Source organism: Vibrio sp. 1078-1 (assembly GCF_033340475.1).
Map to the genome: position 1 here is coordinate 1 of NZ_JAWOWM010000017.1, position 57,535 is coordinate 57,535.

A 57,535-nucleotide genomic window follows, 5' to 3' on the forward strand; every position below is an offset into this window, starting at 1 on the left:
TGGGTGTTTTTTATTCTAAAAGGCGAGTTTTCACTACTATTCTACCTCCATACACCCTGTAATCGCCCTGAATAAGGAAAAAAGATGAGCTCAATGAGAAGCTACAAAGGTATAAAGCCTGAACTTGGTGAGCGTGTTTACGTTGACCCAACCTCTGTTTTAGTCGGTGATATCCGAATTGGCGATGATTCTAGCATTTGGCCATTGGTAGCAGCGCGAGGCGATGTAAACCACATTCACATTGGTGATCGAACGAATATTCAAGATGGCAGTGTTTTGCATGTCACCCATAAGAACGCCGAAAACCCAAACGGCTACCCATTGATTATTGGTAATGACGTTACGATTGGCCACAAAGTGATGCTGCACGGTTGTGAGATCCACGATCGTGTTTTGGTTGGTATGGGAGCTATTGTTTTAGATGCTGTTGTAATTGAGTCAGAGGTGATGATCGGAGCAGGCAGTTTAGTGCCACCTGGGAAAGTATTAGAAAGTGGCTACTTATATGTTGGAAGCCCAGTAAAACAAGCTCGCCCTCTATCAGAAAAAGAACGAGCTTTCTTGCAAAAGTCTGCCAACAACTATGTGCAGAACAAAAACGACTACTTAAATGAAGTAAAAGACTTGAACTAAAGCCCTGTTAACCGATGATGATATGGCCTTCTTCGTTGAAGGCTTCATCTTCTATTAGCTCTTCAGCCATTTCTTCTAGGTCGAATCGGTAATCAGTAAACACTTTAATTGCCGCTTGCTCAGTTTCAATCAGTGAACCACTGAGCTTTTCTAACTTTTGTTTCGTCACAAAGCACTCTATTAGTGCGCCTGATTGTTGCGCCGAAAAGTTTACCGATTGTGATACTTCATCCCATGATTGAATATCTGGGAATAAGATGGATTGATTCATCGCTTATTGACCTTCAAGGTTCTTTCTTAGTTCTCTGAGAATTTGTTTGGCACCAGGACGTAAGCCACGCCAGAGCATAAAGCTTTCCGCAGCCTGCCCAACTAACATTCCAAGACCGTCATACGCATGAGCGGCACCATTCTCTTTTGCCCATAAGTTAAAGCTCGTCACCCCTTTGCCATAAATCATGTCATAGCTTGTACTGTTAGCGGCAAAGATGGAGGATGAAATAGTCGGCAGTTCACCACTAAGAGAAGCGGATGTGGAGTTAATGATGACATCATACTCTTCATCAATACTTGCTATCTCTTTGGCGAGGATAGGACCGTGAGAGACAAACAGCTCTGCAAGCTCCTGTGCTTTACTAAAGGTACGGTTGGTAATGGTTAAAGAGGTCGGCTTTTGATCAAGTAGTGGCTTAATAACACCACGAGCTGCACCACCAGCGCCAATAATTAGGATTCGCGCGCCTTCCAATACAACCTGATGCTGAAGCAGATCTTGCACTAAACCTGCACCATCAGTGTTGTCACCGATGATTTCACCATCGTCTAACTTCTTGAGGGTATTTACCGCGCCTGCTAACTGAGCCCGTTCTGTCAATCGACTAGCAAATTGATAAGCATCTTCTTTAAATGGCATAGTGATGTTGCACCCCTTGCCACCTTCAGCAAAAAACACCTTCGCCGCGTCAATAAAACCATCAACAGGTGCACTTTCTGCGGTGTACACCAAAGATTGATTAGTTTGACGAGCAAACAAGGTGTGAATGAATGGCGACTTACTGTGTCCGATAGGATTACCAAACACGGCATAGCGATCGATTTGCTGGGTCATTTCCTTACCTTTGCTCCTTACTTAGATATAGAGAAAACAGGGCCACCTGATTACAGATGACCCTATCACTATCTATCTATATAGAAAAGGAGATTCCGTGCTTACCACTCTCGGGGCGTTAGGTATCGCTCGTAAAGTTCAGCTTCTGGCGATCCCGCTTCTGGCTCGTAGCAGTACTCCCAGCGAGCGAGCGGCGGCATTGACATCAGAATCGACTCAGTACGCCCACCACTTTGTAAACCAAATAAGGTGCCACGGTCATACACTAAGTTGAACTCTACGTAACGGCCGCGACGATATAGTTGGAATTCACGCTCACGCTCACCATACTTGAACTCTTTACGACGAGAAACGATCGGCAAGTAAGCCTGGCAATAGCCTTCACCGACTGCTTTGATGTAAGCAAAACACTTATCAAATTCCCACTGGTTTAGATCATCAAAGAACAAACCGCCAACACCGCGAGTTTCATTACGATGTGGTAGGAAGAAGTATTTGTCACACCATGCTTTATGCTCTTGGTAAACATCGTCACCAAATGGCGCACAAAGCAGTTTTGCAGTATCGTGCCATGATTGGCAATCTTCTTCAAATGGATAGAACGGCGTTAGGTCAAAACCACCACCAAACCACCAAATTGGGTCTTCGCCATCTTTTTCTGCAATAAAGAAGCGAACATTGGCGTGTGAAGTCGGTACATAAGGGTTTTTAGGGTGAATAACCAAAGAAACACCCATCGCTTCAAAACGACGACCCGCTAGCTCTGGACGATGCGCTGTCGCAGATGCTGGCATTTCTTTCCCTTCCACATGCGAGAAGTTCACGCCTCCCTGCTCGAAAACAAGGCCATCACGCATAACACGTGAGCGCCCACCGCCACCAAGACGTTCGCCCGGTTCACGATGCCATGCATCCTCGACAAAGACGGCCTTTCCATCTTCTTGTTCTAACTGCTGACAAATGGAGTCCTGAAGTGACATCAAGAACTGCTTTACGGCGTGCTTATCGATCGCTGACATACGTTATTACCTATTACGTGAAACCTAATGATGGCTGGTTAGCAGGGTTAACCCTGTCTTAATATTTGTGAAGTTTTGGCGTCACGAATCTCGCTGGGTTTATCACGACCGCTGGTCTCGCCACGAAGAATGGCGACCAGCTTATCACCCAACTGCTCTTCGACTTCTTCCGTGGTCATACACGGTGGTAAGCCGGAAAGATTCGCGCTGGTAGAGGTTAACGGCTTTCCGAATGCATTACATATTTTTTGCACCAAAGGATGATCAGTCACACGAACCGCAATTGAATCAAACTGCCCTGAAACCCAGTTGGATACTTTATCGCTCGCTGGCATGATCCAAGTGTATGGGCCTGGCCAAGTGGCATGAACAGTCTGTAATTGTTCTTCAGTCAACTGAGATTCATCAATATAAGGCAAGAGCTGATCATAACTTGCCGCGATGAGAATCAGCCCTTTTTCTACCGGACGCTGCTTGAGCTCTAATAGCTTTTGAATTGCTTCTGGGTTATCTGGATCACATCCGACACCAAAAACCCCTTCTGTTGGATAGGCAATCACTTCGCCTTGCTTGAGTGCGTTGAGCACTTGTTCAAAGTTATCCACCGATTACTTCCTATTTGTTTGACTGTGTTGTTTTCACTAAGTGTACAAATATTCATTCTCAGACACTAAAGCAATTTTTTTATAAAATGTATCAATAGCGCCAACAACAAGAAGCAAACGTTTGCTTGAGATAAAAATCCCCGTATAATGCGCACAAATTTATAGCTCACCTAATTTTTGCAGCTTAAAGGAGTTTGAGATGAAAGTCGGTATCATCATGGGTTCTAAATCCGATTGGCCAACCATGAAACTAGCAGCGGACATGCTAGATCAATTTGGCGTGCCTTACGAAACAAAAGTCGTGTCAGCACACCGAACTCCTCAATTACTGGCTGACTACGCTAGTGGCGCAAAAGAACGCGGCATCAAAGTTATCATCGCAGGCGCAGGTGGTGCAGCCCACCTACCAGGTATGGCGGCGGCGTTTACTAGTTTGCCAGTGCTTGGGGTTCCCGTTCAGTCTCGTGCACTGAAAGGTATGGATTCACTGCTTTCTATTGTACAGATGCCAAAGGGAATTGCGGTTGGTACATTGGCGATTGGCGAAGCGGGCGCAGCAAACGCCGGTATCCTAGCTGCGCAAATCCTAGGCACTCATGATGAAAACATCATGGCGAAGGTAGAAGCATTCCGTAATGAGCAAACGGAAACAGTTCTCGCAAATCCAAACCCTGCAGAGGATTAATCAGATGCATGTACTGGTTCTTGGTGCGGGTCAGTTGGCTCGTATGATGTCTCTGGCTGGTGCGCCACTGAATATTCAAATTTCAGCTTACGATGTCAGCAGCGGTGATGTCGTTCACCCTTTAACTCAACAGGTACTTGGCCATGGCTTGGAAAATGCGATTACGCAAGTTGATGTGATTACTGCCGAGTTCGAGCATATTCCACATGACGTGCTCAAGGTTTGCGAAGCGAGCGGCAAGTTCCTACCAAGTACGCAAGCCATCAAAGCAGGTGGTGATCGCCGTATTGAAAAAGCACTGCTTGATGATGCCGGCGTGCGCAACGCGAAATACTACGTCATTGAAACTCGTGAAGACTTTGACCGCGCAATTGAACACGTTGGTATGCCAATGGTTCTGAAAAGTGCATTAGGTGGTTACGATGGTAAAGGCCAATGGCGCTTAAAAGAAGCTTCTCAAGTCGACGACATTTGGACTGAGATGTCGGAGTGCATCGCGGCAACACCAACTCAAGCGATTGTTGCTGAAGAGTTTGTTCCTTTTAACCGCGAAGTATCACTGGTTGGTGCTCGAAGCAAAGATGGCAGTGTGGAAGTGTATCCTCTGGCAGAGAACGTCCACACCAACGGTGTATTGAGTCTTTCTACTGCGATTGATGCGCCAGGGTTACAGGAACAAGCAAAGCAAATGTTCACGGCAGTCGCAGATAGCCTAGATTACGTTGGCGTATTAGCGCTTGAGTTCTTTGATGTCGATGGGGCACTTTTAGTGAATGAGATTGCTCCACGCGTGCACAACTCTGGTCACTGGACACAGCAAGGTGCAGAAACGTGTCAGTTTGAAAACCATCTGCGCGCAGTGTGCGGCTTACCATTAGGCAGTACGAAATTGGTTCGTGAAACCTCAATGATTAATATTCTTGGTGAAGACACACTACCAGAAGCATTGTTATTAATGGATGGTTGCCACATTCATTGGTATGGCAAAGAGAAACGTGCAGGTCGCAAGATGGGACACATCAACGTGTGTGGCGACTACCCAGGAGAATTGCACCGTAGGTTGTGCGCTCTGGCAGACATCTTAGACCCAATAGCTTTCCCAGCCGTGCAAGCGTTCGCTAAACAGCCTCAACACTAACGTTTGGCAGCAAAAAAATAAAAAAAGGGTCGCACGATGCGACCCTTTTTAATTCCTTTGATGTATTTACCCTTGTTGGGTGTGCTGGCACTTACGGTTGGCACATTGCAATTTCACACCACTGGCGAGTTTCTTCTCCACCAACAAAGTAAAACCACATTCTTCGCATCGCCCCTTGACCGGAGCAAGGTTCACAGCAAATTTGCATTTAGGGTAGTTGTCACACGCGTAGAATGTTTTGCCAAATCGGGTTTTACGCTCAACCAAATGTCCTTTGCCACATTCAGGGCAAGCGTGTTGCTCTTGTGACTGCGCCTCTGGCTCTGGTTGATTAATCGACTCAATATGATGACAAGCCGGGTAATGGCTACAACCAACGAACATACCGTAGCGCCCTTGGCGGAGAACCAACTCATTGCCACACTCAGGACAAGGCACACCCAACTCTTTCACGATGTGACCATCATTGCTGTGTAGCGGTTTAATGTAATCACAGCTTGGGTAATGGTTACAGCCGAGAAATGGGCCATGTTTTCCGTGCTTGAGAGTCAGCTCACCACCACATTTTGGACACGGCTCGTGTTCCAAAGCGTGTTCATGGGCAGAGAAAAGGGTGTTGTCGATTTTACTACTCATACTTACCGTTTCGTGAAAAACACACAAAAAGACAAGCTCGCGTTTATTCTAGTTAAACTCGAACTTGCCCAGATGGTTAGTGAAGAATCCCTTGTTCCTTGGTGTACAACAGCTCTTCCATTAGCGTGTAAGCGTTTTCGTTGCCAGGCACATTAAACAGCACCATCAGAATGATCCATTTGAGATCTTCAAGCTCAAACTCACTCGTTTCTAATCCCATCACTCGGTCAATCACCATTTCGCGAGTTTCTGTGGTTAACACATTGATTTGCTCGAGAAACAATAGAAAACCTCGGCATTCCAAATCTAAACGCTGCATCTCTTTCGCTGTGTAGATACGAGTTGATGACGAAGCCATGCAAGTCGAGATTGCAGAAGAGGTGTCACTTTGCTGCAATGCGGCAAGCTCTTCTAACCAGACAAGGGCTTTGTAGATATCTTTTTGTTGGAAGCCTGCACGAAGCAACTCTTCTTCCAACTCGTCTTGTTCGACCTGTAACTCTGCATCGCTATGGATGTAGGTTTCGAATAGATACATCAGTATATCCATCATCATAGCTAGCCCCTCCCCTTTCGAATATAGCCACCTGAAACCGCAACGACATGCCCAGAGAGTTCTAACTCTAAGAGCTGCATCATGACTTCTTGGACAGGTATATTGGTCCTGTTTGCAAGAATATCAACCGGTGTAGCTTCACTTCCTACGTTAGCTAACAGCTGAGGAAATGGCAATTCTTCTTCATCATTTAACGTAGAAAATAAATCGGTACTCTGATTAATAGACCAATCAAGCAAGGACTGTATTTCATCTAAGACATCTTTCGTCTTTTCTACGAGGCAAGCGCCATGACGTATCAACTGGTTTCCACCGCAGGCATTGGGGGCATTGATTGACGCTGGCAGCGCAAATACTTCTCGACCTTGCTCAAGCGCGTAACGAGCTGTAATTAACGAGCCGCTCTTTTTCGCCGCCTCGACGACCAGTACACCAAGCGATAATCCACTAATAATACGATTACGACGCGGGAAGTTTTCTGGGCGCGGCTTGGCATTAGGCCGAGACTCAGACACCAAAGCCCCATGTTCAATAGCACGTTGCGCTAAACCACGATGACGTGCCGGATAAATATTTTCTAAGCCAGATCCTAGCACCGCAATCGTCTTACCACCCGCTTGCAACGCACCATCATGCGCATGACCATCAATGCCTAAAGCGAGACCACTGGTGACAATAAAATCGTGCTGAACAAACTCTGCAGCAAACTGACGTGCATGCTGTAATCCATCAATACTCGCATTTCGACTTCCAACCATCGCGATTTGTGGCTGAGAAAGACAAGTAGGGTTTCCTTGAACAAAAAGTAGAGGTGGCGGTGCAACGATTTGTTTGAGCTGAGGTGGATAACACGGGTCAGTCAGTGTCAGGATATGATGATTTGTAGAAGCCTCAAGCCAGCTTAAACAAGCATCGACTTCTTTATCTGTTGAAGCCCAAGCTTGAATTTGCTTAGTTGTTAACCCAAGTTGTTGTAGCTGTTCAGGAGAGAAGTTTACGATGTTACGTGGCGTGTCTCTTGCCAGTAGCTTATTCATTTTGACGCCGCCAATGCCTGGCAAACAACTCAGTTTTAACCAGGCAGCGAGATCATCGTTATTTCGTCGATTCATCGATGGTTAATTCGTCCGCCAACGGTGACACCACCGAAATATCTTGGTTAATGGGTTTCGTACTGTTAGTGATCAGTGCCAAGCTAAAGTACTCATAAGGACGAATGACCAGCAACTCACCAACTTTGCTTTGAGGCAAAGTAATTTTCTTATCAAGCACGCCAAACTCTTTCTTGAACTCATCGCCGTCTTTGTAAACTGGGTGCGCGTCTTCTTTTAAATCAAACACACTGCCTTGCTTGAGATTGTCTGACGTGCCTTTATCAATCACCACGACTTGGTTAGTTGAACTAAAGCGAATACCTTCGATATTACCTAGCAACTTTGCAGAACTGCCTTGTGGCGACGGCAGCGGATAGAACGTAGTCGTGAAGTCAGTATTCTCAACCGATTGATTTGGCAACGCGATATCGTTACGTAGGATTTCTTGCATTTGCGATGTAAGCTTCAAACCTGAGTAATCAGTCGAAGCTTCAACGAGCTCGCCTTTGGCAATCAAACGCAGCGCGGTAATCTCTTCGGACACATCGTCACGCGAAAAGGTAGCTACTGGTCGGTAAATAGCCCAACCTGTCGCGGTCTGATTGCCATTGATATACAGCACATCTTCTGCAGTCAGATACTTACTGCCCTTGCTGCTACCCATCACTTTTGCTGCTCTGTTCAACGAATCTTTATCTAGCAACCGATCCGATTTAAGGTAAGGCATCACCAAACCTTCCGCGACCGTTGGTACGGCTTTCTTTTCTGTGATGCGAGCTTTCGGGCTCAGCTTCTTAACCGGTTTTAGGCTCAACACGGGCTGACCGTTAATCCACACCAAAGACAGCTTGTCTCCGGGATAAATTAAATGAGGGTTATCGATTTCCGGGTTTACTTGCCATAAACGAGGCCACAACCACGGGCTATCCAAGTACATGGCCGAAATATCCCATAGCGTATCGCCCTTCACAACTACATATGTATGTGGCGCATCATCTTTAACAGTCAGTGGGTTCGCATCCACATTTGCTACAGCGTTGAAAGAGAAAAGTAACGGCAACGTAACACTGGCAACGTTGCGGAAAATTCGATTCATGACCCTCGTCCTTGGTCTATTAAGCAGGAACCAGAATGGAAATTGGTGCAAGGATGCTGTCATTTAGGCTATAAAATGTCTAGAATTGAGCCAACAAGGTTTGTGCTGTTTCGGCACAGTTCAATATTTCGAGTGAATATGTCTGTATTACAAGTATTAACATTCCCGGATGATCGCCTGCGCACAGTCGCAAAGCCTGTTGAAGCGGTGACACCTGAGATTCAAAAAATCGTCGATGACATGATTGAAACCATGTACGACGAAGAAGGTATTGGCCTTGCTGCAACGCAGGTTGATATCCACAAACGTATCGTAGTGATTGATATTTCAGAAACTCGCGATGAGCCGATGGTGCTAATCAACCCTGAGATTCTGGAAAAGCGTGGCGAAGATGGCATCGAAGAAGGCTGTCTGTCGGTACCAGGTGCGCGCGCACTTGTGCCTCGCGCTGCAGAAGTTACCGTTAAAGCACTGGATCGTGATGGCAAAGAGTTCACCTTTGAAGCCGACGACCTGCTAGCGATTTGTGTTCAACACGAGCTTGATCACCTACAAGGTAAGCTATTCGTGGATTACCTATCACCACTGAAACGCAAACGCATTCAGGACAAGCTAGCGAAAATCAAACGCTTTAACGAGAAGCAGCAAAACGCTTAATCTCGAACCATACCAATTAGAAGGAAGTCTACCTTGAGTCAGTCTTTACGAATTGTCTTTGCAGGTACTCCGGATTTCGCCGCCCGTCACTTGGCGGCGTTGTTGTCTTCGGAGCATGAAGTCATCGCGGTTTACACAAACCCAGATCGTCCAGCGGGTCGTGGCAAAAAATTGGCTGCGCCACCGGTAAAACAACTGGCGCTAGAACACAATATCCCGGTTTACCAACCTGAAAGCTTTAAGTCCGACGAAGCGAAACAAGAACTTGCCGATCTGAACGCCGACCTCATGGTTGTCGTGGCGTACGGTATGCTGCTGCCACAAGCGGTTCTTGATACCCCTAAACTTGGTTGTATCAACGTACATGGTTCTATCCTACCTCGTTGGCGTGGTGCGGCTCCAATCCAACGCTCTATTTGGGCGGGCGATGCAGAAACTGGCGTGACCATCATGCAGATGGACATCGGTCTCGACACTGGTGATATGCTGAAGATTGCAACTCTGCCAATCGAAGCGACAGATACCAGCGCTTCAATGTATGGAAAATTGGCTGAGCTTGGTCCAGAAGCTCTGATTGACTGCCTAGCAGACATTGCTGCGGGTAAAGCAGTGCCAGTGAAGCAAGACGATGAGCTAGCGAACTATGCGAAAAAACTCAGCAAAGAAGAAGCACGCATCAACTGGAACGACGATGCGGCGCACATTGAGCGCTGCGTTCGTGCATTTAACCCATGGCCAATGAGCCACTTTGAGGCGGCAGAAAACAGCATCAAAGTATGGCAAAGCCGTGTGGCAGAGCAAACCAGTGACAAGCCAGCCGGCACCATCGTACAAGCAGATAAAACCGGTATTTATGTTGCGACAGGCAACGGCGTACTGGTGCTAGAGCAACTGCAAGTTCCTGGCAAAAAAGCCATGTCAGTTCAGGATATTCTGAATTCGCGTGCGGCTTGGTTTGAAGTTGGCACTCTGCTGGTTTAAGCCATACTAGGGGTTATCATCCCCAATAATACGAACTTTTAGAGGGCAGAGATGCCCTCCTTTACTTTAAGGTACTCATCATGAATGTTCGCGCTGCGGCTGCTAACGTCCTGTATCTTGTCGTCGACAAGGGCCACTCACTTTCAAGCGCTCTTCCAGCGGCTCAACAAACGGTACGACCTCGTGACCATGCTCTGCTACAAGAGATCTGTTACGGTGCGCTACGTTACCTACCTCGCCTAGAAATGATCGCAAACCAATTGATGGATAAGCCGCTAAAAGGCAAACAACGTGTATTCCATCACCTAATTCTGGTTGGTATTTACCAACTGAGCTTCATGCGTATTCCTGCGCACGCAGCAGTCGGTGAAACGGTTGAAGGCACTAAAGAGCTGAAAGGTCCTCGTCTGCGTGGTTTGATTAACGCGGTATTGCGTAACTACCAGCGCAACCAAGAAGAACTCGACCAAATGGCCGTCAGCAACAACGCTGGCAAGTACGGTCACCCAAGCTGGTTACTAAAACTGCTGCAAGAGGCCTACCCAAAGCAATGGGAAAGTATTGTTGAAGCGAACAACCAAAAAGCACCAATGTGGCTGCGTGTGAACCATCAACACCACACTCGTGATGAATACCTTGCGCTGCTCAAAAATGAAAACATTGATAGCACGCCACACACAGAAGCAATGGACGCCATAAAATTGGCCGCACCATGTGACGTGATGAAGCTACCTGGTTTTGATAAAGGTTGGGTTTCGGTACAAGATGCGGCGGCGCAGCTTTCGATCAACTACCTAAAACCACAAGACGGCGAACGGATTTTAGATTGCTGTGCTGCGCCAGGTGGCAAGACTGCGCACATTCTAGAGCGCACGTCGGGCAGTGAAGTGGTCGCGATTGACTGCGACGACACACGCTTGAAACGTGTGCATGAAAACCTGAAGCGTCTCAACCTTCAGGCAAAAGTGGTTTGCGGTGATGCGCGTAATCCACAAGAATGGTGGCAAGGCGAGCAATTTGATCGCATTTTGCTGGATGCCCCATGTTCTGCGACTGGCGTGATTCGTCGTCACCCAGACATCAAATGGCTACGTCGTGCAGACGACATCGCCGCATTAGCAGAGCTGCAAAGTGAAATTTTTGATGCCATGTGGACGCAACTGAAGCCCGGCGGCACCATGGTTTACGCGACTTGTTCAATCACACCGCAAGAAAACGTGGAGCAAGTAAAAGCGTTTTTAGCACGTACCGCGGATGCGCAACTGCTGGATTCTGATCCCGACCAGCCTGGTCGTCAAATTCTACCAGGCGAAGAAGATATGGATGGTTTCTACTACGCAGTGCTAACTAAGACACACGCGTAACAGCATGCTAAATAGGGCGATTGAAGTGATTTCAATCGCCTTTTTCAGATACGAGAAAAGAGTATGAAGATCATTATTCTTGGTGCAGGTCAGGTTGGCGGCACACTGGCAGAAAACCTAGTGGGTGAAAACAACGACATCACCATCGTCGACAATAATGCCGACCGACTGCGTGAATTGCAGGACAAATACGACCTACGTGTGGTCAATGGCCATGCGAGCCATCCAGACGTGCTACACGAAGCTGGCGCGCAAGACGCCGATATGCTCGTCGCAGTAACCAACACTGATGAAACCAACATGGCCGCCTGTCAGGTCGCGTTCACTCTATTCAATACCCCAAACCGCGTTGCGCGTATTCGCTCTCCAGAATACTTGGCAGAAAAAGAAGCCCTGTTTAAATCTGGCGCTATTCCTGTTGATCACCTTATCGCACCAGAAGAACTCGTTACGAGCTACATCGAACGTCTGATCCAATACCCAGGTGCGCTGCAAGTGGTGAGCTTTGCTGAACAGAAAGTCAGCCTAGTGGCGGTGAAAGCCTACTATGGTGGCCCGTTGGTGGGTAATGCGCTATCTGCTTTGCGTGAGCACATGCCGCACATTGATACCCGTGTGGCAGCTATTTTCCGCCAGGGTCGCCCGATTCGCCCACAAGGCACCACGATTATTGAAGCCGACGATGAAGTGTTCTTCGTTGCAGCAAGTAATCATATTCGCTCAGTGATGAGTGAGCTTCAGCGCCTAGAAAAACCGTACCGCCGCATCATGATTGTTGGCGGGGGTAACATCGGCGCAAGCTTGGCAAAACGCCTAGAGCAAACTTACAGCGTGAAGCTGATTGAGCGTAACTACCAGCGTGCAGAAAAGCTCTCTGAGCAACTAGAAAACACCATCGTGTTCTGCGGTGATGCGGCAGACCAAGAGCTTCTCTCGGAAGAGAACATCGACCAAGTCGACGTCTTCATCGCGCTGACCAACGAAGATGAAACCAACATCATGTCTGCAATGTTGGCAAAACGCATGGGCGCTAAAAAAGTGATGGTGCTGATCCAACGTGGCGCTTATGTAGACCTGGTACAAGGCGGCGTAATTGATGTAGCAATCTCACCTCAGCAAGCCACTATTTCAGCCTTGCTAACGCACGTTCGTCGCGCTGATATCGTAAACGTATCCTCACTTCGCCGCGGCGCTGCGGAAGCGATTGAAGCCGTCGCTCACGGTGATGAAAGTACATCTAAAGTGGTTGGACGTGCGATTGGAGATATAAAGCTTCCACCTGGGACCACCATTGGTGCTATCGTTCGTGGCGAAGAAGTTCTTATTGCCCACGACCGTACGGTCATCGAGCAGGATGATCATGTGGTGATGTTCCTGGTCAACAAAAAATACGTATCAGACGTCGAAGCGCTATTCCAACCGAGTCCATTTTTCCTCTAGGATTTTCCTATGGTCAACTTACGTCCCGTACTGTTTGTTATCGGGCTGGTTTTATCCAAACTGGCCCTGTTTATGTACGTGCCGACTTTGGTCGCTTTCTTTACCGGTACGGGGGGATTCCTCGATTTCGCCCAAGCCGTTGTGATCACGCACCTTGCCGCCTTCATCTGCCTAACGATAGGTCGAACCGCCAAGTTCAAACTCAGCGTACGCGATATGTTCCTCATCACCAGTTTGGTTTGGACCATCGCGAGTGCGTTTGCCGCCTTGCCATTTGTGTTTATCAACCACATCAGCTTCACCGACGCCTACTTCGAAACGATGTCGGGTATCACCACGACGGGCTCAACGGTGCTCAGTGGCCTAGACAACATGGCGCCGAGCATCTTGCTATGGCGCTCTATTTTACAGTGGCTTGGTGGCATTGGTTTTATCGTGATGGCGGTAGCAGTGTTACCTATGCTGAATGTCGGTGGTATGAAGCTATTCCAAACCGAATCATCAGATTGGTCGGATAAAAGTAGTCCAAGAGCGAAAACGGTCGCCAAAAACATCGTAGCGGTTTATTTGATGCTAACGGGCTTATGTATTTTGGGCTACTTGGTCACCGGCATGAACCTGTTCGAAGCAATCAACCATGCCTTTACTACGCTATCGACAGGTGGATACTCTACATCTGATGGGTCAATGAACCACTTCTCTAATGGCGCACATTGGGTGGCCACTACCTTTATGTTCTTAGGTGGTTTGCCATTTTTGCTCTTTATCGCCGCGTTACGTAAACGCCGTATTGATGTGTTGGTTAACGACGCTCAAGTTAGAGGATTTGCGTACCTGTTCGTATTCTCAAGCTTAGTGATTTCAGCTTGGTTAGTGATTCGAGATGGGTACACCATTTTGGATGCCCTGCGAGTGTCGATGTTTAATATTGTCTCTGTCGTCACCACAACTGGCTTTGGCTTAGAAGACTTCACCGCATGGGGCGCATTACCCACAACTCTTTTCGCATTCTTAATGATGGCGGGAGCATGCTCAGGATCAACGTCTGGCGGGATCAAAATCTTCCGCTTCCAAATTGCGATGACGCTGCTAAACAAACAAATGATGAAGTTGATTCACCCTTCAGGGGTGTTTGTACAGCGTTATAACCAGCGACCGGTGAATGATGATATTGTTCGCTCAGTGGTGGCATTTGGCTTGATGTTTTTTATCACCATTATCTTTATCGCGGGTTGTTTAAGTGCTCTTGGCCTCGACCCTGTGACCAGTATTTCTGGCTCAATCACCGCCGTTGCCAATGTTGGCCCTGGTATGGGTAGTGTGATTGGCCCGACAGGCAACTTCGCGCCTCTGCCCGATACTGCCAAATGGCTCTTAAGCTTTGGGATGTTAATGGGCCGCTTGGAAATTCTGACTATTCTTGTACTGTTCTTTCCTGCGTTTTGGCGCCGCTAAGCAGACTCTAATTAAAAGGTATAACAATGAAAACATGGATTACTCTGGCGACCCTACTTGCCGCCTCATCCACATACGCCGCCGAGGTCATCACTTTAGCCGATGGTCGAGAAGTGAAGTTGAACGATGACTTTACCTGGGAATACGTCATGAAAAAAACGGCGCAGCAAGCGACGGAGACACAAACAACAGCAAGCGTAGTTGAAACAATCGCAGCTCCTGCGATTGCGACAATCCCAGTGATAACGAAAACCGTTGGCACGACCGTGGTGGTAAACGCCAAAAAGCCAACCATGCAGCTATCAGATTCAGGTGTGGATGTATTGATTGGTTCAGCAAGCTATCAAAGCGGTGAGCTTGTTTTACCTACATCAATCACTAACCAAAGCTCTCAATCTGTCATTCAAGTGGAAGTTGAGGTGCAAGTGTTTGATATGTCTGGTCAGCAACTGGCAAAAGAAAACGTGACTGTTTGGCAATCCATCAAGCGCATGGCGGATACCTACCTGCGACCTCAGCAAGCGGAGCAAGGTAAGAGCATAAAACTGGCTGTACCGCAATCACAGCAATACCAGTTTTCTGCCAAAGTGCTAGAGGTAAAAACTCGCTAATACGTGTTTAATATTCTTTGTTGAGCCTATCGGCTAGATAGGCTCAACAAAGTAATAAATAGCAAAGAAATGGCACACGCAGCCAGCCAAAACAAAGCCGTGCCAAATCGCATGGTTAAAGGGAATGCGCTTCGCAACGTAGAAAATCACGCCCAGTGAATACACAATTCCACCAGCGGCAAGCAGTGTAAGTCCGCCGACATCCAAGTTGATCGCCAACTGATAAATCACAATCAACGATAACCATCCCATCACCAAATACGTCATCAAAGAAAGCTTTTTAAATCGATAGACGAACGCAACTTTCATGATGATGCCGATCAACGCAATGCTCCAAATAACGATCATCAACCCAAATGCTAGAGGTGTTCTTAAGCTGACTAACAAGAAAGGGGTATAGCTGCCTGCTATCAAAAGATAAATAGCACAGTGGTCGAAGGTTTTTAGCCAACGTTTCGCTTTGGGATGAGGGATCGCATGATAGAGCGTCGAGGCCAAAAATAGCACGATAATACTCGCACCATAAATCGCCATACTGGTAAGCGTTAAAGTGTCAGCTTGATGGTCTATGGCTTTAACTAACAGCAGTATCAAGCCAACAATACCAAAAATCATCCCTATACCGTGGGTGATGGTATTGGCCAGTTCTTCACGTTGACTGTATTGAGGTTTCTGCAGCTCGGACATCAATGCGCCTATACTAGAGTTTGAAATTTGCTCTAGTATGGCACATTAGGCTTACACGTGTAAGCTTAAATTAAGACTCATGAACGGCAGTAGTTTGATCGAGATAATTGAGTACCAGTTCGCCAACTTGATCTGGCTTAGTCGTGGCAGGGATGGTCAGCTCTCGCTTGAGTTTGCCACTACCCAGTAAGCTCGCGAGCATGCCACCTTGCCCCTTGCGTGTGCGGTCAACTTCAAACCACAACTTGAGCTCTTGCTCACTGCGGTGGGCAACAAATTCTAATTCGCGCCACACGCCGTGGTAAGGTCCGTCGGTTGGCACCAGTTCAAACTCTTGCACAAATGGTAGATCGAATCCTTTCACTTCCTCGCATTCCACCTGGCGAATTCGTAAACCTTGCGCTTCAAATGCAGATAGTACCGCATCCATCAGTGGATCAGGTCGGACGGTGAGGATGTCTTTATCAGTCGGATCCAAAGCAGCAGCAACGTCTAAGCCAGTTTCTAACCATACTTTGGCATCACCAATGGTGACAGGCGTGTTCCAAGGCACATCGAGCTTAACATCGAAGGTACGCTCTTCGCCGGAATGGATGGTAAATGCGTAAGGGAGACTCCACTTAGCAAGCACATGAGTTTGAGGTACTCGGCGCATGCTGTGTCCTTCTCGCGCACCACGGTCATCAGGGGCTTCTGCGATGTAGCGGCAACAGAGTTTTAAATCAATGTTGTCGATCGCTTGTTCAGTCGCACCACCATATACATGGATCGACACATCCACACTTTGACCTGGGTATAGCACGTCTTGGTTTAAGATTGAGTCGACCTTCGCGCTCCCAATCCCAAAACTGGCAAGTGTCTTCTTCAAAAATGACATAGGCACCTCCTTCATCGAGATCTCATACTACTACTGCTGATCGTGGGAGCAAACAAAAATTGCCTCGAACATCGCGACAAAATGACAAAATCTAAACAATTCAATTGCTCAACTATCGACCAATTATTACAAGGATGCTAATCTTACACTTGATATGCATGCATATCGGTATTCCTGACTCATTAACTGGATTGGCGAGAGCCAGAAGAGTGATTCTTCAATCTTGTTGGAGCCTAGCTCATAATGATTCAGGCCATTACATCGGCAATGGATATGCCTGACAGTTAGGTAAATTAATGCGCCCAACAACAGTCAGGTTCGCACACACTAATACTAGTGCAATGCGCCGCCGCAGTGGCTTTACTACTGCACCAAAGGCAAAGCAAGTTGCGCCAGCAATGACATTGGTTGAGAAGACAGCAATGATGTCGAGTGTTCCGGCCAAAGTTATCAAAGCAGCTTAATCAAAAGCGCGGCGCCAGCTGCGCTTTTTTCTTTGCACGCGACTCATAAAGCTTCAAAGACTTAGAACAAACTACAGTGAAAGAGATCGTTTTTCCTATTTGGTCTTAGCAAAGCAATTTGGTACCTTTACTGCTAATTACACCTATAAATTCTGTGGAGAAAGAAATGAAGTGTCATCGCATTGAAGAGCTGCTTGAGCTACTAGAGCCTGAATGGCATAAAGATCAAGAGCTGAACCTCTTGCAGTTCATCGTTAAGCTGGCAAAAGAAGCAGGCTATAAAGGAAAGCTAGAAGATCTGACCGACGATGTACTGATCTACCACCTTAAAATGCGTAATAGCAGCAAAGATGAAATGATCCCTGGACTCAAAAAAGACCAAGAGGACGATTTTAAAACGGCGATCCTACGCGCTCGTGGCATCATCAAATAACTAGCTCAACAGCCAGTATTCTTTAAGCGACTCTCTCTGTGAGTCGCTTTTTTATAACCAAAGTTTTTAGTCCCACAATTGGTTATAACTGTTCAGCCAATTATCAGGTTAACTGTACTGATTTTTGTTGTTAAACATTGACTGCGTTAAAGAAACGGAATTGTTATTGATTGTATAATCGCCGTTCATCAGTATTTACTAAAATAATTATGTTCGGTCATCTTTATGACGGAACGAGCAGCAATGTCATCGAGCGACATCAATAGAAATGACGCCGTACATTATAAAAGCCTAAGAAGGATGAGTGCATGAGTCAGGACAAGATCGATATCAAAGATGTGACTCCTAAAACCTATAATCCCAAAACCCATAAAGGAAACGGGGATCGGTTCAACCCAAGTAATCGCATCTATGTACGCGAAAGCAAAGGGACTTACCAGAAACTGCGTCGTTACGGTGGTTGGTTCTTACTGCTTCTCTTCGCTTTGATACCGTGGATTCCTTACGGTGAACGTCAAGCGATCTTGCTTGATATTGGCAACCAGCAGTTCAACTTTTTCGGTACCACCCTGTACCCACAAGATCTTACCCTACTCGCCTTGCTGTTTGTGATCGCGGCGTTTGGGTTGTTCTTTATTACCACCTTCTTGGGTCGGGTTTGGTGTGGCTATCTCTGCCCACAAACCGTCTGGACCTTCATGTATATCTGGTTTGAAGAGAAGCTGGAAGGTAGTGCCAATAAACGCCGCAAACAAGACTCCAATAAGCTGACGGCGAATTTAGCGATGCGTAAAACCGTCAAACATATAGCTTGGTTTGCCATTGCACTCGCCACTGGTTTTACTTTTGTTGGCTACTTCGTGCCAATGAAGCAATTGGTTATCGACTTTTTCACCTTTAACGCCAACTTCTGGCCCGTCTTTTGGGTAATGTTCTTTGCCATTTGTACTTATGGTAATGCTGGTTGGATGCGTTCCATCATGTGTATTCACATGTGTCCTTACGCGCGCTTCCAGTCTGCCATGTTTGATAAAGACACCTTCATCGTTGGCTACGATGCAAAACGTGGGGAAAAACGTGGCCCACGTCCGCGTAAAGCCGATCCAAAGCAGCTTGGTTTGGGTGATTGTATTGATTGTGATTTGTGTGTGCAGGTGTGCCCAACAGGTATCGATATTCGTGACGGCTTGCAGTATGAATGTATCAACTGTGGCGCCTGTATTGATGCGTGTGACAACACCATGGATCGCATGGGCTACGAGAAAGGCCTAATTAGTTACACCACCGAACATCGCTTATCGGGTAAGAGTACCAAAGTCATGCGTCCGAAGCTGCTAGGCTATGGTGCCGTACTACTCGTCATGGTCGGTCTTTTCTTTGCCCAAATTGCAGCGGTAGACCCAGCCGGCATGAGTGTTATTCGCGACCGTAACCAACTGTTCCGCGTTAATAGCTCGGGAGAAGTAGAAAACACCTACACCCTCAAAGTGATCAACAAAACTCAGCAAGTGCAAGAGTACTCGTTGGATGTTGAAGGGCTATCCGATGTAAGCTGGTATGGTAAGCAGACAATTCAGGTCCAGCCAGGTGAGGTATTAAACCTGCCAATGAGTCTTGGTGCCGATCCTGACAAGCTAAACTCTGCGATTACGACAATTCAGTTTATACTCACCGATAAGAGCAACGAATTCACCATTGAAGTAGAAAGCCGTTTTATTAAAAAACTATAGTGCTACTTCAGTGACTAACGGAAAAAGGCTCAGTAATGAGCCTTTTTGTTTATATGTCCCAAAGTATGTTTAACTTTGACGCCCTTACCCCAGACTTTATGTGGTACGCGTTAGAAAGCATCGGCGTTCGCGCAGAATCAGGCTTTCTTCCCCTCAATAGCTACGAAAACCGTGTTTATCAATTTACTGACGAAGAGCGTCGTCGTTATGTCGTCAAGTTTTACCGTCCTGAACGTTGGAGCAATGAACAGATCCAAGAGGAGCACGACTTTACTTTAGAGCTGATTAGCAATGAGATCCCCGTCGCACCACCTGTGCGCATCAACGGTGAAACCCTGCATCACTATCAAGGCTATGCTTTTGCGCTGTTTGATAGCGTGGGTGGTCGCCAATACGAGGTTGACAATTTAGATCAGCTCGAAGGTGTAGGGCGTTTCCTTGGCCGAATCCATAAAGTCGGCAGCCGCCAAGCCTTCCAACATCGTCCTACGATCGGCTTACAAGAATACCTGTATCAACCAAGAGAGATTCTGCAAAACGCCAATATGATTCCAATGCACTTGGAGAACAGCTTCTTCAATGACTTGGATATGCTGATCAAATCAATTGAAAGCCACTGGCACGAAGGCTTCAATATGATTCGTTTGCATGGTGATTGCCACCCAGGCAATATTTTGTGGCGAGATGGCCCTATGTTTGTTGATTTGGATGACGCTCGTAACGGCCCTGCAGTACAAGACTTATGGATGCTATTGAACGGTGAACGCCAAGACAAACTGATGCAGTTGGATATTGTTTTAGAGGCTTACCAAGAGTTTTGCGACTTTAATCCTGCAGAATTGAAACTAATCGAGCCACTTCGCGGTCTACGAATGGTGCACTATATGGCATGGCTAGCAAAACGTTGGCATGACCCTGCATTTCCTCTCGCTTTTCCATGGTTTAATGAGCCAAAATACTGGGAAGGTCAGGTCCTTGCATTTAAAGAGCAGATCGCCGCTTTAGAAGAAGCACCGCTGTCTTTAATGCCTCAATGGTAAGTCAGGCCAAAAATTCAAAAATGGAGATATTTCGATGAAAAAACTGTTCGCACTGTTTTCTATGCTGATGTTAAGCCTGTCGGCACATGCAGCGCAATTCAAAGAAGGTGAACATTACAAAGTATTGGATCTTGAGGCATCAAAAAAACCTCTTGTGACGGAGTTTTTCTCTTTCTACTGCCCGCACTGTAATAGCTTTGAACCGGTTATCCAGCAACTGAAAAAGCAGTTGCCAGAAGGTACTAAGCTATTAAAAAACCACGTTTCTTTCATGGGTGGCAACATGGGCCCATCAATGAGCAAAGCCTACGCAACGATGGTTGCATTAAAAGTGGAAGACAAAATGGTGCCAGTGATGTTTAACCGCATCCACAATCTAAAGAAGGCGCCACGTAATGATGAAGAACTTCGTCAAATCTTCCTTGATGAAGGTGTAGACGCGAAAAAATTCGATTCTGCATTCAAAGGCTTCGCGGTTGATTCAATGGTTCGCCGTATGGACAAGCAATTTGAAAACAGCGGTCTAACCGGCGTTCCTGCGGTTATCGTTAACAACAAATACCTAGTTCAAGCACAAAGCATCAAAACGATGGATGAGTACTTCTCTCTGGTGAACTACTTGCTGACACTAAAATAAGCACATCGATATCAATCAAAAGGGGAACACGTCGCTCCCCTTTTGTTTATTTGTAAATCTCTTGTAGCAACCGATCTTTTTCTTGCCACACATCCCCCAACCATTGCTGAAATTGTCGCTTATAGGGCTTATCGTTGAAGTAATCACCAAGCACTCTTTCATCAACGGGTAACACATTTACACGCACAACCACCTTGCTCATGCGGCCCATCAATAAATCCTTGAACGGTTTATGCGTATTTTCTGGGTACGCCAACGTAACGTCGATAATGCTCTCGAACTGCTCCCCCATCGCCGCTAACGTGTACGCAATCCCGCCCGACTTTGGTTGCAGCAAATATTGATAGTTTGCTTTACTCTTACGCTGCTTTTCTTCGGTAAATCGGGTTCCTTCGACATAGTTAACCACTGTGGTTGGAGTGTGTTTGAATTTAGCGCACGAGCGACGTGTCGTTTCTAAATCTTGACCTCGCTTATGAGGGTTGCGGATCAGATACTCTCGCGAATAGCGACGCATAAATGGCATATCGAGCGCCCAACACGCCATCCCGATGAAAGGCACATACAGCAGTTGTTGCTTGAGGAAAAACTTCGGCATGGGAATACGGTCTTTAAACACGCAGCAAAGCACAACAATATCTGTCCAACTGAGATGGTTACTGATCAGCAGATACCACCCGTCTTTTTTAAGCGCTTCACCGCCCTGAACATCCCACTCAACACGGTTAGATACCGCCAGAATGCACGCATTAACGGTAGCCCATAACCACATCACCTTATTGGCACAAGCGGTCGCTAGTGCTTTTAGCTTTACGCCAGGAAGCAATATTTTAAATACAGCGATAACACAAATTGCGAGTGAACAAACCGCAGAATTGAGAATCACAAAAGAAGCGTTAAAAAAAAATAACAAATATGCCAACATGATAGTCAAACAACAGTGATAATGTGTGAAGAATAAAACAGCGTGTAATTATACTGCGCCTTTGCCACATTGGAACATGCGTGGGAATGGTCAGATTTGTTACCGCAACCAATATGTGCACCACTCATTCGACAACAAGGAGATAACGAATGAAACCAAGGCTACTTCTCTTGCCTTTGGCCTTTGTCGTCAGTTCTGCTCAGGCTCAACTCGCTGAAACCGCAGGTTTTGGCGGTGAAATTTCGCTGAATGCCGGATTCATATCATCAGAATCCAATTTCAATACAGAAAATAGTAACACCATCGATTCTCTCGATAAGCGTGCCGATAGTGACAGTTCCGTTATCGCTGCACCGCTAGGGAGTGTGACATACACCTTTGGTAGCCGACTCAACCACCAAGTTTACGCCGGTACCACACGCTCAGATGTCGCGGTAGGTACACTCGCTTTTCAGTTGGGCTATCAACACGAGCTACAATCTGGCACCGTGCTCGATGTTTCCTATCTGCCGACGGTACTCAAAGGCGAAACTTGGCGCAACCCTTATCAAGTAGGAACCGCACGTAAAGAGACGGATGTTGACGGCAATGCGTATCGCTTTCAGATCAAAGGGTTGATTGATAAGAACTTCAACCTTGATCTTGCTTATGCTGATAAAGACATCGAGCAGGAGGAAGTGACAGACCGCTCACTTGCTCGCGATGCTAACCTTTACTATGTCAAAGGCGACTATCGCATTCCACTCAACCAAACATCTATGTTGCAACCCGCTTTCACCTACATCAATCAAGATGCCGACGGTAAGGCGGAGTCATTTGATTCGTACGGATTTGACATTAGCTGGTTTAAATTTATCAACCGTCATCGATTGGCCCTCACCGCGGGTTATGCATGGAAAGACTATCAAGCAGCTAGCCAAACTTTTGCTAAAACACGAAATGACGACACCATCAGCCTATTTGCGGCCTACGAATATCAAAACGTATTTGACTGGCAAGACTGGTCGTTCATTTCTTTAGCCGGCTATAGCCAAACTGACTCGAATATCACGTTTTATGAGGAGAAAGAGTACCTATTGTCGCTTGGTCTCAACTACACCTTCTAACGTCCTTCATCGCAACAAGGTGCTTACAACACTTGTTGCGATGACACTTTGCTGTCTATACCGCTTGCGCCGTAAGCTGTTTCAGCAAACGGTCCATCGCTCGATACCCAAGCGCCTCGGCCAAGTGCGTTCGTTCAATTTGCTCCGCCCCATCCAGATCGGCGATTGTTCGCGCCACTTTGATAATACGATGATATGCACGAATCGAGAGCCCTAAACGATGCAAAGCGGTTTCAAGAAACTCAGCATCACTCTTATGCAAGGGACAAAACGCCTCAATTTCTCGACTACCTAGCAGTGCATTGACCTTACCACTGCGGTTTAGCATATTGTTACGCGCATGGCTCACACGCGCTTTTACGATAGCAGTCGGCTCACCGCGATCACCACCTTCTGCTAATGTCCCTTTGGGCAAAGCTGGGATTTCTAAAGACATATCAAAGCGATCTAACAGTGGTCCAGATAATCGACCAAGGTAGCGCAAAATAGCTTGTGGATTGGTGCGCTCTTGATTGCCTTCGTAATATCCTGTCGGGCTTGGGTTCAAGGCTCCGACTAATTGGAAACGAGCCGGAAAGCGTGTTTTACCTTGCGCTCGAGAGATAATGATCTCTCCAGATTCGAGCGGTTCGCGTAACGAGTCCAGAACTTTACGATCAAATTCGGGCATTTCATCGAGAAACAATAACCCGTTGTGGGCTAAAGAGATCTCCCCTGGTCTGGGTACCGAACCACCGCCGACTAATGCCGCCATTGAACTTGAATGATGCGGAGAACGAAACGGACGCGACTTCCAGTTATGCTCATTAATTTCACTCTGAGTCAACGATGCCACCGAAGCGGTTTCCATTGCTTCTTCGTCACTCATTTCCGGTAATAAGTCACACAAACGCGAAGCCAACATCGTTTTTCCAGTACCTGGCGGGCCAAGGAAAAGTAAGTTGTGGTTTCCAGCGGCAGCAATCTCCAGTGCTCGCTTACCTTGTTGTTGGCCAATAATATCTTGTAAGTCTCGACCATGTTTTTCGATCGTTTTTCGCTTAGGCGTTTGAAAAAGATTCAGTCGATGTTGACCACAAAGCTCGGCACATACTTCCAGTAATGATTGGGCCGATTTATGTTGTTCCTTCCCCACCAGCGCCGCCTGATCGCCATTCACATGTGGGACGACCAAATGGCGTTGAATCTTACTAGCTTCCAGCGCAGCAGGCAGCACACCTTTTACAGGTCTCAGACCACCAGATAGTGCTAACTCACCAACAAATTCGTAGTTTTTGAGCTTATCTGTCGCGATTTGCTCCGAAGCGGCCAAAATTCCCAATGCAATAGGAAGATCAAAACGTCCTCCCTCCTTGGGTAGATCTGCCGGAGCCAAGTTCACGGTGATCCGCTTAGCAGGAAATTGAAAGTTAGAATTAATGATCGCACTGCGTACGCGATCTTTGGACTCTTTTACCGTTGTCTCTGGCAAGCCTACTAAGGTAAACCCTGGCATGCCGTTGCTGATATGAACTTCTACACTAACCGATGGCGCTTGCACCCCGACGCTTGCTCGACTATGAATGATTGCCAGCCCCATACGTTCCTCAATTTTTTGAACACTCTGTAAACAAATGTTTTATCTAGTTGGTTATGTTATATACCGCGTCCCAATTGAGAGTTAATGTGAAAAAAGAATGACTTTTTGCTTGTCATGCAGCGGAATTGTGTGATACCACTAATGACGCAAACAATTTCGTAGAACATTACACAACATTTTTTAACGAAAAAAGAACGACAGACAGATGAACCTTTTCGCTCATATCAACGCACTGCTAGCCCTGATTATCGTGGTCATTATTGGCACCGCGCGGGGTATTGTGGGCGAAAGGTAACCACAAATTACAAAAAACCCCCGCACTGAAAAGTCCGGGGGTTTTTTTACAACTACAAGTTGTCATCTGTCTAACCCTCGGACAGTTTAACGGGAAGAATGGGAGTGCACATGAAGTGCAATAAATATGGCAATCGCTACGAGCCACAACGTAGCAAAGGAGGTTTACGATGACTGGTGCACAACTTGTCGTAGCCGCTTTAAGACAGCAAGGCATCGAAACCGTTTTTGGCTACCCCGGCGGGGCCATCATGCCAATCTATGATGCTTTGTATGACGGTGGGGTGGAACACATCCTATGCCGTCACGAGCAAGGGGCCGCTATGGCAGCTATCGGGATGGCTCGTTCCACTCAAGACGTTGCTGTGTGCATGGCAACTTCTGGCCCAGGAGCCACTAACCTTGTTACCGGCCTTGCCGACGCTTTCCTTGACTCCGTACCTCTAGTTGCCATCACAGGCCAGGTTGCTAGCTCTCATATCGGTACCGATGCATTCCAAGAAATGGATGTGATCGGAATGTCCCTAGCCTGTACTAAGCACAGCTATCTCGTGACCGAAATTGAAGATCTAGCTCCGACACTTGCCGAAGCCTTTGAGGTCGCAAAAACCGGTCGTCCGGGTCCTGTCATTGTCGATATCGCCAAAGACGTTCAACTCGCTCAAGCACCTACAGACCTTCTTCCTCCATACATAGCACCAGCAATCGAAGATGTCAGCGCTGAAGATATCAAACGTGCGCAAGATGTGCTGGCAGCATCTACTCGCCCAGTGTTGTATGTTGGTGGTGGCGTGCAACTTGCGAAAGCAACCGATGCAGTACGCGAATTTCTTCGCTTAAACCCAATGCCTGCAGTTAGCACATTAAAAGGCCTCGGTACCATTGAACGCCATGATCCCCACTATCTTGGTATGTTGGGTATGCATGGCACCAAAGCCGCCAACCTAGTGGTTCAAGAAGCCGATCTATTGATCGTGGTTGGCGCGCGTTTTGATGACCGTGTGACGGGTAAGCTCGATACGTTTGCACCAAATGCGAAAGTGATTCACATCGACATTGATGCTGCGGAGATTCATAAACTGCGCCACGCCAACGCACCATTACGTGGCGACATCAACACCATTCTTCCTCAGCTAGAGCTGACTCAAGATATCTCACCGTGGGTTCATCACAGTGAAAGTCTGCGCAGCGGCTTTAAGTGGCGTTACGACCACCCAGGCGAGTTAATCTACGCACCGCTATTGCTTAAACAACTGTCTGACATGATGCCAGATAGCTCAATTGTCTCGACCGACGTCGGTCAGCATCAGATGTGGGCAGCGCAACATATCCAGCCACGCGAACCACAAAATTTTATCACTTCTGCAGGCCTTGGCACCATGGGCTTTGGCTTGCCAGCAGCGATGGGCGCTGCAGTCGCACGTCCTGATGATCAGTCTATCCTTATTACAGGTGACGGTTCATTTATGATGAACGTTCAGGAATTGGGCACGCTGAAGCGTCGGCAGATTCCAGTGAAGATTGTCCTTCTTAATAACCAACGTCTTGGCATGGTTCGCCAATGGCAGTCATTGTTCTTTGACGGTCGCCACAGTGAAACCATTCTTGATGACAACCCAGATTTCGTGATGTTAGCAAAAGCATTCGATATCCCGGGCAAAACCATCACCAAGAAAGAAGAAGTCGAACCTGCTCTCAAAGAGATGCTAGCGAGTGAAACTTCTTACATGCTTCACGTTTTGATTGATGAAGAAGAAAACGTGTGGCCATTGGTGCCACCTGGCGCATCAAACAGTGATATGTTGGAAAATACATAGGAGACAATCGCATGGACAGATATTTACTCGACATCAAAGCCGATGACAAACCGGTACTGTTGGAGCGCGTTCTACGTGTGATTCGTCACCGAGGTTTCGTGATCAAACAAGTCGCTGCTACGCAAAACCACGAAAGCAAAGTAGCCAGCGTCGAGATCATCGTCGACAGCGATCGACCAATCTCGTTTTTGATCAATCAAATAGAGAAGTTGTGGGACGTTCGTAAGGTTGAGGTGCTAAAAATCCGCAACGATGAACTGCCAAATCACAACTTACAACAACACGTCAGTGCATAAGGAAGGCAACAAATGGCAACGAAAACTGCAGATTTCATTTGGTTTAATGGTGAGATGGTTCCATGGGCAGAGGCGAACGTTCACGTTCTGACTCACGCAATGCACTATGGTACATCCGTGTTTGAAGGCGTGCGCTGTTACAACACACCAAAAGGCCCAATTGTCTTCCGTCACCGTGAGCATGCACAACGTCTAAAAGATTCTGCCAAGATTTACCGCTTTCCGATCCCTTTCTCTGTAGAAGAAATCATGGAAGCGACCCGCGAAACACTGCGCCAAAACAAACTCGACAGCGCTTACATTCGTCCATTGGGTTTTGTCGGGAATGTTGGCTTAGGCGTATGTCCACCAGTTGGCACTGAGATGGATCTAATCATTGCAGCATTTCCTTGGGGCTCTTACTTAGGCGAAGAAGCGCTAGAAAAAGGTGTCGATGCGATGATTTCAAGCTGGAATCGCGCTGCGCCAAACACCATCCCAACTGCGGCTAAAGCAGGCGGTAACTACCTATCTTCACTACTGGTTGGTGGTGAAGCGCGTCGTCACGGTTACGACGAAGGTATTGCGCTAAGCGTAGATGGTTACCTATCGGAAGGGGCTGGTGAAAACATCTTCGTTATCAAAGATGGCGTAATCACTACACCACCAGCAACTAGCGCGATTCTACCGGGCATCACTCGTGACTCGATCATGACAATTGCACGCGATAAAGGCTACAAAGTACGTGAGGCGAACATTGCTCGTGAAGCCCTTTACCTTGCCGATGAAGTCTTCATGACAGGTACTGCGGCTGAGATTGTACCAGTGGCAACCATCGACAAAATTGAAGTAGGTACAGGTAAACGCGGCCCAATCACTAAAGAACTACAAGCAGCCTACTTTGGCCTATTTGACGGCACCACGGAAGATAAGTGGGGCTGGTTAGACTATGTGTACCCAGAACAGAAGTAAGAAGGATTAGGAAATGCCAAAATATAGATCAGCTACCACCACACATGGTCGTAACATGGCGGGTGCACGAGCACTGTGGCGTGCAACGGGTGTGAAAGAAGAAGACTTCGGTAAACCAATCATCGCCGTTGTAAACTCGTTTACTCAATTTGTTCCGGGTCACGTACACCTGAAAGACATGGGCCAGCTTGTAGCGCGTGAAATCGAAAAAGCCGGCGGCATCGCAAAAGAATTCAACACCATCGCGGTTGATGATGGTATCGCAATGGGTCACGGCGGCATGCTGTACTCACTGCCTTCACGCGAACTGATCGCAGACTCTGTGGAGTACATGGTCAACGCGCACTGTGCCGATGCCATGGTATGTATCTCTAACTGTGACAAAATCACTCCGGGAATGTTGATGGCATCTATGCGTCTCAACATCCCGGTTATCTTTGTTTCTGGTGGTCCAATGGAAGCGGGTAAAACCAAGCTTTCTGATCAGATCATCAAACTAGACCTTGTAGATGCGATGATCCAAGGCGCGGATCCAAAAGTGTCTGATGAGCAAAGCGAGCAGATCGAACGCAGCGCATGTCCAACGTGTGGATCGTGTTCAGGCATGTTCACTGCAAACTCAATGAACTGTCTAACGGAAGCACTAGGTCTTTCTCAACCAGGTAACGGTTCTATGCTGGCAACGCACGCTGACCGTGAACAACTGTTCCTTAATGCAGGTCGTCGTATCGTTGAACTGACTCGTCGTTACTACGAGCAAGATGACGAATCAGCACTGCCACGCAACATCGCTACGTTTGATGCGTTCGAAAATGCGATGGCACTGGATATTGCAATGGGTGGCTCAACCAACACCATTTTGCACCTGTTGGCTGCAGCGCAAGAAGGTGAAGTGGATTTCGATATGGAAGATATCGATCGCCTATCACGCCAAGTACCACACCTATGTAAAGTGGCACCATCTACCCAGAAATATCACATGGAAGACGTACACCGCGCTGGTGGCGTCATGGCAATTCTTGGTGAGTTAGATCGTGCAGGTCTTCTACACAATGATGCGCGCACCGTGCTTGGCCTTTCGATGAAAGAGCAGCTGGCGAAATACGACATCATCCAAACTGAAGACGAAGAAGTACTTAAGTTCTACCGCGCAGGTCCTGCGGGAATTCGTACTACTCAAGCGTTCTCACAAGATTGCCGCTGGGATCGCCTTGATGACGACCGTGCGGAAGGCTGTATTCGTACTATCGATCATGCCTTTAGCCAAGAAGGTGGCCTAGCCGTTCTATCAGGCAACATCGCATTAGATGGTTGTATCGTTAAGACTGCTGGTGTGGATGAGAGCATTCATAAATTCACTGGCCCAGCCGTAGTTTTCGAAAGCCAAGAAGACGCCGTAGAAGGCATCTTAGGCGGCAAAGTAAAAGCTGGCGACGTGGTTGTTATCCGTTACGAAGGCCCTAAAGGTGGTCCGGGCATGCAAGAAATGCTTTACCCAACCACTTATCTAAAATCGATGGGCCTTGGCAAAGAGTGTGCACTTCTGACTGACGGCCGTTTCTCTGGCGGCACATCAGGTCTTTCTATCGGCCACGCCTCTCCTGAAGCAGCAAACGGCGGTGCAATTGGCCTGGTAAAAGAAGGCGATATAATCGCAATTGATATTCCAAACCGTTCAATTTCACTCCAAGTGTCTGAACAAGAACTTGCTGAGCGCCGTGCAAAACAAGACGAACTAGGCTGGAAACCAGTTGACCGCCAACGTGAAGTTTCATTTGCACTCAAAGCGTACGCGAGTATGGCAACCAGTGCTGACAAGGGTGCAGTACGAGACAAGTCGAAGCTAGAGGGCTAGCAATGATGGAAGCTCAACCCGAAAAACAAGTGAACCAAACTGGCGCAGATTATCTGCGCCAAATCCTTCGCGCACCTGTTTATGAAGTAGCAACAGTGACGCCACTGCAAGAAATGCCTCGTTTATCTGCACGTATCGGGAATAACGTGCAGATCAAGCGTGAAGATCGCCAACCCGTACACTCGTTCAAATTGCGCGGTGCATACAACATGGTGGCGAGTTTATCTGAAGCACAAAAAGCCGCTGGTGTCATTGCAGCATCGGCAGGTAACCACGCTCAAGGCATGGCGCTCTCTGGTACTAAGCTAGGCATCAAAACCACCATCGTGATGCCTAAAACCACACCAGACATCAAAGTCGATGCGGTACGTGGCTTCGGTGGCAATGTAGTGCTGCACGGCAGCAACTTTGATGAGGCAAAAGCGGAAGCGGAACGCCTTTCTGATCTGCATGGGTACACATTTGTCCCTCCTTTCGATCACCCACTGGTGATTGCAGGTCAAGGCACCATCGGCATGGAAATGCTGCAGCAAAATGGTCACCTTGATTACATTTTCGTCCCTGTCGGTGGTGGCGGTTTGGCTGCGGGTGTTGCGGTACTTGTGAAGCAGCTCATGCCAGAAATCAAAGTGATTGCAGTTGAGCCAGAAGATTCGTCATGCCTCAAAGCTGCTTTGGATGCTGGTGAGCCAGTAGTACTAGACCAAGTCAGCATGTTTGCCGATGGCGTCGCTGTAAAACGCATTGGCGAAGAGACTTTCCGTCTATGCCAAAAGTACATTGATGGCCATATTGCCGTCTCTAGCGATGAAATCTGCGCAGCAGTAAAAGACATCTTTGAAGACACCCGTGCGATTGCAGAGCCTTCTGGCGCGCTTGCTCTGGCGGGTTTGAAGAAGTTTGCTGAGCAAAACAAACTGCAAGGTAAGAATTTAGGTACTGTGCTGTCTGGTGCCAACACTAACTTCCATGGCTTACGTTATGTTTCTGAGCGTTGCGAGCTTGGTGAGAAACGTGAAGGTTTGCTTGCCGTCACCATTCCTGAGCGTCAAGGTGCCTTCTTTGAGTTCTGTAACCTCATTGGCGGCCGCGCCGTAACGGAGTTTAACTACCGCTACAACGATGACGCATTGGCAAATATCTTTGTCGGTGTGCGTTTGCAAGGCGGTCAGGAAGAGCTAGAACATATCATTCACGACTTACGTGATGGTGGCTACCCAGTGGTTGATTTGTCTGATGATGAAATGGCGAAGCTGCACGTGCGCTACATGATTGGTGGTAAGCCGTCTAAGCCGCTTAAAGAGCGCCTCTACAGCTTTGAATTCCCAGAATATCCGGGAGCGCTACTCAAGTTCTTAAGCACACTCGGTACTCATTGGAATATCAGCTTGTTCAACTACCGTAACCACGGCGCTGACTACGGACGTGTTTTATGTGGTTTCGAGTTAGATGAAAGCGATTTAGCTCAGTTTTCTGCACATTTACGTGAACTTGGCTATCAATGCAAAGACGAGACAGACAACCCATCGTATAAGTTTTTCTTGTCATAAAACGCCACATTTTAAACATATCAATGAAAACACCTCGCTAATGCGAGGTGTTTTTTATGACTGTAACCAATCTTTATGTAGCTGATTAGGCGACCCAAGATAGTCCACCATCCACTGGATCAATTTATGATTATCATCTTTGCGCCATACTAAGCAGCAGTGACTGAGCGGTTTATCATCCGGCATGACCTTCTCCACCAGCACACCATCATTGATTAAGGGTGTTGCAATATGACGTGGCATGTAACCCACGCCCACCCCATTTTTTAAACATTCAATCGCACTATACCAATTGGGCAATAATAATCGGCGCTGTTGCGGATAATGGCCAGTATGGCGTTTTGGCAGCACGTTCGAAGTATCATCAAGACAGATCGCCGGAAATTGACTCACAAACGCTTCAGTAAGCACTTGTTGTCGAACGCAAGGATGAGCGGGTGACATTACAAATGCCCAATCTAATACGCCCATATCTTTGACTTCAAAATCTCCCCCAACGGGAACCGCAGATGTCGCGCCAACGACAATGTCGGCTCGACCTTGTGCTATGGCTTCCCAAGAACCATTGAAGACCTCCATATTGATCTGCAATTCAGCAAATTCAAACTCGCGATAGAAATCTTCCACCAAAGGTTTGAGTTTTTCTAACTTCACCACGTTATCTAAGGTCAGCTTTAACGTGCTTTTCCATCCTTGAGCCGCTCGCCGCGTTTGTGCTTTCACCTCTTCCATTTGACGCAGCAAAGAGCGCGCCTCGGCCATAAAAAGTTCACCCGCTGGAGTTAGCTCGACTTTCCTTGGTAAACGTCGAAACAGCACCACATCTAAATCTTGCTCGACCTGCCTTACTCCATAGCTGATGGCTGAGGGGACTTTATGCAATACCTCAGCCGCAGCGGTGAAACTGCCTAAACGGGCAACCGTATCCAGCATTTCCAAAGACGCTTTAGAGAACATGATTTAACCTTTCAAAAAATTTGATTGATAACCAACAATTTTAGCGTTTTATTTTCTCAAAATCGAAAAATAGAATAATAAGGTAAATAAATCAGGGTTGGCGCCAACTGATGTTGATTAAAAAATGATTAAATAATTTGACTGGTTGAATCATGAAAATCTCAAAACTACAGCTCATTTATCTGGCAGCATTATCGATGCTTGGCTTCGTTGCTACCGATATGTATCTGCCAGCATTCAAAGCGATGGAAATCGACTTTGCAACAGGCCCTGAGCAAATTGCGCTCTCTTTAACGGTATTCCTCGTTGGTATGGCGATTGGCCAGCTAATGTGGGGATTGGCATCCGATAAATTTGGCCATCGTAATACACTCGCAGCCGGGTTGGTGCTATTTACTATCGCGTCATTCGGTTTGGCTTTCTGTGATCAAGTATGGCAACTACTCACACTGCGCTTTATCCAAGCTATCGGTGTGTGTGCACCAGCCGTGATCTGGCAGGCTATGGTCATTAAACGCTACTCAAGCAGTAGCCAACAAATTTTTGCGACAATCATGCCACTCGTCGCGCTATCACCAGCACTAGCACCTCAATTAGGGGTAGTGTTGGCAGATAACTTCGGCTGGCACAGTATCTTTATTACGCTAACACTGGTTGGTGTCTTTTTGGTCTTTGCGACCATGGCACAAAAAGACGAGAAAGCAGAAATCAAACAAACCAGTATGTCTGCCGACATCAAAGCGCTGCTGAGTTCTAAAAAATACCTTGGCAACGTGTTTATGTTTGCGACGGCTTCAGCTGCATTCTTTGCTTACCTAACTGGGATGCCAGAAATCATGGCGCAACTGGGCTACGAAGCAAAAGATATTGGTTTGAGCTTTATCCCACAAACCATCGCGTTTATGGCTGGTGGCTACTTAGGTAAAGTAGGCGTTCGAAAATTTGGTGATGAAAAGGTTCTGCGCCAACTGATTGGCCTATTTAGTGTCGCGGCATTAATGATTTTCATTGCTTCACAGTGGGATCTGTCATCGATTTGGCCTATTCTTGCGCCATTCTGTTTGATTGCCGTTGCTAACGGCGCGCTGTACCCAATCGTGGTAAACCGTGCATTGGCCAGCGCACAACAGAGCCCTGCAACAGCAGCAGGTCTGCAAAACAGCCTGCAAATCTGTGTAAGTAGCTTCTCAAGTGCATTGGTAGCCGCAATGGCAAGCCAAGCTCAGATGGTTACTGGCATCGCAATCATCATCTGTATGGGTGGGCTGTGGATGGGATACATTCTGTCGAATCGCGAATTATCCAAGCACTTTACGACTCCTGACAACGCCCGAGTCGTGAGTGAAGACGAACTTTAATCGTTCAGATAATAAAAAGAGCCGCGCAATGCGGCTCTTTCTGTTTATAAGCTTTTCAACCCCCACTTCTTGGCAGTCTGCTTAAAAAAGCCTTGAGTCTTTTTCAACTCTACCCAGTGATTGATGTAATTAATCCATACTTGATCGTCTTGCGGCAACAACATAGCAATTGGGGTTGGTTTACGCGGTGCGGTCACTGGCACTATCGCCAACTGTTTAAACTTGTCCACTAACGTCGCTGCTTCCACATTGGACGTCACCGATACATCGGCCCTGCGAGCTAGTAGTTCTTGGAAGTCGCGCGCTGGCGCTTCAATAACAATATGTTGAGCAGACGGGAAGAATTCTTTCACCATTTTTTCTTGTACCGTACCTAACGTCGCCGCGACTTTTACTTCTGGTTTATTAAAATCCGCCCAATCAGAGAATTTGGCGAGATCTTTCTTTTGCACCACAGGTACAAAGGCAAGGTAGAAATACGGCTGGCTGTATCCAGCTACTTTCGCGCGCGACATGTTCAGAGATGCGCTGCCAGTAATATCGTATTTGTTGGCGGTAATGCCATTAACTAGCGTCTTCCAATCCGTGGGCACATACTCCACTTTTACACCAAGATCTTTAGCAAGCTCTGTTGTTACATCAATATCGAAGCCACGATAACTGTTTGTCGCAGGGTCTTTCATCGTCATCGGATTCCAATCTCCCGTCGTTCCAACTCGGAGTACGCCATTGTCTAAAATGGATTGAAGACGGCTTTCAGCGTGAGCGACTTGAGTCGCAGCAAGCAAACACATTCCTAGCACTAGTAAAATCTTTCTCATTTTTATTCCCTTAAAAATAATGACCTTATACGGTTTAATAATTAACCTTTATTAGAGCTCTACTGATAACATAGCAGCAACAAAGGAAGTTTTTTAGTTAATTCAGGGAGTAAATGTGACGTTTCGAACTCTATGGCTGTTTTCACTGCTATTACTCACTGGTTGTTCAGATTATCAATGGGGCTGGTATGTACTTGACCCTTCGACGGATCAAGGGCTCACCAATCTAAAGTTTTTAATCGCTGGGTTTAACGACACCATTCAGGTATCACTCCTCAGTATGTTATTTGCGATGAGCTTGGGTCTGATCGTTGCGTTACCCGCTCTGTCGGACTCAGCCTCTCTGAAGTGGATAAACCGTATTTATGTCGAGGTGATCCGTTCAGTGCCAGTTTTAGTCTTACTACTTTGGGTGTATTACGGCATGCCTACACTATTGGATGTCTCACTCAATCACTTTTGGGCGGGTGTTATTGCACTGACTATCGCTGAGAGTGCGTTTATGGCGGAAGTGTTTCGCGGTGGGATACAAGCTATCAGCCGTGGCCAACATGAAGCGGCTGAATCTTTGGGCTTAAGCTATTGGCAAAAGATGCGCTTGGTAATTCTTCCCCAAGCATTTCGACAAATCCTCCCTCCACTGGGCAATCAATTTGTCTACATTCTCAAGATGAGTTCTTTAGTCAGCGTGATTGGTTTAAGCGATCTCACTCGCCGTGCTAATGAGCTGGTGGTGAATGAGTACTTACCCTTAGAGATTTATACCTTCCTCGTTTTGGAGTACTTGTTGCTCATCCTATTTGTATCTCAAGCCGTTCGTTGGCTCGAAAAACGTATTGCCATTCCTAGCTACTAGCGATGAAGCCTTAGCTAGAAACAACAAAGCCGCTCTTGTTGAGCGGCTTTGACAATATAGCGACAGAGTGCAGGTAATGCTTATTTCTGTTTTACGGGACGCTGCCAGCCAGTAATTTTGCGCTCTTTGACGCGAGTAATTACTAACTCACCTTCTTCAACATCTTTTGTTAGTGTCGTGCCTGCACCGATGGTTGCGCCATCAGCGATAGTGACAGGCGCCACCAGCTGGCTATCAGAACCAACAAATACATCATTACCGATGATGGTTTTAAACTTGTTCGCACCATCGTAGTTACAAGTGATAGTACCTGCGCCGATGTTAGTACGTTGACCGATCTCTGCATCACCTAAGTAAGTTAGGTGGTTCGCTTTTGAACCTTCTCCGATGCGCGCATTTTTCACTTCAACGAAGTTACCCACATGGGAATCGTTACGCATTTCAGCACCAGGACGAAGGCGAGTAAATGGACCAACCGTACATTCTTCACCAACCGTTGCACCTTCAATCACACTGTAAGGGCGAACGATGGTGTTGTCGTCGATTTCACAATCTTTCAGTACACAACCCGCACCGATAACCACGTTATCACCCAGTGAAACTTTACCTTCGACGATAACATTCACGTCGATTTCACAGTCCATACCGCACTGTAACTCTCCACGCAAATCAAAGCGTGCTGGATCGCGTAGCATGACACCTTGCTCTAGCAGCTTCTGAGCTTGCATTGACTGGAAAGCACGCTCTAGACGAGCAAGCTGTGCGCGGTCATTGACCCCTTCCACCTCAATGGCATTGACTGGGTGTACTGCCTCAACGGCACGACCTTCATCGTGTGCAGCTGCAATAACGTCAGTTAGGTAGTATTCGCCTTGTGCGTTGTTGTTGTTTAAGCCAGACAACCAACGCTTAAGATCCCCACCAGTCGCAACCATCACGCCAGTGTTGATCTCTTTAATTTGTTTTTGTTCTTCTGTTGCATCTTTTTGCTCAACGATCGCCACAACAGGACCATTCTTACGGATAATACGACCGTAGCCTGTCGGGTTATCTAGAATCACTGTTAGTAGTGCAATACCGCCTGTTGGCTGTGCATCTAATAGGTTTTCAATCGTTTCAGCTGAAATCAGTGGAACATCACCGTAAAGCACCAGTACTTTTTCATCGTCTTCAAACTTCGGAGACGCTTGATCAACCGCATGACCTGTCCCTAACTGCTCCGCTTGAAGCACCCAATTTACAGGCTCTTCTGCAAGAGTGGTTTGCATTTGATCACCACCGTGACCATATACTAAGTGGATGTTTTGTGCGCCAAGACCTGTACATGTATCGATAACATGTTTTGCCATTGGCTTGCCTGCCAAAGTGTGTAGCACTTTAGGCATGTTCGAATGCATACGGGTACCTTTACCCGCTGCAAGGATCACAGCACTGAATTTCATTAATAACCTATTGACGTTCTATTTTAATTGGGCGTTATTTTAAACACCTTGGAAGGATTAGTTAATGGTGGGATGTAAATTTCCAACTAAAATTAATCAAAAAGGCGACCAATTGGCCGCCTTTTTTCATGCAACGTTGCTAATTGAGCTTAGCGACGCTTTTTTGTCAGCTCGATAACTCGTAGCTGAGCAATGGCTTTAGCCAGTTCACTGGCCGCTTGTGCGAAGTCCATGTCACCATGCTGATTCTGGATTTGCTCCTCAGCGCGGCGTTTGGCTTCTTCTGCCTTCGCTGCGTCTAGCTCTTCACCACGGATAGCTGTATCAGCTAGTACAGTCGCTGTACCAGGCTGAATCTCTACCATACCACCAGAAACATAAATAATTTCTTCGTGGCCGTGCTGTTTCACAATACGCACCATACCAGGCTTGATAGCGGTCAGCAGCGGTGTGTGACCATGGAAAATACCAAGTTCACCTTCGCTACCGGTCACCTGAAACGTTTCAACACGACCAGAGAAGATTTTCTTCTCAGCGCTTACTACGTCTAGGTGAAAGGTTATTGCTGCCATATCGCCTCCTAGTTAGCCTTATAGCTTCTTCGCATTCTCAATAGCATCGTCGATGCTACCGCAGTACATAAATGCCTGCTCAGGAATGTCGTCGTATTCACCAGCTAGTAGACCTTTAAAGCCACGTAGAGTCTCTTTTAGAGGTACGTAAATACCAGGGTCACCTGTAAATACTTCTGCTACGTGGTAAGGCTGAGTTAGGAAACGCTCAATCTTACGTGCACGAGATACAACTTGCTTATCTTCTTCAGATAGCTCGTCCATACCTAGGATAGCAATGATATCTTTCAGCTCTTTGTAGCGCTGAAGAGTCTGCTGAACACCACGAGCAACTTCGTAGTGATCTTGACCAACGACTAGTGGATCAAGCATACGAGATGTTGAATCTAGCGGGTCGATCGCAGGGTATAGACCCATTGCAGCGATGTTACGGTTAAGTACAACCGTTGCATCCAAGTGCGCGAACGTTGTTGCTGGAGACGGGTCAGTCAAGTCATCCGCAGGTACGTATACCGCCTGTACAGACGTGATAGAACCTGATTTCGTTGACGTGATACGCTCCTGAAGTACACCCATCTCTTCTGCAAGAGTTGGCTGGTAACCTACCGCAGAAGGCATACGACCTAGTAGTGCTGATACCTCTGTACCTGCAAGTGTGTAACGGTAGATGTTATCAATGAACAGTAGTACGTCACGACCTTCGTCACGGAAACGCTCTGCCATTGTTAGACCAGTCAGTGCAACACGTAGACGGTTACCTGGTGGCTCGTTCATCTGACCGTAAACCATCGCTACTTTTGATTCTTCAGGCTTCTCAACGTTTACAACGCCCGCTTCCTGCATCTCGTAGTAGAAATCGTTACCTTCACGAGTACGCTCACCAACACCAGCAAATACTGATAGACCTGAGTGCTGTAGTGCGATGTTGTTGATAAGTTCCATCATGTTAACGGTCTTACCTACACCTGCACCACCGAATAGACCGATTTTACCACCCTTAGCGAATGGACAAATTAGGTCGATTACTTTAACGCCCGTTTCTAGAAGTGCAATTTCGTTTGATTGCTCTTCGTAGCTTGGTGCACTACGGTGGATAGAGTAAACCTCTTCCGCACCCACTTCACCACGCTCGTCAATCGCGTCACCTAGGACGTTCATGATACGACCTAGAGTTTTAGTACCTACTGGTACTGAAATTGGAGCGCCAGTGTTAACCACTTCAACTCCACGACGTAAACCATCAGAGCTACCCATTACGATACAACGAACTACGCCACCGCCTAGCTGTTGTTGAACTTCAAGAACTAGACGCTCTTTTGAGTCCGTTACGTTTAGAGCGTCATATACACTAGGTACATTGCTCTGTGGGAACTCTACGTCGACTACCGCACCGATGATCTGTACGATCTTACCTGTAGCCATCGTTAATCCTCTAAACTATTTCGTTTTACCTAAGCTTAAACCGCAGCTGCACCACCAACGATTTCTGATAGTTCTTGTGTAATCGCAGCCTGACGGGCTTTGTTGTACACAAGTTCCAAATCGTCAATCAAACTGGTTGCGTTATCCGTTGCAGCCTTCATCGCAATCATTCGAGCCGCTTGCTCACAAGCAAGGTTCTCAACCACACCTTGGTATACCTGAGACTCTACGTAACGCACTAATAGCGTATCCAGTAGAGGTTTTGGTTCAGGCTCATAGATGTAGTCCCATGAATGCTCACGCTGCATCTCTTCGCTGTCCGATTTAGGCAAAGGTAGCAATTGATCGATCGTTGGTTGCTGAACCATAGTATTAACAAACTTGTTGAATACTACATATAGACGGTCCAGTTCACCTTCATCGTATTTCTTCAGCATTACGCCAACAGAGCCGATTAGGTCTTGTAGGCTTGGATTATCTCCAAGACCAGAAACCTGTGCCGCAACTTTTGCGCCACCATGTTTAAAGAAAGCTGTTGCTTTTGAGCCAACAACGGCTAGCTCAATCTCAGCACCTTTCTCTCTCCATGCTTGCATGTCTGTAACGGCTTTTTTGAACACGTTAATGTTCAAACCACCACACAGACCACGGTCTGTCGAAACGATGATGTAACCAACACGTTTAGCTTCACGCTCTTCTAGGTACGGATGACGGTACTCTAGGTTTGCGTTAGCCACATGACCGATCACTTTACGCATTGTTTCAGCGTATGGACGAGAAGCTTCCATTGCATCTTGAGAACGACGCATTTTTGAAGCTGCTACCATTTCCATCGCTTTCGTAATTTTCTGAGTGCTTTTAACACTACCGATTTTATTACGTATCTCTTTTGCGCCGGCCATCGTTACTCTCCGTTAGTTGGTGGCAGAAACTGCCACCGACCTAATTACCAAGTTTGGGTTGCTTTGAAGTCGTCAGTCAGTTTCTTCAACTGAGCTTCGATTTCATCGTTGTAAGCGCCAGACTTGTCGATCTCAGCTGCTAGTTCAGCGTATTGACCGCGAGCGTACGATAGTAGAGCCGCCTCGAAATCTAGAACTTTGTTAAGTTCTACATCATCAAGGTAACCGCGCTCTGCCGCGAAGATAGTTAGAGCTTGGTCAAATACAGACATTGGAGCGTACTGCTTCTGCTTCATTAGTTCTGTAACTTTTTGACCATGGTCTAGCTGTTTCTTCGTTGCGTCATCAAGGTCAGAAGAGAACTGAGCAAATGCCGCTAGTTCACGGTATGCAGCTAGTGCTGTACGGATACCACCTGATAGTTTCTTGATGATTTTCGTCTGAGCTGAACCACCTACACGAGATACTGAGATACCAGGGTCAACAGCAGGACGAACACCAGCGTTGAATAGCTCAGTTTGTAGGAAGATCTGACCATCGGTAATCGAGATTACGTTAGTCGGTACGAATGCTGAAACGTCACCTGCTTGAGTTTCGATGATAGGAAGAGCAGTCAAAGAACCAGTCTTACCTTTCACTTCACCGTTAGTGAAACGCTCTACGTACTCTTCGTTTACACGAGCTGCACGCTCTAGTAGACGCGAGTGTAAGTAGAATACGTCACCTGGGAATGCCTCACGGCCTGGTGGACGTTTAAGTAGTAGAGAGATCTGACGGTAAGCTACCGCTTGCTTAGATAGATCATCGTAAACAATCAGTGCGTCTTCACCGCGATCGCGGAAGTATTCACCCATCGCACAACCTGCGTAAGGCGCTAGGTATTGAAGCGCTGCAGATTCAGAAGCTGATGCAACTACAACGATAGTGTTTTGTAGTGCGCCGTGCTCTTCTAGTTTGCGAACAACGTTAGCGATAGTCGATGCTTTCTGACCGATTGCTACGTAGATAGAGAAAATACCAGAGTCTTTCTGGTTGATGATCGCGTCGATCGCCAGTGCTGTTTTACCAATCTGACGGTCACCGATGATAAGCTCACGCTGACCGCGACCGATTGGGATCATTGAGTCAACTGACTTATAACCAGTTTGCACAGGTTGGTCTACCGATTTACGGTCGATTACACCTGGTGCGATCACTTCTACAGGCGAAGTCATTTTCGCTTCGATTGGACCTTTACCATCGATAGGCTCACCCAGCGTATTTACTACGCGGCCTAGTAGTTCTGGACCAACTGGCACTTCAAGAATGCGGCCAGTACCTGTAACTTTCATGCCTTCCTTAAGGTCAGCATATGGGCCCATTACAACCGCACCAACCGAGTCACGCTCAAGGTTAAGTGCCAGTGCATAACGGCCACCCGGTAATTCAATCATTTCACCTTGCATCACGTCCGCTAGGCCGTGGATGCGGATGATACCATCGCTTACCGATACGATAGTACCCTCGTTGCGAGCTTCACTAACAACTTCGAAAGATTCGATACGTTGTTTGATCAGATCGCTAATTTCCGTGGAATTAAGTTGCATGCTCCAATCCCCATTAAGACTGCAATGCATCGCTCAGGCGGTTCAAACGACCACGCGCTGAGTCATCGATGACTAGGTCTCCGGCTCGAATAATAACCCCACCAAGTAGGGTCTCATCTACACTGCAATTCAGCTTCACTTTGCGTTCAAGACGCTTTTCAAGTTTGCTGCCAATGTTTGCAAGTTGTTCATCAGAAAGCTCTGTTGCTGAAATTACTTCAACATCAATTTCTTTCTCATGTTCTTTTTTCAGAGTAAAAAACTCCGTGCAAACATCAGGAAGGGCCGCTAAACGACCATTCTCAGCCATTACCTTCAAAAGGTTTTGACCGTGCGCATCAACTTGTTCGCCGCAAACTGCAACAAAAATTTCTGCCATTTTTTCAGCAGAAACCGAACCCGTTAGTAGTTCGTTCATTTGTTCGTTTTTGGCCACTTCAGCAGCAAAAGATAACATTTGGCCCCATTGGTCCAACTGGTCTTTCTCTAAAGCAAAGTCGAAGGCTGCTTTAGCATAGGGGCGTGCGATAGTAGTCAAATCAGACATATGCGCCCCCAGACTTAAAGTTTTGCAGTAATGTTGTCGAGAATATCTTTTTGCGCATCTTTATCGATAGAACGCTCAAGGATTTTCTCAGCACCAGCTACAGCCAGAGTAGCAACTTGTTTGCGCAGCTCATCGCGTGCACGATTGCGTTCAGCTTCAAGTTCTGCTTCTGCTTGCGCTAGGATTTTCTGGCGTTCTGCCTGAGCTTCCTCGCGAGCTTCATCAAGAATTTGAGACTTACGCTTGTTCGCTTGTTCGATGATCTCAGTTGCTGTGCGCTTCGCTTCTTTCAATTGATCAGAAGCGTTGGCTTGTGCTAGATCCAAGTCTTTCGCAGCACGTTCTGCTGCTTGAAGACCATCAGCAATTTTCTTCTGACGCTCTTCGATCGCTTGCATCAATGGTGGCCATACATACTTCATGCAGAACCACACAAATAGTGCGAACGAGATTGCTTGACCTAGCAGAGTTGCGTTTATGTTCACAACAGCTACCCCTCTATTTGGACTTAGTGTTAATCAGTGACAAGCGATAATCGCCCGTCCCGAGTTAAAGGTGATTAACCTAGTTGACCAACGAATGGGTTTGCGAAAGTGAATAGTAGCGCGATTACGATACCGATCATTGGAACCGCATCAAGTAGACCCGCGATGATGAACATCTTAACTTGTAGCATAGGAGCCATTTCTGGTTGACGTGCAGCACCTTCTAGGAATTTACCACCTAGCAGTGCGAAACCAATCGCTGTACCAAGAGAAGCAAGACCGACGATAATACCTACGGCGATTGCAGAAAAGCTCAGTAAAGTTTCCATTACTATCTCCAATTTATAGTTGTTGGCTTAGTGCCCAAATAAAAAGCTTTAAAAAAATTAATGATCAGGATCTTCGTGTGCCATTGACAGGTAAACAATTGTCAACATCATGAATACGAAGGCTTGAATCGTAATAACCAAGATATGGAAGATTGCCCACGGTAGTGAACCCATCCATTGTAAGTACCATGGTAGCATTGCCGCACAAAGAATGAATACAACCTCACCCGCGAACATGTTACCGAATAGACGCATACCAAGTGATAGAGGTTTCGCTAATAGCGATACCACTTCAATTAGTAGGTTAAACGGAATCATCAGTGGGTGATTGAATGGATGTAGTGCAAGTTCTTTTGCGAATCCACCTAGACCTTTTACTTTGATGCTGTAGTAAATCATCAATGCAAAAACGCCTAGAGCCATAGCCATGGTGATATTCACATCAGCAGACGGTACAACCTTAAGGTAAGGAATACCTAGCCAATGCTCTGCTGGGTATGGTAAGAAGTCGATAGGAACTAAGTCCATCACGTTCATCAAAAATACCCAACAAAAGATAGTCAGTGCTAAAGGCGCGATCAGTGGGTTGCGTCCATGGAACGTGTCTTTGACGTTATCGGCGACAAATTCAACGATCATTTCTACAGCACACTGAAGCTTACCCGGTACACCCGCTGTTGTTCTCTTTGCTACTTTGTAAAAAATTCCGAGGAAAATTAAACCAGTAAACCAAGAAAAAAACAGGCTATCGATATGTACGTTCCAGAAACTTGTCTCCGACCCTACTAAACCCAACTTGTATAGCGATAGGTTAGAAAGGTGGTGGGCAATGTAACCGGACGATGTTAGCGCTTCACCTGGCGCAGCCATAACTCATCCTATTTTTTGTTGTTAATGAATAGCACTGGTGCACAGATATTAATACCTAGTACCAGCAAATAGGTTAGTTTGAGGGGAACAAGTTCCACCTGCATATACATGTAGGCAACATAGAACAGTGCAACCGTGATGAGAATTTTCAGTACTTCACCCGTATAGAAGGAAGCAGCGATGCGCTTGGCAGCGCGAGCTCCACTAAACATGAAAGCACACAGCGCGAATACTGCATTGGCAACAACAAAAATGCCTCCGCCAATCAGCGCTGAAAATCCCCAGTCAGGATTTATGGCTACCGCCATTCCTGCTGCCACAAAAATAACCGCGCCAGACTGGATCATTAACAATTGCCTTGCGAGCTCTCGTCCTGGTCTAGCTAACGCAGCTACCATGTATTCGTACCTCTAGTAATATCCACTTCGCACTTAACTCTCTGTGCTGGGAAATTGGCGAAAATTATACGTTCAGTTCAACGTAAAGCAATTCGATTGCATCAAAAACTTACAGTTTTGTTTACAAAACGACAACTTTCGCACAAAATTCGATTAATTAGATTAATTGACCTAAATCAATTATCTCATCTAGGCCTCAAGCTTGGCAATTAGTTGGTCCAATTTGTGAGGCTCATCAAGACTTATCGTCAATTTCGCTTTTCCGTTTGCAGAACGGGTAAGAGAAACTTTTGCATCAAGCAGCTGACTCAATTTATGCGACATTTGCTCGGCTTCGGTATCCTCTTGTTGCCCTTTTTGCTCATTTTGTGGGGCTAAGCACTTTTTTACTAACTGTTCGGTTTGGCGAACAGTCATTTGCTTCTTAGCCACTTGTTGAGCTACTTCGACTTGCTGTTCGCCTTCTAACGCTAACAGAGCTCGAGCATGCCCCATTTCCAATTTTTTATCTGCAACCAGACCTTTTACATCAACTTCCAACTGATTCAGACGTAATAGGTTACTCACCGTCGTTCTTGATTTACCAATCACATCGGCCACTTGCTGATGTGTCAGCGTGAATTCATCTTGTAGACGCTCAAGCGCTTGGGCTTCCTCAATCACATTCAAGTCTTCACGTTGAATGTTTTCAATCAACGCCATGGCGATGGCGGCACGATCTTCAACTTTTTTCACCAAACACGGCACGCGCTTTAAACCCGCCTGCCTTGCAGCACGCCAGCGGCGCTCACCTGCGATGATCTCAAACTGACCATTTTCGACCTGGCGAACCACGATTGGTTGAATAATGCCTTGTGATTGAATCGAAGCCGCTAGTTCTTCTAGCGCTTCAGGCGCCATATCTTTACGCGGTTGGTATACGCCCGGCTGCAATTGACCAATCGCTAAATCGGTTAACTCACCGTCTGCCGATAATTCTTGGCTATGCGATGCAATATGCTGTTTTTCACGAGCAAACGAACTGGTCGACAATAACGCATCCAGTCCTTTTCCGAGACCACGCTTAGACATGGGATTGAATTCCTTAGGTTAGAGTTAAACTGGGATTTCTTCGCGGCGGAGCATTTCGCCCGCTAGAGCAAGATACGCTTTGGCACCTGCGGAGTACTTATCGTAGTACATTGCAGGCTTACCGTGACTTGGCGCTTCAGCCAAACGAACATTACGTGGAATGACAGTACGGTAAACTTTATTCCCAAAGTGTTTTTTAAGTTGATCGGATACTTCATTCGATAAGCGGTTGCGTGGGTCGTACATGGTACGCAATAAACCTTCGATTTTTAGGTTTTCATTCACAACAGCCGCTAACTTGCTGATTGTATCCATAAGAGCAGTTAAACCTTCTAACGCAAAGTATTCACATTGCATCGGCACCAGCACAGAGTCAGCTGCCGCCATCGCATTGATTGTAAGAAGGTTTAGAGAGGGAGGACAATCAATAAAGATGAAATCATAGTTATCGCGAACTGACGACAATGCATTTTTTAGACGCACTTCACGAGCGAAAACTTCCATCAATTTGATTTCTGCCGCGGTCACGTCTCCGTTCGCCGCGATCAAATCATACTTCCCTGTTGTTTGGGTACAAACGACTTGATCGAACGGTGTATCTTCAACCAAAAGATCGTATGCGGTGGCGTCGACCATATACTTATCCACGCCACTGGCCATCGTAGCATTGCCTTGCGGGTCGAGATCGATCACCAAAACCTTGCGCTTTGTTGCCGCCATCGAAGCCGCTAAGTTAATGCACGTTGTTGTTTTGCCGACCCCACCTTTCTGGTTGGCGATTGCTACAATTTTACCCACGATTACCTCGCTAATTTTCCTTGCGCGATAAGATTACTAGATGACGATCACCTTCCAACTCAGGAACAGCCAAAGATATGATCTCTGTCACACTGCACCATTCAGGAAGCTGATCCATTTCATCTTTAGGGTGCTGTCCTTTCAGCGCTAGAAACACCCCGTGCTCTTGTTTCGGCAAATGGTGGCACCATTCCACCATGTCTGTCATTGAAGCAAAAGCTCGACTCAAAACGCCATCAAATTTTTCTTCAGGCTGGAATTCTTCGACGCGACTTTGAATTGGTGTCACGTTTTTCAGCCCTAATGTGTGCACAACTTGCTTGATAAAACGGATGCGTTTGCCAAGACTGTCGAGCAAAAAGAAGGTTTTCTCAGGGTTCATGATTGCCAAAGGGATGCCCGGTAACCCCGGACCAGTACCAACATCAATGAAGCGCTCACCGGGCAGGTGTGCGCTTACAACGATACTATCAAGAATATGTTTCACTAACATATCAAGCGGATCACGTACCGATGTTAAATTGTACGCTTTGTTCCATTTGTCGAGCAGTTCGACATAACCAACTAACTGCTCTCGTTGCTGTTCTGACACTTCCAAATCGGTTTTCGCGATCAGTGAATCCAGCTTTGTTCGCAATGCGCTCATTATTCTTCCTCACCTTTCTTCAGCAAACCATGCTTTTTCAAGTGAACAAGTAGAATAGAAATTGCAGCAGGCGTAATACCAGAAATGCGTGATGCAATACCGATGCTCTCTGGTTTGGCCTCGCTCAGTTTAGCAACGACTTCGTTTGATAAACCTTTTACATCGCGGTAATCCAAATCAGCAGGTAACTTGGTATTTTCGTGACGCAGTGATTTTTCGATCTCTTCCTGCTGACGCTTGATGTAACCATCGTATTTCACTTGAATTTCAACTTGCTCAGCCGCTTGCTGATCTTCAAGAGCAGGAGCAAACGCTTCAAGTTGCGTCAGTTGTGAATAAGTGATCTCTGGACGACGCAGAAGATCCTCACCACTCGCTTCACGGGCCATTGGGGTTTTCAGCAGCTTGTTCAACTCATCAACACCCTCTGACTTCGGATTCATCCACGTTGCTTTCAAACGCTGACGCTCCGTTTCCATATTGTTGATTTTCTCGTTAAAGCGAGCCCAACGAACATCATCAATCAAGCCTAGCTCGCGCGCTTTTTCCGTTAAACGCAAATCGGCATTATCTTCACGAAGTAGCAGGCGATATTCCGCACGAGAAGTGAACATGCGGTACGGCTCTTTGGTACCCATGGTCGATAAGTCATCAATCAACACGCCCATGTAAGCTTGGTCACGACGTGGGCTCCAGCCTTCTTTGTCTTGGCTAAACAAGCTTGCGTTTAGGCCCGCCATCAAGCCTTGCGCTGCGGCTTCTTCGTAGCCAGTCGTACCATTAATCTGGCCAGCAAAGAACAAACCACGGATGAACTTCGTCTCGTACGTTTGCTTCAAATCACGTGGATCGAAGAAATCATATTCAATCGCATAACCTGGGCGAACGATGTGTGCATTTTCAAACCCTTTCATTGAGCGCACGATTTGTACTTGCACATCAAATGGCAAGCTGGTCGAGATACCATTAGGGTATAACTCGTGCGTGGTTAGGCCTTCTGGCTCAATGAAGATTTGGTGGCTGTTTTTGTCAGCGAAACGCATCACTTTGTCTTCAATAGACGGACAGTAACGAGGACCAATACCTTCAATCACACCAGCGTACATTGGACTGCGATCCAAGTTACTACGGATCACATCGTGAGTTTGTTCATTGGTGTGGGTGATGAAACATGGAATCTGACGCGGATGCTGTTCACGTTTGCCCATGAACGAGAATACAGGCGTTGGGTTATCACCATGCTGAGCTTCTAGCACTGAAAAATCAACAGTACGAGCATCAATGCGCGGTGGAGTACCTGTTTTTAAACGATCCACACGGAACGGCAGTTCACGCAGTCGATCCGCTAATGCGATCGATGGTGGATCCCCGGCACGACCACCAGACGAGCTTTCCATACCTATGTGGATCTTACCACCAAGGAAGGTACCCACGGTTAGCACAACGGCTTTCGCATGGAAGCGAAGTCCCATTTGAGTTACCACACCAACTGCGCGATCTTGTTCAACAATCAGATCATCAACTGACTGCTGGAACAACGTTAAGTTAGGCGCATTTTCTAATGCATTACGAACGTACGCTTTGTACAGAGCGCGATCGGCTTGAGCTCGAGTTGCTCGTACTGCAGGACCTTTGGAGGCATTTAGTGTACGAAACTGAATACCTGCATGGTCGATGGCTTCAGCCATCAAACCGCCCATAGCATCTACTTCTTTTACTAAGTGACCTTTACCAATACCACCGATCGCCGGATTACAAGACATCTGGCCTAATGTATCGATGTTATGGGTAAGGAGAAGCGTTTTTTGTCCTGTGCGTGCAGATGCGAGCGCGGCTTCCGTTCCTGCGTGTCCGCCACCGACAACAATGACGTCAAAGTTTTCGTGATAAAGCATGAACTGACCTCAGGTATTCAAAGGGATTTAATGGACAGATAAAGGAGCCGTATTTTACCTGCTTTATGCCAGAGAGAAAAACGTTTTCTCGTTTTATCCGTTTTAAGCTTCAAGATAAATATATATAAGATCTATATATATGATCTCTTATTAGATCTACTATTAGGATCGACCGTTTCTGTGGATAACCTAAAAATGATCAACAAGATCATGGATCTTCTTTGGATCATATCTTGTGATCATGATTGGATCAGAACGAGGATTACCTGGGATCAAAAGTGGTGGTTATACACAGGGGGTAAAATTGATCAAAGTTGTTATTGGGATAACTAAAGGAAAATCACTGGATATTATTGTAGTTATCCACAGTCTGTTTGGTTAGTTTTTGAGCGGTTAAACAAAATAATTTGGTGGGAGTTATTCACATGGGAGAAAACAGAGCCGAATTTCGACTCTGTTGAAGGGAAAGTCGTGAGTTTAAAAACGTTCGATATTCTCTTTTAACCACATCTCTGCGGCGTCTTCTGGCACATCATGGCTCAGTACATCGATTTTAAAGCAATCTGCGAGAGGGGTTGCACCAATATCCTCTAATAAATCATAAGCGTGTTGACCAGCGGCACAGAACGTATCGTAGCTAGAGTCACCAATCGCAATCACCGCAAATTTTACATCAGTCATTTTTGGCGGTGTATTTTGTAATGCTGCGATAAAAGGTTGGATATTATCAGGATACTCACCAGCTCCATGTGTAGAGGTGATCACCAACCACGTACCTTGATTTTCGATATCACTGAGGGAAGGCTGGTTGTGGATCGTTGTTTCAAATCCATTCTCGTTGAATAGATCACTCAGGTGATCCCCTACGTATTCTGCGCCACCTAACGTGCTGCCTGTAATAATGTGGATCATACTTCTTCCTTATTGAATGCGACGGCTAAAGCTCATGGATGGCTTGCCGTACAAAAAGAAACGCGGTGTGAGTTAAGCTCAGCACCGCGCGTTCGATTATTTACTTCCCGATACAGAATGAAGAGAAGATTCGTCCCAGTAAGTCGTCAGAACTGAACTCACCGGTAATCTCATTGAGATGTTGTTGGGTGATGCGTAGCTCTTCAGCCAATATTTCACCTGCCATATAGCCTTCAAGCTGCTCCTGGCCTATTTGAAGGTGCTGTGCGGCACGTTCTAATGCATCGAGATGACGACGACGAGCCATAAACCCACCTTCACTGTTGCCAGAGAAGCCCATACACTCCTTGAGATGATCGCGCAGAGCTTCAACCCCTGCACCAGTCTTCGCTGACAAACGGATAAGAGTAGGGTTATTGACGTGGCAGATCCCCATATCTTCACCCGTTTGATCCGCTTTATTACGGATCACCGTTATGCCAATGTTGTCTGGTAGGCGATCCACAAAATCTGGCCAGATATCTTTCGGATCGGTGGCATCGGTTGTCGTGCCATCCACCATGAACAACACGCGGTCTGCTTGGGCTATTTCATCCCACGCGCGTTCGATACCGATTTTCTCTACTTCATCGGAAGCATCACGCAAACCTGCTGTATCAATGATGTGTAGTGGCATGCCATCAATATGGATATGCTCACGCAGTACATCACGCGTGGTTCCTGCGATGTCGGTTACGATTGCAGATTCTTTACCCGATAGCGCGTTCAGTAGGCTTGATTTGCCCGCATTTGGACGACCCGCAATCACGACTTTCATCCCTTCACGCATAATAGCGCCTTGGTTAGCTTCTTTGCGCACCGCATCTAGGTTGTCGATGATGGCTTGTAGGTCACCAGCCACTTTACCGTCGGCCAAAAAGTCGATCTCTTCTTCAGGGAAGTCGATGGCTGCTTCAACATAGATACGCAAATGAATCAGCGACTCAACTAAGGTATTAATGCGGCCTGAAAATGCGCCCTGTAAGGATTGCAGTGCCGATTTTGCTGCTTCTTCAGAACTGGCATCAATGAGGTCTGCGATCGCCTCGGCTTGAGCGAGGTCGAGTTTATCGTTCAGAAATGCGCGTTCAGAGAACTCACCAGGGCGAGCAGCTCGAATACCATCTATACCTAGAATGCGTTTTATCAGCATATCCATCACGACAGGGCCGCCATGGCCTTGCAGCTCAAGTACGTCTTCACCTGTAAATGAGTGTGGGTTAGGGAAGTACAGTGCGATGCCCTGATCAAGCACAGTGCCATCTTCTGACTTAAACGGCAGGTACTCTGCGTAGCGGGGCTTTAGTGTTTTGCCAGTGACTTCTAACGCCACTTGGTTGGCTTTAGGGCCAGAAACACGAATAATACCGACACCGCCACGACCAGGCGCGGTCGCTTGAGCGACAATCGTATCTGTAGTCATAATTTTGCCTTTTGAGCTGGGCTATAGGGAAGATACCTAGGGAGCCATTACAATTAATTAGCTGAATTGTAATCAGCCAAAAACAAAAAGGCGACCTTTTGGCCGCCTTTCTCAATCATTTCCTAAAAGGTTACTTGCTGTGTAAGCCTTTTTTCTCTAATCCTTTGTAGATCAGAGTTTGCTGGATAAGCGTTACGATGTTCGACACCAACCAGTACAGAACGAGACCTGATGGGAAGAACAAGAAGAAGAAGGTAAACATAACCGGCATAAAGGTCATGATCTTCTGCTGCATTGGATCCGTTACCGTTGTCGGGCTCATCTTCTGGATTAGGAACATTGACGCACCCATCAGTAGAGGCAGGATGTAGTAAGGGTCCTGCGCTGAAAGGTCATGAATCCAACCGAAGAATGGAGAGTGACGTAGCTCAACCGATTCCATTAGTGCCCAGTAAAGCGCGATGAAGATAGGCATCTGTAGGATAAGAGGTAAACAACCACCTAGTGGGTTCACTTTCTCTTTCTTGTACAGTTCCATCATTTCTTGGCTCATGCGCTGACGGTCATCACCGATGCGCTCACGCATAGCTTGCAGCTTAGGCTGAAGCATACGCATTTTCGCCATAGACGTGTATTGCGCTTTTGTTAGTGGGTACATTGCACCACGAACGATGAAGGTCAGACAGATGATTGCCACACCCCAGTTGCCAACAAAGCTCTGGATGAATGAAAGCAACATATGAAGAGGCTTCGCAATGAACCATAACCAGCCGTAGTCCACTACTAGGTCTAGGTTAGGTGCCACTTCTGCCATTTCATCTTGCAGTTTTGGACCAACCCAAAGTGTTGCTTCAAACTTAGCCTGATCGCCTGTTGCGATAGTTTTGTTCGGCATACGAACGCCGATGTCGCCTAGGTTGCCAATTACACGAGTGTATAGGTTAGTACCTGGTTCGTTACGTGGGATCCAAGCTGCGGCAAAGTAGTGCTGAATCATTGCTGCCCAACCTTGGCCATCGGCTAGGTTAAGAGACAGGTTGCGATCCTGCATATCATCAAAGCTGTACTTCTTGTAACGCGTATCTTCTGTTGAGTATGCGCCACCACGGTAAGTAGGCATTGTGATGCTACCACCATCGTCCATTAGGTTTTGACGTAGGTGAGCGTACATACCAAATGTTGCGTTGTTGCCTGAGTTGTTCACTACATCGTATTCAACATTAAGCGCGTAGCTGCCGCGTTTAAAGATGTAAGTTTTGGTGTATTCGATGCCGTTTGCAGTGAATGTCATCGGAACGCGAAGTTCATCTTGACCGTCAGCCATTGTGAAGCTGTCTGCACTTACGTTGTAGTGAGGGCGATTTGTGCTGCTCAAGTCGATACCTTGAGGACCCACTAGACCGCTTTGAGCGATAAATTGGTGACCTTGAGCGTCTTTAAGCAGAACAAAGGAATCTGATGAATCTAACTCAGCAGAGTATTCGTTAAGGTTGGCATGTACCACATCGCCACCAACGGTGTCGATCGACAGAGTTAAAACATCAGTCGTTACTGTGATAGTTTTTGCAGAAGCTTGCTGTTGACCAGGAACTGGGTCAAGTTCATCAGCAAAAGATGGTGCAGGTAGAGTGCTGCTTGATTGAGCCTGTTCAACTGCTTGAGGTTCTGGATTCTTTGCAACTTGCCATTGTTGAAACAGCAAAAAAGAAACCAGGGCCAAACCGATGAGCAGGATATTACGTTGAGAATCCATCGTTAGTTATCTCTGTCTTGTTTTTGGACTGGTGGAACGGGGTCATACCCCCCTTCATTCAAAGGGTGGCATTTTAATAGACGTTTGCCTGATAACCAACATCCTTTTACAAAACCGTGAGCTCTCAAAGCTTCTAGCGCGTAAGTGGAACAGGTTGGTGTGAACCGGCAACGAGGACCAATCAAAGGGCTGATAAACCAGCGATACAGATAAACGAGCCCAATGGCTATCCACGTGAAGGGCGAGACAGGCGTTGCCATAGCTTATCAAACAACTTAAAAATTTCCTCATTGCTTAAATCTTGCGCGCTTTTCTTTGCAATCACAACAAAATCTTTGTTTGGAAGCTGATGTTGATTGTTACGAAAGCTTTCACGAGCCAAACGCTTAAATCGGTTACGACCGACAGCCGTTTTGATTTGCTTTTTGGGAACCGCTAAACCTAATCGTGGGTGAGAAAGTTTGTTATTGCGAGCAATGATGGTGAAATGAGGCGAGCCAGCTCGATGAGCTTGCTGGAAGACGTTTTGATAATGCTCGGGAGTTAACAAACGTAACTCCCGATTAAACGCGTACGTGTTCAAAATAAACTAGCGATTATTTTGATAGGCGCGCACGGCCTTTTGCACGACGTGCGTTGATAACTTTACGACCGTTCTTAGTTGCCATGCGAGCACGGAAGCCGTGAGTACGCTTGCGCTTTAGAACTGTAGGTTGAAAAGTGCGTTTCATGATAATTACCTTTACTGATCAGTAGTTTTAGGTTCTTGTTAAACCCGGCGTGGGTATTTGCTTTCTTATATAAAGAAGCTCTTTATATAGAGAAGGACAACCGACGCCTCTCAACAAAGAGGCGGAATTGTAATCACACTCACATAATGTGTCAATGACTCAATGAGTACGAAATTCCGGCCGGGCGATTATACGTAGTGTGAGTAAAATCTCAAGGATCAATCGATCCTGATGCTTGATCGTTACTCTATTCCTACTTGGTTAAGGAATTTTTTCAAACGAGGATCTTGTGGATTATCGAAGATATCCTGTGGAGAACCTTGCTCAACGATATTGCCTTCCGCCATGAAGATCACTCTATCAGCGACTTCTTTCGCGAATTGCATCTCGTGCGTCACCACCAGCATGGTTTGATGCTGATTAGCTAACTTCTTCATTAATGAGAGAACTTCACCGACCCATTCAGGATCCAGCGCAGAAGTTGGTTCGTCAAACAACAGCAGTTCTGGTTGCAGCGCCATCGCTCGGCCGATACCCACACGTTGTTGTTGGCCGCCAGACAATGCCGCTGGATAACTATCGCCTTTATCCCCAAGGCCGATGTCATCCAGAATTTGTTGCGCTCGTTTGAGAGCATCGGCTTTTTTCCAACCTCGAACGGTCACTAGACCTTCGGCAATGTTCTGGCGCGCATTCATGTGGGCAAACAGGGCATAGTTTTGGAACACAAAGCCAGTTCGACGACGCAGCGCTAATACTTCGGCTTTAGTGTGTTTTTGAGTATCAACGGAGATGTCATCTATCGTGATACGACCTTCATCTGCCTGCTCTAGAAAGTTCACCGTACGCAGCAAGGTTGATTTACCCGTTCCACTTGAGCCGATAATCACGATGATCTCACCTTGCTTAATATCGAGGTCGATGCCTTTCAGCACTTCAGTCTCACCAAAACGTTTGTGAATATTTTCTAGCTTAATCATCGTACGTACGCCTTATTCAGTTTTGCTTCTGCCCAGATTTGTACGCGAGTCAGAATTACCACCACGCCCCAGTAAATAAGAGCAACCGCAAGGAAAGCTTCAAAGAAACGGAAACTTGATGAGGCTTCCATCTGTGCTTTCGCCATGATTTCGGCCACACCAAGCGTGAAAGCGAGAGACGTTGACTTGATCATATCGATGAAATAGTTCATCAATGAAGGCAGTGCGACACGCGTTGCTTGAGGTAAAATCACTCGGCGCATTGCTTGGGATGTCGTCATACCGACCGATAAGCTCGCTTCCATTTGGCTGCGATCAATGCCAATAATGGCGGCACGAATACTTTCCGCCATATAAGCGGCAAAGTGCAGCGTTAAACCGATTACCGCTGCTGAAAAGGCGTCGATACCGACCATCAATGGAAAAATTTGCGGTAAGCCGTAGTAAAGCAGGAAAAGCTGAACCAACAGTGGGGTGCCACGGAAGAAGCTGATGTACAGTTGGCTTAATTGATCCAGAACTGGCAGTTTAAATACGCGAATATTGGCTAAAATGACGGATAAAATCAGCGAAAACACCAATCCCCATGTCGCCATTTCCATGGTTGTGCCAAGATATTTCAGCAATATCGGCAGCAGTTCCAACATGTAATTAAAGTCAAATCCCATACGGCTTACCTAAAGGCTAGAGAAAAGAAAAGGTGGAAAACAAGTTCCACCTTTACGTAAGTTTATTTTAGTCCGAGAGTGATACCACTTTGCGGCCTAAAGTACAAAGAGTTCTTATTTCGTGATGTCAGCGCCAAACCACTTCACGGAAATTTTCTCTACTGTACCATCTGCGCGCATCTCAGCCAGTGCTTTGTTTACTTCTTCTTGCAGCTTACGACCTTTCTCGTTGTCAACGAAAGGCCATGCGTTTTGAATGGTCTCAAACGGTTCGCCTGCCAATTCCAGAGGAAGGCCAGTTTTCTTAATCAGCTCTAACGCAGAAAGACGATCCATTACAAATGCATCTGCTCGACCGAGCGCCACGTCATGTTCGATACCTGTGTCGTACGTTTTAATGTTGATCTTGCCGTCTTTGTCGTATTGACGCAGCAGTTGTTCAAAGTTAGAGCCTAGGTTCACCGCAACGGTTTTGCCCGCAAGATCGTCAACACCTTTGATGCTGTCGTTGCCTTTACGCACGGTAATTTGTGCGCCATCTACAACGTAAGGGTCAGCAAATAGGTATTTAGCTTTACGCTCGTCAGTCATGGTGATTTGGTTGGAGATCGTATCGATACGACCAGTTTCTAAAAGACCAAATAAACCAGAGAAGTTGGCTGTTACGTATTCGATTTTGTAATCGTTACGTTTACCGATTTCATCCCACATGTCGACTTCAAAGCCTTGTAGCTTGTCTTGCTTTACAAAAGTAAACGGGAAGTAGCGACCTGACATACCAACTTTGACTTCAGTAGCGGCTTGTACGGTTGCTGCCGACAGTGCAATGGCTGCAACGGCAACCTTAATCCAGTTTTTCATAATACATCTCCATAATTTTATGGTTGGAAATACTACTGTTAGTTAGCTCAATTAAATAAATAACCAAGAGCAATAACCTAGACCTGTGAGTTATTAGATAATAGAAGAAGAATGTTAAATGTGACGAAAATGCGAACTGAACCTAGCGAAATGATCGACAAAATCAGCATTGGGAATAAAATAATACACAGACTTATCACCAATCGCTCGATCTTGTGAATTTTGCCCAATTGTGGATCGTTGTGTGGGCAAATTTGGGGCAAGGTGTGTTGATCTCATCAAGTTTGCAGAAATAATTGTGAATAACTTGGATCTTATTCACTGGATCGTCGATCAATCGCTGGCGATCTTGGTTATCAACAGGTAAAATTGCCAGTCTTTTCCGATAATTCAATTACTCAGTGGGGGCACCGTGTCATCTTCGCTTTGGCTGCAATGTTTGCAGCAGCTTCAAGAAGAGCTACCAGCTACAGAATTCAGCATGTGGGTTCGTCCGCTACAAGCGGAGCTCAATGACAATACTCTCACTCTATTCGCGCCAAACCGCTTTGTGTTGGACTGGGTGCGTGATAAGTATCTGAACAATATTACTCGCTTACTGCAGGAATACTGCGGTGGCGATATTCCTAACTTACGTTTTGAAGTGGGGAGCCGACCTGTCTCTGCACCAAAACCAGCGCCGACACGTACGCCTGCAGATGTGGCTGCCGAGTCATCTGCACCTGCGCAATTACAGGCGCGTAAGCCAGTACACAAAACCTGGGATGACGACGCTCAAGCGATTGCGGCTATCAATCACCGCTCAAACATGAACCCAAAACACAAGTTCGATAACTTTGTTGAAGGTAAGTCGAACCAACTGGGTTTGGCTGCGGCGCGTCAGGTATCGGATAACCCAGGTGCAGCTTACAACCCACTATTCCTATACGGCGGCACGGGTTTGGGTAAAACCCACTTATTGCATGCGGTGGGTAACGCGATTGTGGATAACAACCCGAACGCAAAAGTGGTCTACATGCACTCAGAACGTTTTGTGCAAGACATGGTGAAAGCGCTGCAAAACAATGCGATTGAAGAATTCAAACGCTACTACCGCAGCGTGGATGCGCTCCTTATCGATGACATCCAATTCTTTGCTAATAAAGAACGTTCACAAGAAGAATTCTTCCATACCTTCAACGCACTATTGGAAGGTAATCAGCAGATCATTCTAACGTCTGACCGTTATCCTAAAGAAATTAATGGCGTTGAAGATCGTCTTAAATCTCGCTTTGGTTGGGGTCTTACTGTTGCGATCGAGCCGCCTGAGCTTGAAACGCGTGTGGCGATCTTGATGAAAAAAGCTGAAGATCACCAAATCCACCTTGCTGATGAAGTGGCATTCTTCATTGCCAAGCGTCTGCGTTCGAACGTTCGTGAGCTAGAAGGTGCACTGAACCGTGTTATTGCGAACGCGAACTTTACTGGCCGTCCAATTACGATTGATTTTGTTCGTGAAGCGCTGCGCGATCTGCTTGCTCTACAAGAGAAGCTTGTGACAATCGATAACATTCAAAAGACAGTGGCGGAATACTACAAGATTAAAGTAGCGGACTTGCTGTCTAAGCGTCGTTCTCGTTCTGTAGCGCGTCCTCGTCAGCTGGCTATGGCGTTAGCAAAAGAGCTAACCAACCACAGTTTGCCTGAAATTGGCGATGCGTTTGGGGGCCGCGATCATACGACCGTACTTCATGCTTGTCGCAAGATTGAGCAGCTGCGTGAAGAGAGCCACGACATTAAAGAAGATTACTCTAACTTGATTCGCACCCTGTCTTCGTAATCGGTTAGAATAACGGTATTCTAAGCAAATCATTTATTGAGCTGACAGCGTAAAGAGCCAAGCATGAAATTTACC

General features: G+C 46.7%; 61 protein-coding genes (1 of these 61 cut by a window edge). 24 read left to right on the forward strand and 37 right to left on the reverse strand.

The window, feature by feature from the left end; translation table 11 throughout:
- Positions 1-84 precede the first annotated feature (84 nt).
- A complete protein-coding gene (locus R7190_RS21790; RefSeq protein ID WP_005379096.1) occupies positions 85-633 on the forward strand; it encodes a gamma carbonic anhydrase family protein in 549 nt (182 codons plus the stop codon).
- A 7-nt stretch (positions 634-640) separates the two neighbouring features.
- Here the strand turns inward: R7190_RS21790 and R7190_RS21795 are convergent, their stop codons facing one another.
- The 4 genes from R7190_RS21795 to R7190_RS21810 form a co-directional block, all read right to left on the reverse strand.
- Complete coding sequence (locus R7190_RS21795; RefSeq protein WP_005379090.1) at positions 641-904, reverse strand: DUF1488 domain-containing protein; 264 nt, start codon at positions 902-904, stop codon at positions 641-643.
- Positions 905-907: 3 nt separating this feature from the next.
- Entirely contained in the window at positions 908-1,741 is an 834-nt protein-coding gene (gene aroE, locus R7190_RS21800; protein WP_005379088.1) for a shikimate dehydrogenase, read from the reverse strand.
- Positions 1,742-1,842: 101 nt separating this feature from the next.
- Positions 1,843-2,760, reverse strand: a complete 918-nt coding sequence (gene hemF, locus R7190_RS21805; protein ID WP_005379086.1) for an oxygen-dependent coproporphyrinogen oxidase — start codon at positions 2,758-2,760, stop codon at positions 1,843-1,845.
- Between the two features lie 47 nt (positions 2,761-2,807).
- The gene (locus tag R7190_RS21810; protein ID WP_186584566.1) at positions 2,808-3,365 is read right to left on the reverse strand and encodes an L-threonylcarbamoyladenylate synthase; all 558 of its coding nucleotides are present in this window, start codon (positions 3,363-3,365) and stop codon (positions 2,808-2,810) included.
- Between the two features lie 199 nt (positions 3,366-3,564).
- Between R7190_RS21810 and purE the strand changes: the two genes are divergently transcribed.
- The gene (purE, locus tag R7190_RS21815) at positions 3,565-4,050 is read left to right on the forward strand and encodes a 5-(carboxyamino)imidazole ribonucleotide mutase (protein WP_005379082.1); all 486 of its coding nucleotides are present in this window, start codon (positions 3,565-3,567) and stop codon (positions 4,048-4,050) included.
- Positions 4,051-4,054: 4 nt separating this feature from the next.
- Complete coding sequence (locus R7190_RS21820; RefSeq protein WP_186584568.1) at positions 4,055-5,188, forward strand: 5-(carboxyamino)imidazole ribonucleotide synthase; 1,134 nt, start codon at positions 4,055-4,057, stop codon at positions 5,186-5,188.
- A gap of 66 nt (positions 5,189-5,254) precedes the next feature.
- Here the strand turns inward: R7190_RS21820 and R7190_RS21825 are convergent, their stop codons facing one another.
- The 4 genes from R7190_RS21825 to R7190_RS21840 form a co-directional block, all read right to left on the reverse strand.
- Positions 5,255-5,824, reverse strand: a complete 570-nt coding sequence (locus tag R7190_RS21825) for a type I DNA topoisomerase (RefSeq protein ID WP_017821580.1) — start codon at positions 5,822-5,824, stop codon at positions 5,255-5,257.
- A gap of 76 nt (positions 5,825-5,900) precedes the next feature.
- The gene (locus tag R7190_RS21830) at positions 5,901-6,380 is read right to left on the reverse strand and encodes a DUF494 family protein (RefSeq protein WP_005379074.1); all 480 of its coding nucleotides are present in this window, start codon (positions 6,378-6,380) and stop codon (positions 5,901-5,903) included.
- Between the two features lie 2 nt (positions 6,381-6,382).
- Complete coding sequence (gene dprA, locus R7190_RS21835; RefSeq protein WP_186584570.1) at positions 6,383-7,492, reverse strand: DNA-processing protein DprA; 1,110 nt, start codon at positions 7,490-7,492, stop codon at positions 6,383-6,385.
- A complete protein-coding gene (locus R7190_RS21840) occupies positions 7,476-8,570 on the reverse strand; it encodes a LysM peptidoglycan-binding domain-containing protein (RefSeq protein ID WP_186584572.1) in 1,095 nt (364 codons plus the stop codon). Before R7190_RS21840 ends, dprA begins: the two co-directional genes overlap by 17 nt.
- A 138-nt stretch (positions 8,571-8,708) precedes the next feature.
- On the opposite strand from R7190_RS21840, the gene def reads away from it, so the two are divergent.
- From def to R7190_RS21870, 6 genes are all read left to right on the forward strand, one after another.
- Positions 8,709-9,227, forward strand: coding sequence for a peptide deformylase (gene def / locus R7190_RS21845; protein WP_005379068.1), 519 nt, complete (start codon positions 8,709-8,711; stop codon positions 9,225-9,227).
- A 33-nt stretch (positions 9,228-9,260) separates the two neighbouring features.
- Positions 9,261-10,208: a methionyl-tRNA formyltransferase gene (gene fmt / locus R7190_RS21850; RefSeq protein ID WP_186584574.1), complete on the forward strand. Its 948-nt coding sequence runs from the start codon at positions 9,261-9,263 to the stop codon at positions 10,206-10,208.
- Positions 10,209-10,288: 80 nt separating this feature from the next.
- Entirely contained in the window at positions 10,289-11,572 is a 1,284-nt protein-coding gene (gene rsmB / locus R7190_RS21855; RefSeq protein WP_086047108.1) for a 16S rRNA (cytosine(967)-C(5))-methyltransferase RsmB, read from the forward strand.
- Between the two features lie 63 nt (positions 11,573-11,635).
- Positions 11,636-13,012: a Trk system potassium transporter TrkA gene (gene trkA, locus R7190_RS21860; RefSeq protein WP_005379062.1), complete on the forward strand. Its 1,377-nt coding sequence runs from the start codon at positions 11,636-11,638 to the stop codon at positions 13,010-13,012.
- 9 nt (positions 13,013-13,021) lie between these two features.
- Complete coding sequence (locus R7190_RS21865) at positions 13,022-14,467, forward strand: TrkH family potassium uptake protein (RefSeq protein ID WP_005386656.1); 1,446 nt, start codon at positions 13,022-13,024, stop codon at positions 14,465-14,467.
- A gap of 26 nt (positions 14,468-14,493) precedes the next feature.
- Positions 14,494-15,078 (forward strand): DUF3157 family protein, encoded by a 585-nt coding sequence (locus R7190_RS21870; protein ID WP_017821574.1) that lies wholly within the window; start codon positions 14,494-14,496, stop codon positions 15,076-15,078.
- Between the two features lie 33 nt (positions 15,079-15,111).
- Here the strand turns inward: R7190_RS21870 and trhA are convergent, their stop codons facing one another.
- Entirely contained in the window at positions 15,112-15,765 is a 654-nt protein-coding gene (gene trhA, locus R7190_RS21875) for a PAQR family membrane homeostasis protein TrhA (protein ID WP_005379047.1), read from the reverse strand.
- A 70-nt stretch (positions 15,766-15,835) separates the two neighbouring features.
- Positions 15,836-16,642 (reverse strand): sporulation protein, encoded by an 807-nt coding sequence (locus tag R7190_RS21880; RefSeq protein ID WP_005379045.1) that lies wholly within the window; start codon positions 16,640-16,642, stop codon positions 15,836-15,838.
- 296 nt (positions 16,643-16,938) lie between these two features.
- Between R7190_RS21880 and R7190_RS21885 the strand changes: the two genes are divergently transcribed.
- The 5 genes from R7190_RS21885 (at position 16,939) to R7190_RS21905 (ending at position 20,946) form a co-directional block, all read left to right on the forward strand.
- Positions 16,939-17,106, forward strand: a complete 168-nt coding sequence (locus R7190_RS21885; RefSeq protein WP_005379043.1) for a hypothetical protein — start codon at positions 16,939-16,941, stop codon at positions 17,104-17,106.
- A 166-nt stretch (positions 17,107-17,272) separates the two neighbouring features.
- Complete coding sequence (locus tag R7190_RS21890; RefSeq protein ID WP_005379040.1) at positions 17,273-17,539, forward strand: YihD family protein; 267 nt, start codon at positions 17,273-17,275, stop codon at positions 17,537-17,539.
- 308 nt (positions 17,540-17,847) lie between these two features.
- A complete protein-coding gene (ccoG, locus tag R7190_RS21895) occupies positions 17,848-19,269 on the forward strand; it encodes a cytochrome c oxidase accessory protein CcoG (protein WP_033906581.1) in 1,422 nt (473 codons plus the stop codon).
- Positions 19,270-19,322: 53 nt separating this feature from the next.
- The gene (locus tag R7190_RS21900; RefSeq protein WP_186585056.1) at positions 19,323-20,309 is read left to right on the forward strand and encodes a serine/threonine protein kinase; all 987 of its coding nucleotides are present in this window, start codon (positions 19,323-19,325) and stop codon (positions 20,307-20,309) included.
- Positions 20,310-20,343: 34 nt separating this feature from the next.
- A complete protein-coding gene (locus R7190_RS21905) occupies positions 20,344-20,946 on the forward strand; it encodes a thiol:disulfide interchange protein DsbA/DsbL (RefSeq protein ID WP_005379036.1) in 603 nt (200 codons plus the stop codon).
- Between the two features lie 46 nt (positions 20,947-20,992).
- Here R7190_RS21905 and R7190_RS21910 read toward each other — a convergent pair whose 3' ends face one another.
- Positions 20,993-21,871: an acyltransferase gene (locus tag R7190_RS21910; RefSeq protein WP_064376860.1), complete on the reverse strand. Its 879-nt coding sequence runs from the start codon at positions 21,869-21,871 to the stop codon at positions 20,993-20,995.
- Between the two features lie 149 nt (positions 21,872-22,020).
- Here R7190_RS21910 and R7190_RS21915 point away from each other — a divergent pair, with 149 nt between their 5' ends.
- Positions 22,021-22,977, forward strand: coding sequence for a DUF2860 domain-containing protein (locus R7190_RS21915; protein WP_005379034.1), 957 nt, complete (start codon positions 22,021-22,023; stop codon positions 22,975-22,977).
- A 55-nt stretch (positions 22,978-23,032) separates the two neighbouring features.
- Here R7190_RS21915 and R7190_RS21920 read toward each other — a convergent pair whose 3' ends face one another.
- Positions 23,033-24,556, reverse strand: coding sequence for a YifB family Mg chelatase-like AAA ATPase (locus R7190_RS21920; RefSeq protein WP_318137612.1), 1,524 nt, complete (start codon positions 24,554-24,556; stop codon positions 23,033-23,035).
- 464 nt (positions 24,557-25,020) lie between these two features.
- Here R7190_RS21920 and ilvG point away from each other — a divergent pair, with 464 nt between their 5' ends.
- From ilvG to ilvA, 5 genes are read left to right on the forward strand one after another with little or no spacing between them, the layout of a single operon-like run.
- Complete coding sequence (ilvG, locus tag R7190_RS21925) at positions 25,021-26,667, forward strand: acetolactate synthase 2 catalytic subunit (protein WP_005378960.1); 1,647 nt, start codon at positions 25,021-25,023, stop codon at positions 26,665-26,667.
- An 11-nt stretch (positions 26,668-26,678) separates the two neighbouring features.
- Entirely contained in the window at positions 26,679-26,963 is a 285-nt protein-coding gene (ilvM, locus tag R7190_RS21930; protein ID WP_005378958.1) for an acetolactate synthase 2 small subunit, read from the forward strand.
- A gap of 12 nt (positions 26,964-26,975) precedes the next feature.
- The gene (ilvE, locus tag R7190_RS21935; protein ID WP_025768922.1) at positions 26,976-27,914 is read left to right on the forward strand and encodes a branched-chain-amino-acid transaminase; all 939 of its coding nucleotides are present in this window, start codon (positions 26,976-26,978) and stop codon (positions 27,912-27,914) included.
- A gap of 13 nt (positions 27,915-27,927) precedes the next feature.
- Positions 27,928-29,769 carry a dihydroxy-acid dehydratase gene (gene ilvD, locus R7190_RS21940; protein WP_132937262.1) on the forward strand — a complete coding sequence of 614 codons (1,842 nt, stop codon included), beginning with the start codon at positions 27,928-27,930 and terminating at the stop codon, positions 29,767-29,769.
- A 2-nt stretch (positions 29,770-29,771) separates the two neighbouring features.
- Positions 29,772-31,319, forward strand: coding sequence for a threonine ammonia-lyase, biosynthetic (gene ilvA / locus R7190_RS21945; protein ID WP_017635600.1), 1,548 nt, complete (start codon positions 29,772-29,774; stop codon positions 31,317-31,319).
- A 54-nt stretch (positions 31,320-31,373) separates the two neighbouring features.
- Here ilvA and punR read toward each other — a convergent pair whose 3' ends face one another.
- Entirely contained in the window at positions 31,374-32,276 is a 903-nt protein-coding gene (punR, locus tag R7190_RS21950) for a DNA-binding transcriptional activator PunR (RefSeq protein WP_005378948.1), read from the reverse strand.
- Positions 32,277-32,428: 152 nt separating this feature from the next.
- Here punR and punC point away from each other — a divergent pair, with 152 nt between their 5' ends.
- Positions 32,429-33,634, forward strand: coding sequence for a purine nucleoside transporter PunC (gene punC / locus R7190_RS21955; RefSeq protein ID WP_054579443.1), 1,206 nt, complete (start codon positions 32,429-32,431; stop codon positions 33,632-33,634).
- A 44-nt stretch (positions 33,635-33,678) separates the two neighbouring features.
- On the opposite strand, the gene R7190_RS21960 is transcribed toward punC, so the two are convergent.
- A complete protein-coding gene (locus R7190_RS21960) occupies positions 33,679-34,455 on the reverse strand; it encodes a transporter substrate-binding domain-containing protein (protein WP_005378944.1) in 777 nt (258 codons plus the stop codon).
- 115 nt (positions 34,456-34,570) lie between these two features.
- Here R7190_RS21960 and R7190_RS21965 point away from each other — a divergent pair, with 115 nt between their 5' ends.
- A complete protein-coding gene (locus tag R7190_RS21965) occupies positions 34,571-35,311 on the forward strand; it encodes an amino acid ABC transporter permease (RefSeq protein WP_005383852.1) in 741 nt (246 codons plus the stop codon).
- An 80-nt stretch (positions 35,312-35,391) separates the two neighbouring features.
- Here the strand turns inward: R7190_RS21965 and glmU are convergent, their stop codons facing one another.
- The 23 genes from glmU to R7190_RS22080 all read right to left on the reverse strand — a co-directional run bounded on the left by glmU (position 35,392) and on the right by R7190_RS22080 (position 55,641).
- Positions 35,392-36,753 (reverse strand): bifunctional UDP-N-acetylglucosamine diphosphorylase/glucosamine-1-phosphate N-acetyltransferase GlmU, encoded by a 1,362-nt coding sequence (glmU, locus tag R7190_RS21970; RefSeq protein ID WP_132937263.1) that lies wholly within the window; start codon positions 36,751-36,753, stop codon positions 35,392-35,394.
- 149 nt (positions 36,754-36,902) lie between these two features.
- Positions 36,903-37,325, reverse strand: a complete 423-nt coding sequence (locus tag R7190_RS21975; RefSeq protein WP_005378937.1) for a F0F1 ATP synthase subunit epsilon — start codon at positions 37,323-37,325, stop codon at positions 36,903-36,905.
- 18 nt (positions 37,326-37,343) lie between these two features.
- Positions 37,344-38,747 (reverse strand): F0F1 ATP synthase subunit beta, encoded by a 1,404-nt coding sequence (gene atpD / locus R7190_RS21980; RefSeq protein ID WP_005383849.1) that lies wholly within the window; start codon positions 38,745-38,747, stop codon positions 37,344-37,346.
- A gap of 35 nt (positions 38,748-38,782) precedes the next feature.
- Positions 38,783-39,649, reverse strand: coding sequence for a F0F1 ATP synthase subunit gamma (atpG, locus tag R7190_RS21985; RefSeq protein WP_005378932.1), 867 nt, complete (start codon positions 39,647-39,649; stop codon positions 38,783-38,785).
- 44 nt (positions 39,650-39,693) lie between these two features.
- Complete coding sequence (gene atpA, locus R7190_RS21990) at positions 39,694-41,235, reverse strand: F0F1 ATP synthase subunit alpha (protein ID WP_005378931.1); 1,542 nt, start codon at positions 41,233-41,235, stop codon at positions 39,694-39,696.
- Positions 41,236-41,248: 13 nt separating this feature from the next.
- Positions 41,249-41,782, reverse strand: coding sequence for a F0F1 ATP synthase subunit delta (gene atpH / locus R7190_RS21995; protein ID WP_186584576.1), 534 nt, complete (start codon positions 41,780-41,782; stop codon positions 41,249-41,251).
- 14 nt (positions 41,783-41,796) lie between these two features.
- Positions 41,797-42,267, reverse strand: coding sequence for a F0F1 ATP synthase subunit B (gene atpF, locus R7190_RS22000; RefSeq protein ID WP_005378929.1), 471 nt, complete (start codon positions 42,265-42,267; stop codon positions 41,797-41,799).
- A gap of 74 nt (positions 42,268-42,341) precedes the next feature.
- Positions 42,342-42,596 carry a F0F1 ATP synthase subunit C gene (gene atpE, locus R7190_RS22005; RefSeq protein WP_002540812.1) on the reverse strand — a complete coding sequence of 85 codons (255 nt, stop codon included), beginning with the start codon at positions 42,594-42,596 and terminating at the stop codon, positions 42,342-42,344.
- 57 nt (positions 42,597-42,653) lie between these two features.
- Positions 42,654-43,466: a F0F1 ATP synthase subunit A gene (gene atpB, locus R7190_RS22010; protein WP_005378922.1), complete on the reverse strand. Its 813-nt coding sequence runs from the start codon at positions 43,464-43,466 to the stop codon at positions 42,654-42,656.
- An 8-nt stretch (positions 43,467-43,474) separates the two neighbouring features.
- Positions 43,475-43,864: a F0F1 ATP synthase subunit I gene (locus R7190_RS22015; RefSeq protein WP_005378921.1), complete on the reverse strand. Its 390-nt coding sequence runs from the start codon at positions 43,862-43,864 to the stop codon at positions 43,475-43,477.
- A 189-nt stretch (positions 43,865-44,053) separates the two neighbouring features.
- Positions 44,054-44,935, reverse strand: a complete 882-nt coding sequence (locus tag R7190_RS22020) for a ParB/RepB/Spo0J family partition protein (protein WP_005383840.1) — start codon at positions 44,933-44,935, stop codon at positions 44,054-44,056.
- Positions 44,936-44,959: 24 nt separating this feature from the next.
- A complete protein-coding gene (locus R7190_RS22025) occupies positions 44,960-45,733 on the reverse strand; it encodes a ParA family protein (RefSeq protein ID WP_005383838.1) in 774 nt (257 codons plus the stop codon).
- Between the two features lie 10 nt (positions 45,734-45,743).
- Positions 45,744-46,379 carry a 16S rRNA (guanine(527)-N(7))-methyltransferase RsmG gene (gene rsmG / locus R7190_RS22030; RefSeq protein ID WP_005378902.1) on the reverse strand — a complete coding sequence of 212 codons (636 nt, stop codon included), beginning with the start codon at positions 46,377-46,379 and terminating at the stop codon, positions 45,744-45,746.
- A complete protein-coding gene (gene mnmG, locus R7190_RS22035; RefSeq protein WP_186584577.1) occupies positions 46,379-48,274 on the reverse strand; it encodes a tRNA uridine-5-carboxymethylaminomethyl(34) synthesis enzyme MnmG in 1,896 nt (631 codons plus the stop codon). Before mnmG ends, rsmG begins: the two co-directional genes overlap by 1 nt.
- A 477-nt stretch (positions 48,275-48,751) precedes the next feature.
- Entirely contained in the window at positions 48,752-49,186 is a 435-nt protein-coding gene (mioC, locus tag R7190_RS22040; RefSeq protein WP_136976933.1) for an FMN-binding protein MioC, read from the reverse strand.
- Positions 49,187-49,286: 100 nt separating this feature from the next.
- Positions 49,287-50,648, reverse strand: a complete 1,362-nt coding sequence (gene mnmE / locus R7190_RS22045) for a tRNA uridine-5-carboxymethylaminomethyl(34) synthesis GTPase MnmE (protein ID WP_005383836.1) — start codon at positions 50,646-50,648, stop codon at positions 49,287-49,289.
- 130 nt (positions 50,649-50,778) lie between these two features.
- Complete coding sequence (gene yidC, locus R7190_RS22050; RefSeq protein WP_005383834.1) at positions 50,779-52,401, reverse strand: membrane protein insertase YidC; 1,623 nt, start codon at positions 52,399-52,401, stop codon at positions 50,779-50,781.
- Positions 52,402-52,403: 2 nt separating this feature from the next.
- The gene (gene yidD / locus R7190_RS22055) at positions 52,404-52,661 is read right to left on the reverse strand and encodes a membrane protein insertion efficiency factor YidD (protein ID WP_005378822.1); all 258 of its coding nucleotides are present in this window, start codon (positions 52,659-52,661) and stop codon (positions 52,404-52,406) included.
- Positions 52,628-52,951, reverse strand: a complete 324-nt coding sequence (gene rnpA / locus R7190_RS22060; RefSeq protein WP_005394102.1) for a ribonuclease P protein component — start codon at positions 52,949-52,951, stop codon at positions 52,628-52,630. Before rnpA ends, yidD begins: the two co-directional genes overlap by 34 nt.
- A 46-nt stretch (positions 52,952-52,997) precedes the next feature.
- The gene (gene rpmH, locus R7190_RS22065; protein WP_005378825.1) at positions 52,998-53,132 is read right to left on the reverse strand and encodes a 50S ribosomal protein L34; all 135 of its coding nucleotides are present in this window, start codon (positions 53,130-53,132) and stop codon (positions 52,998-53,000) included.
- Between the two features lie 242 nt (positions 53,133-53,374).
- Positions 53,375-54,112 (reverse strand): amino acid ABC transporter ATP-binding protein, encoded by a 738-nt coding sequence (locus R7190_RS22070; RefSeq protein ID WP_005378827.1) that lies wholly within the window; start codon positions 54,110-54,112, stop codon positions 53,375-53,377.
- Positions 54,109-54,780 carry an amino acid ABC transporter permease gene (locus tag R7190_RS22075; protein WP_005378829.1) on the reverse strand — a complete coding sequence of 224 codons (672 nt, stop codon included), beginning with the start codon at positions 54,778-54,780 and terminating at the stop codon, positions 54,109-54,111. Before R7190_RS22075 ends, R7190_RS22070 begins: the two co-directional genes overlap by 4 nt.
- 114 nt (positions 54,781-54,894) lie before the next feature.
- Positions 54,895-55,641, reverse strand: coding sequence for an amino acid ABC transporter substrate-binding protein (locus R7190_RS22080; protein ID WP_005378831.1), 747 nt, complete (start codon positions 55,639-55,641; stop codon positions 54,895-54,897).
- Between the two features lie 412 nt (positions 55,642-56,053).
- Here R7190_RS22080 and dnaA point away from each other — a divergent pair, with 412 nt between their 5' ends.
- Both dnaA and dnaN read left to right on the forward strand, forming a co-directional pair.
- Entirely contained in the window at positions 56,054-57,460 is a 1,407-nt protein-coding gene (gene dnaA / locus R7190_RS22085) for a chromosomal replication initiator protein DnaA (protein WP_005378835.1), read from the forward strand.
- A gap of 63 nt (positions 57,461-57,523) precedes the next feature.
- Positions 57,524-57,535, forward strand: the beginning of a protein-coding gene (gene dnaN, locus R7190_RS22090) for a DNA polymerase III subunit beta (RefSeq protein WP_186584578.1). It continues 1,089 nt past the right edge of the window; only the first 12 of its 1,101 coding nucleotides appear in the window; the start codon lies at positions 57,524-57,526; its stop codon lies off the right edge, out of view.

Bases quoted from the DNA above. Each gene is read 5' to 3' on its own strand.
- R7190_RS21790 (WP_005379096.1), top strand. From the start codon at position 85: ATGAGCTCAATGAGAAGCTACAAAGGTATAAAGCCTGAACTTGGTGAG.
- R7190_RS21795 (WP_005379090.1), bottom strand. From the start codon at position 904: ATGAATCAATCCATCTTATTCCCAGATATTCAATCATGGGATGAAGTA.
- aroE (WP_005379088.1), bottom strand. From the start codon at position 1,741: ATGACCCAGCAAATCGATCGCTATGCCGTGTTTGGTAATCCTATCGGA.
- hemF (WP_005379086.1), bottom strand. From the start codon at position 2,760: ATGTCAGCGATCGATAAGCACGCCGTAAAGCAGTTCTTGATGTCACTT.
- purE (WP_005379082.1), top strand. From the start codon at position 3,565: ATGAAAGTCGGTATCATCATGGGTTCTAAATCCGATTGGCCAACCATG.
- R7190_RS21820 (WP_186584568.1), top strand. From the start codon at position 4,055: ATGCATGTACTGGTTCTTGGTGCGGGTCAGTTGGCTCGTATGATGTCT.
- R7190_RS21825 (WP_017821580.1), bottom strand. From the start codon at position 5,824: ATGAGTAGTAAAATCGACAACACCCTTTTCTCTGCCCATGAACACGCT.
- R7190_RS21830 (WP_005379074.1), bottom strand. From the start codon at position 6,380: ATGATGATGGATATACTGATGTATCTATTCGAAACCTACATCCATAGC.
- dprA (WP_186584570.1), bottom strand. From the start codon at position 7,492: ATGAATCGACGAAATAACGATGATCTCGCTGCCTGGTTAAAACTGAGT.
- R7190_RS21840 (WP_186584572.1), bottom strand. From the start codon at position 8,570: ATGAATCGAATTTTCCGCAACGTTGCCAGTGTTACGTTGCCGTTACTT.
- def (WP_005379068.1), top strand. From the start codon at position 8,709: ATGTCTGTATTACAAGTATTAACATTCCCGGATGATCGCCTGCGCACA.
- rsmB (WP_086047108.1), top strand. From the start codon at position 10,289: ATGAATGTTCGCGCTGCGGCTGCTAACGTCCTGTATCTTGTCGTCGAC.
- trkA (WP_005379062.1), top strand. From the start codon at position 11,636: ATGAAGATCATTATTCTTGGTGCAGGTCAGGTTGGCGGCACACTGGCA.
- R7190_RS21865 (WP_005386656.1), top strand. From the start codon at position 13,022: ATGGTCAACTTACGTCCCGTACTGTTTGTTATCGGGCTGGTTTTATCC.
- R7190_RS21870 (WP_017821574.1), top strand. From the start codon at position 14,494: ATGAAAACATGGATTACTCTGGCGACCCTACTTGCCGCCTCATCCACA.
- trhA (WP_005379047.1), bottom strand. From the start codon at position 15,765: ATGTCCGAGCTGCAGAAACCTCAATACAGTCAACGTGAAGAACTGGCC.
- R7190_RS21880 (WP_005379045.1), bottom strand. From the start codon at position 16,642: ATGTCATTTTTGAAGAAGACACTTGCCAGTTTTGGGATTGGGAGCGCG.
- R7190_RS21885 (WP_005379043.1), top strand. From the start codon at position 16,939: ATGCGCCCAACAACAGTCAGGTTCGCACACACTAATACTAGTGCAATG.
- R7190_RS21890 (WP_005379040.1), top strand. From the start codon at position 17,273: ATGAAGTGTCATCGCATTGAAGAGCTGCTTGAGCTACTAGAGCCTGAA.
- ccoG (WP_033906581.1), top strand. From the start codon at position 17,848: ATGAGTCAGGACAAGATCGATATCAAAGATGTGACTCCTAAAACCTAT.
- R7190_RS21900 (WP_186585056.1), top strand. From the start codon at position 19,323: ATGTCCCAAAGTATGTTTAACTTTGACGCCCTTACCCCAGACTTTATG.
- R7190_RS21905 (WP_005379036.1), top strand. From the start codon at position 20,344: ATGAAAAAACTGTTCGCACTGTTTTCTATGCTGATGTTAAGCCTGTCG.
- R7190_RS21910 (WP_064376860.1), bottom strand. From the start codon at position 21,871: ATGTTGGCATATTTGTTATTTTTTTTTAACGCTTCTTTTGTGATTCTC.
- R7190_RS21915 (WP_005379034.1), top strand. From the start codon at position 22,021: ATGAAACCAAGGCTACTTCTCTTGCCTTTGGCCTTTGTCGTCAGTTCT.
- R7190_RS21920 (WP_318137612.1), bottom strand. From the start codon at position 24,556: ATGGGGCTGGCAATCATTCATAGTCGAGCAAGCGTCGGGGTGCAAGCG.
- ilvG (WP_005378960.1), top strand. From the start codon at position 25,021: ATGACTGGTGCACAACTTGTCGTAGCCGCTTTAAGACAGCAAGGCATC.
- ilvM (WP_005378958.1), top strand. From the start codon at position 26,679: ATGGACAGATATTTACTCGACATCAAAGCCGATGACAAACCGGTACTG.
- ilvE (WP_025768922.1), top strand. From the start codon at position 26,976: ATGGCAACGAAAACTGCAGATTTCATTTGGTTTAATGGTGAGATGGTT.
- ilvD (WP_132937262.1), top strand. From the start codon at position 27,928: ATGCCAAAATATAGATCAGCTACCACCACACATGGTCGTAACATGGCG.
- ilvA (WP_017635600.1), top strand. From the start codon at position 29,772: ATGATGGAAGCTCAACCCGAAAAACAAGTGAACCAAACTGGCGCAGAT.
- punR (WP_005378948.1), bottom strand. From the start codon at position 32,276: ATGTTCTCTAAAGCGTCTTTGGAAATGCTGGATACGGTTGCCCGTTTA.
- punC (WP_054579443.1), top strand. From the start codon at position 32,429: ATGAAAATCTCAAAACTACAGCTCATTTATCTGGCAGCATTATCGATG.
- R7190_RS21960 (WP_005378944.1), bottom strand. From the start codon at position 34,455: ATGAGAAAGATTTTACTAGTGCTAGGAATGTGTTTGCTTGCTGCGACT.
- glmU (WP_132937263.1), bottom strand. From the start codon at position 36,753: ATGAAATTCAGTGCTGTGATCCTTGCAGCGGGTAAAGGTACCCGTATG.
- R7190_RS21975 (WP_005378937.1), bottom strand. From the start codon at position 37,325: ATGGCAGCAATAACCTTTCACCTAGACGTAGTAAGCGCTGAGAAGAAA.
- atpD (WP_005383849.1), bottom strand. From the start codon at position 38,747: ATGGCTACAGGTAAGATCGTACAGATCATCGGTGCGGTAGTCGACGTA.
- atpG (WP_005378932.1), bottom strand. From the start codon at position 39,649: ATGGCCGGCGCAAAAGAGATACGTAATAAAATCGGTAGTGTTAAAAGC.
- atpA (WP_005378931.1), bottom strand. From the start codon at position 41,235: ATGCAACTTAATTCCACGGAAATTAGCGATCTGATCAAACAACGTATC.
- atpH (WP_186584576.1), bottom strand. From the start codon at position 41,782: ATGTCTGATTTGACTACTATCGCACGCCCCTATGCTAAAGCAGCCTTC.
- atpE (WP_002540812.1), bottom strand. From the start codon at position 42,596: ATGGAAACTTTACTGAGCTTTTCTGCAATCGCCGTAGGTATTATCGTC.
- atpB (WP_005378922.1), bottom strand. From the start codon at position 43,466: ATGGCTGCGCCAGGTGAAGCGCTAACATCGTCCGGTTACATTGCCCAC.
- R7190_RS22015 (WP_005378921.1), bottom strand. From the start codon at position 43,864: ATGGTAGCTGCGTTAGCTAGACCAGGACGAGAGCTCGCAAGGCAATTG.
- R7190_RS22020 (WP_005383840.1), bottom strand. From the start codon at position 44,935: ATGTCTAAGCGTGGTCTCGGAAAAGGACTGGATGCGTTATTGTCGACC.
- rsmG (WP_005378902.1), bottom strand. From the start codon at position 46,379: ATGAGCGCATTGCGAACAAAGCTGGATTCACTGATCGCGAAAACCGAT.
- mnmG (WP_186584577.1), bottom strand. From the start codon at position 48,274: ATGCTTTATCACGAAAACTTTGACGTCATTGTTGTCGGTGGCGGACAC.
- mioC (WP_136976933.1), bottom strand. From the start codon at position 49,186: ATGATCCACATTATTACAGGCAGCACGTTAGGTGGCGCAGAATACGTA.
- mnmE (WP_005383836.1), bottom strand. From the start codon at position 50,648: ATGACTACAGATACGATTGTCGCTCAAGCGACCGCGCCTGGTCGTGGC.
- yidC (WP_005383834.1), bottom strand. From the start codon at position 52,401: ATGGATTCTCAACGTAATATCCTGCTCATCGGTTTGGCCCTGGTTTCT.
- yidD (WP_005378822.1), bottom strand. From the start codon at position 52,661: ATGGCAACGCCTGTCTCGCCCTTCACGTGGATAGCCATTGGGCTCGTT.
- rpmH (WP_005378825.1), bottom strand. From the start codon at position 53,132: ATGAAACGCACTTTTCAACCTACAGTTCTAAAGCGCAAGCGTACTCAC.
- R7190_RS22070 (WP_005378827.1), bottom strand. From the start codon at position 54,112: ATGATTAAGCTAGAAAATATTCACAAACGTTTTGGTGAGACTGAAGTG.
- R7190_RS22075 (WP_005378829.1), bottom strand. From the start codon at position 54,780: ATGGGATTTGACTTTAATTACATGTTGGAACTGCTGCCGATATTGCTG.
- R7190_RS22080 (WP_005378831.1), bottom strand. From the start codon at position 55,641: ATGAAAAACTGGATTAAGGTTGCCGTTGCAGCCATTGCACTGTCGGCA.